Raw genomic sequence first — 57,671 nt, forward strand, 5'->3', positions numbered from 1 at the left:
TGCGGTGAATGCGTGAAGTCGTTCTGGATACCGAAACCACGGGTATCGAGGTAAGGGAAGGTCATCGCATCATCGAGATCGGCTGTGTCGAGCTGCTCGACCGGCGCCTGACCGGCCGGCACTTCCATGTCTACATCAATCCCGAGCGGGAGGTGGAAGAGGGCGCCTTCCAGGTCCACGGGATCTCCGACGAGTTTCTTGCGGACAAGCCGCTGTTCGCCGACGTGGCCGACGAGTTCATGGACTTCATCCGCGGCGCCCAGCTGGTGATCCACAACGCCGCGTTCGACGTGGGCTTCATCGATGCCGAGCTGGAGCGGCTTGGCCGTCACGGTTGCGTGGCTGACCACTGTTCGGTAGTGGATACCCTGCTGCTGGCCCGGCACAAGCATCCCGGACAGCGCAACACTCTGGACGCCCTGTGCAAGCGCTACGGGGTGGACAACTCCCAGCGGGAGCTGCACGGCGCGTTGCTGGACGCCGAGATTCTCGCGGATGTCTATCTGATCATGACCGGCGGCCAGACGGCGCTGGTACTGGCGGGACAGGGGTCCGAGGGCAGTTCCGACCAGCCCGGGGAGATCCGTCGCCTCGACCCGCAGTCACGGCCGGTGCTGCCGGTGGTGCGGGCGACCGCGGAGGAGCTGGCGGCCCACGAGCAGCGTCTGGCTGCCATAGAGAAGGCGGCGGGTTTTGCCTTGTGGCGGCAGATGGAAGCGATCGAGGCCTGAATCTGCGGCACTTTCCACAGAACAGGCACGGGGAGCAAATCCCGGGTATGCCGCCGGGGGCCATGCTTGATATAGTGCATGACTTGATAAGAACAAGCTGTTTGTCAGGGAGTTACGCATGCGTGAATACCAATCGCTGCTGGTGGAGCAGCAGGGCGCCATTGCCCATGTCATGATCAATCGCCCGGCCAAGGCCAACTCTATGGATGAGGCTTTCTGGACCGAGATGGTCGAGGTGTTCGACTGGGTTGATCGGACCGACAGCGTGCGTGTGGCAGTCATCTCCGGGGTGGGCAGGAATTTTTCCGCGGGCATCGATCTGCAGATGCTGGCGCAGGCCGCCGGCAGCATGGTCGCCGACATCGGCCGCAACGCCGAGCGTATCCGTCGCAACATCCTCAAGCTGCAGAGCGCCTTCAATGCCGTCGACGAGTGCCGCAAGCCGGTGATCGCGGCGGTCCATGGTTACTGTATTGGCGGTGCCATCGACCTGATTTCCGCCTGTGACATGCGCTACTGCACCCCGGATGCCCACTTCTCGATCAAGGAAATCGACATGGGCATGGCGGCCGATGTGGGAACCCTGCAGCGATTGCCGCGTCTGATAGGCGATGGCATCATGCGGGAACTGGCCTATACCGGGCGTCCCGTATACGGTGAAGAGGCGGCGCGTATCGGCCTGGTCAATCAGGTGTTTGCCGATCATGACGCGCTCCTTGAAGGAGTGATGGACATAGCCCGGCAGATTGCTGCAAAGTCACCACTAGCCATTCGCGGAACCAAGGAAATGATCCGCTACAGCCGTGACCACAGCGTGGCGGACGGATTGAATTACATAGCGACCTGGAATGCAGCCATGCTCCAGTCGGAAGATCTCAAGGTGGCGGTTGCTGCGCACATGAGCAAGAAGCCGGCCGAGTTTGCCGACTGAAGATCCAGTCTGATTGCAGGGATGAGGGAGACTGAAGCGATGTTAACAGGTGCTACATCACTTGATCTGGTCAGGGACGAGCTGTTCGTCAGCATAGGCGAAGTGGAGGATCTGCTGCAGCAGTTCCTCGAGCAGCGGGACAGTGGTCACCTGCTGCAGCAGGCCATCGAGGGGCTGCAGCAGCTCAGGGGAACCCTGAATCTGATCGAGCTGCACGGAGCGGCGCTGCTGCTGGAAGAGATGGTTGCCCTGGCGACCGACATTCCGGTCCATGAAGGTGATGTGCTCAACGCTCCCCTGTCCGCCCTGTGCAACAGCCTCTTCCTTCTGCGCCGCTATCTGCACTTCTGCCGTCAGCAGGGGGGCGAGCGCCCCGAGCTGCTGCTGCCGCTGATCAACGAGCTGCGCTCGCACCGGCCGGACACCAGGCCCCTGCCCGAAAGCCATTTCTATCCACTGGATCCTGCCCGGGTGCCGCCGGCACTGCGCAACGGCTCTCGCGACATGCTTGAGCCCAAGACCTTCGCGCGACTGCGGCAGATGTTCCAGCTGGGGCTGCTGGATGTCATCCGTCACGAGTCCGGTGCCGGCATCAATCTCAAGAAGCGTGCCCTGCAGCGCTGGGAAGCCCGCATGAATGATCATGTGGCGACCCTCAGCTGGATCGCCTCGGCAGCCCTTGAGGCCATCGAAAAGACCCCCCTGGATCTGACCCGCGAGCGCAAGCTGCTGTTTTCCCGTCTGGACCGGGAGATCAAGCGTCTGTATGCCGGGCAGCCGGAGACCCAGGGCACCGCCCAGCTGCGGGTGGAGCTGCTGTATCTGGTGGCGCTGGCCGGCGAGCAATGCGAGTTGTGCCAGGAAGTGCGGCGCACCATCAATCTGCCGGATCCCGGCTATACCGAGGCCAGTCTGAAGCAGGCCTTTGAAAGCCTGCGCGGGCCGGGCGCCGACGTCATGCGCTCGGTGGCCGAAGCACTGCAGGAAGAGATCACCTCGACCAAGGACATGCTCGACCTGCTGGCGCGCAATGCCGGCGACACCGATCAGGCGCTGGAAACCCTGGATGCCTCCCTGCAGCGCCTGTGGAAGACACTGAGTGTGCTCGACATGCCCGCCACCTCCGAGCAGATCCGCAACGCTGCTGTTCAGCTCGAAGGCTGGCAGCCCGGGGATACCCAGACCCTGGAGCGGGTGGCCGATGCTGTCCTGCATGCCGAGCTGCTGGTGGCACGCATGGAAACCGCCGGGGAGGTCATCGGTTCGCTGGGCAATGACCAGCACAGCGCGCCGGTGGAACTCAAGGAAGCCCATATCGTGCTGGTCGAGGAATCCCAGGCAGGGCTGGCGCTGGCACGCCGGGCCCTGACCGCCTACGTCGAATCCGACCACGACCGCATGCACCTGATGAATGTGCCCGCTACACTGGAAACAGTACGCGGTGGCCTGATCTTCCTGGGCATGACCCGTGCTGCCGAGATCATTCGTGCCGCGGCACGTTTCATTCAGGAAGCGCTGGTCGATGGCAGCAAGGCCCCGGCGGAGTCCAAACTGGAAGTGCTGGCCGATGCGCTGACCAGCATCGAGTTCTATCTGGAGTCGGCTGAGCGCTCCTCGGTCAACAAGGGCGATGTACTGGCCCTGGCGGAGGAGAGCCTTGCCGAACTGGGATACAAGGTAGGCAGCTGAAGATGCAGAAGATCACCCGGTTTACCTCATCCTTCTCTGCGCAAGCGGGGGCGGATGGCTGGGTGCTGATTCGGCATGAGCAGTCCTTTGCCATCTATCAGGGCAACCTGTTGCATGATCCGGACATGGCTCGCTACCTCGGCGATGCCGAATATCAGGTGACCCTGGGGCTGGTTGATGACCGTCCTTGCCGGCTTGTGCGGGTCAAGGAGCAGGTCGACCTGCCGGGTCTTTCCTGGCAGGGGCTGCGCGGGCTGCTGGGCAACGTGGACAACACCACCTTCCGCCTGCTCGGTGTCGCCCAACAGCTGGATATCTGGTATGACACCCATCGCTTCTGTGGACGCTGCGGCGAACGGACCCACCTGCGGGACGATGAACGGGCCATGGAGTGCCCGGCGTGCGGCAACCGCCAATACCCCAAGCTGGCCCCCTGCATCATAGTGCTGGTCACCCGTGGCAATGAGGTGCTGCTGGCACGCTCGCCCAACTTCCGCAGCGGTTTCTTCAGTACCCTGGCCGGCTTCATCGAGCCCGGCGAGTCGGCGGAAGAGGCGCTGCGCAGGGAGGTCATGGAGGAGGTGGGTATCGACGTGCGCAACCTCGAGTATCTCGGCAGCCAGAACTGGCCCTTCCCCAATTCCCTGATGCTCGGTTTCCACGCCGAATACGCCGGCGGCGAGATTGTCCCGCAACCCGGCGAGATTGAAGAGGCCCACTGGTGGCATGTCGACCAGTTGCCGGCCATCCCCCCGCGGGGCACCATTTCCCGGTGGCTGATCGATTGTTACCTGGCCAGGCTGGCCGGCCAGCCGGAGCCGCCGGTTCCGGCCTGATCTTCTACAAGGAGCGTACATGCAATACCTGGGACTGGCGGTGCTGACAGGCTGCTTCGGCCTGCTTCTGCTGTTCATCACACTGCGTCTGGGCTCGCGCCTGGAGTGGCTGCTGGGCTGGCTCAAGGGGTGTGCCCTGCTGGTGCTGTTGGCGCTGTGCGGTGGTCTCGCCCTGCTGGCCTGGGAATTCTCCCGGTTTCAGCCCATCGTCGACGGCGCACGCATAGCGACCCTGGACTTCCGCCAGCTGGCGGACAAGCAGCACGAGGTTCATCTGGCACCGGCGATGAGCTCGCCGCTGCCGCTGCACGGGGACCTCTGGGAGCTGGATGTGCAGGTATTGCGCTGGCGCGGTCTGCCACACATGCTCGGTCTGGAGGATGGCTACCGGCTCGATCGGCTGAGAGGGCGCTATCTCACCCTGGAACAGCAACAGGAAATGGGCTCGGGCCTGAGCCACTCACTGCATGGTACGCCCGCCTGGCGGGACGCCTGGCACTGGTTGGATCAGCTGAATCTTTCCTGGCTGTATGCCGATGCCTTCAGCATCCGCTTCATGCCCATCGCCGATGGCGCTCGCTTTGCGGTGGAGATAGGAGTGACCGGTCTGTCACCGGTGGCAATGAACACCCAGGCACTGGACGCCGTGAAGGGCCTGGAGTAGGCGGGTTTCTCCGGAAAATCTGTTCGCCGATGGGGTCAAGGGCGCGCCTGCGCGCGCCCTGACGCGTCAGGACAGCATGCCGCCATCGACGTTGATGGCCGCGCCTGTGGTGTAGCTGGAGGCGTCGCTCACCAGATACAGCACGGTACCGGCCATTTCGGTCGGATCAGCCGGGCGACCCATGGGGATGCGCTGCAGTGCCGGCTTGAGGATGCTGTCGTTCTTCACCAGCGCCGAGGCGAATTTGGTGTCGGTCAGACCCGGCAGCAGGGCATTGCAACGGATACCGAACTGGGCGCACTCCTTGGCGAAGACCTTGGTCATGTTGATCACCGCGGCCTTGGTGATGGAGTAGATACCCTGCATCAGGCCCGGAACCAGACCGTTGACCGAAGCGACGTTGAGGATGGCGCCGCCGCCGTTCTCGCGCATCAGCTTGCCGGCCTCGACGGACATGAAGAAATAGCCGCGGATGTTGACGTCCACGGTCTTCTGGAAGGCGGACAGGTCGGTGTCCAGCACGTTGCCGAAGTAGGGGTTGGTGGCGGCGTTGTTGACCAGGATGTCGAGTTTGCCGAACTGGCTGCGGATCGCCTCGATGGTGGCGGTAATCTGTTCCATTTCGCCGATGTGACAGGCCATGGCGCTGGCCTGACCGCCGGCGGCGACGATGGAGTCGGCTACCTGCTGGCAGTCGTCGATCTTGCGGCTGCTGACGATCACATGGGCACCTTGCTGAGCGAGCAGGCGGGCGATGGCTTCGCCGATGCCACGGCTGGCGCCGGTTACCAGGGCGATTTTGCCGTCCAGATCAAACAGTTGGGTTTTCTGCATGGGCTTGTCCTTGTCTTGAATCGGGTTTGCCGGTCAATCTACTGCAGGGACCGCTGGCTGCCAACCAACGGGCCGGGTTATCAGGTACCGTGTTGGCGGGGCATAAAAAAACCGGAGCCTGGCTCCGGTTTTCGGGGACGGGGTCGATCAGACCGGGAACAGCTCGCCCAGCTTCAGGGCCAGCATCATGTCGCCCTCGGCGCGCAGCTTGCCACCCATGAAGGCCTGCATGCCATCGGTCTCGCCGGTGATCACGCCGTTGAGGGTCTCGGAATCCATGATCAGGGTCACGTTCGGATCCTCAGCATCGCCTTCGGCAACGTTGCAGGTGCCATCCTTGATCACGGCGTAAAAGTTGGAATCATCCTCGATGTTGAATTGGAAAGTCAGGTCCAGGCCGGAAGCGGCTGCCGGGTTGAACTTGCCTTCCATGTTTTTGATGATTTCAGCAACGGTAGTCATGGACTCTTCCTTTATCGGATGTTTCATTGGGCAACGGCAGTACCGTTGCATGCACGGTTTTGTGACTCGTCAGAGGGTAGGGCGGGGTGAACGGGCTGTCAACAAAAATCATACGGTCGTTTGAATTCCCCCTGCCAAGCGCTGTCTGCATAAGAAGACGCATGGGGTATGCTTGCAATTCAGTGAACCTGTAAGGAGATATCTGTGGAGTGGCTTGCCGAGTACGGACTGTTTGCAGCCAAGGCGCTGACCGCGCTGGTGGTGGTGTTCATCATCCTGGTAATGGTGGCTTCCCTGAGGGGGCGTCAGCGTCGGGGGGAAGGGGTACTGCAGGTGGCCCGGCTCAATGATCAACTGGCGAACATGACCGATCGCCTGGGCCAGGCGGTGCTCGACAAGCCGGCGCTCAAGGCGCTGCACAAGAGCCGCAAGCAGGAGGCCCGGGCCCGCAGCAAGGGCGGCGCTGATCGGGACAAGGTGTTCGTGCTCAGCTTCAATGGTGATATCAAGGCCAGCGCCCTGGAAAGTCTGCGCCATGAGGTGACCGCCGTGCTGGAGCTGGCCACCCCGCGGGACGAGATAGTGCTGCGCCTGGAAAGCGGCGGGGGCATGGTGCACGCCTATGGACTGGCCGCATCGCAGCTGACCCGTGTTCGGGATGCCGGGGTGCCCCTGACGATATGCGTCGACAAGGTGGCGGCCAGCGGGGGTTACATGATGGCCTGTATCGGTGATCGGGTACTGGCGGCGCCCTTTGCCATGCTCGGGTCGATCGGGGTGGTGGCGCAACTGCCGAACTTCCACCGTGTGTTGAAGAAGCATGATGTGGACTACGAGATGCTCACCGCCGGGGAGTACAAGCGCACTCTGACCCTGTTCGGTGAAAATACCGAGAAGGGCCGGGAGAAGTTCCAGGAGGACCTGGAGAACATCCATCGGCTGTTCAAGCAATTCGTTTCCCGTTATCGACCGGTTCTCAACGTCGACGAGGTGGCCACGGGCGAGGTCTGGTTCGGTACCGAGGCACTGCAGAAAGCCCTGGCCGACGAGATACGTACCAGCGATGAGTACATCAGCCAGCGCATCCGCCAGGCCGATGTGTTTGAAGTGCACTTCCATCGTCCGAAGAAGCTGCAGGATCGTTTGAGTTCGACCATGTCCGCAGCGCTGGACCGACTGCTGGTGACCTGGGCTACGCGGCTCTACAATCAGCGCTTCTGGTAGGCCCGAAGTGCTCTGCCTGCGGGCACATCATCCATGACGAAGGAGTTTTTGCATGTCCGAATTCAAGGCGCTGCTGGTGAGCGAGGAGCAGGGGCAGTTCACCCGCCGGGTTGTACAGCGCAGTACCGACGACCTGCCCGCCGGGGAGGTGCTGATCCGCGTCCACTGGTCATCGCTGAACTACAAGGATGCCTTGTCCGCCACTGGAAACCGTGGCGTGACCCGCAGCTACCCGCACACGCCCGGCATTGATGCGGCGGGGGTTGTGGCGGCCAGCGCAGTCCCGGAGCTGGTCCCCGGCGACGAAGTGATAGTCACCGGCTACGACCTGGGCATGAATACCCCGGGCGGCTTCGGTCAGTACATCCGCGTACCTGCTGGCTGGGTGCTGAAGCGCCCGGCGGGGCTGACTCTGCGCGAGAGCATGGTGCTGGGCACTGCCGGTCTGACCGCGGGTCTGTGCATCGACAAGCTGCAGCGGGCCGGCCTCACCGCCGACACGGGGCCGGTGCTGGTTACCGGCGCTACCGGTGGGGTAGGCAGTATTGCGGTGGCCATGCTCGCTCAGCAGGGTTACGAGGTGGTGGCCATGACCGGTAAGACCGATCAGGCCGACTTCCTCCGCGGGCTGGGCGCCAGCGAGGTGATCAGCCGGGAGGAGCTGCTGTCCGGTACCGGCAAGATGCTGCTGGCAGAACGCTGGGCCGCGGCGGTGGACACCGTGGGCGGCGACATCCTGTTCAATGTGGTCAAGTCGCTGCGCTATGATGCCAGTGTTGCCTGCTGCGGCCTGACCGCAGGGGGGCAGTTCCAGGCCAGTGTCTTCCCGTTCATTCTGCGCAACGTCAACCTGCTGGGTGTCGACTCGGTGGAGCAGCCGCTGGTGGCCAAGGCCTCCATGTGGGATCGCCTGTCCCTGCAGTGGAAGACCGATCTCAGCCGTCTGGAGCGGGAGATCACCCTGGATCAGCTGTCAGACCATATTGATACCATTCTCGCTGGTAGCATGACCGGCCGGGCGGTGGTGAACCTTGGTTGAGGTGCAGTGAGGACTCAGGATCTGTTTCACCAGCCGCAGCAGCGGGTGGCGATGGGCGCCCAGGCCTTCATGCTGCCCGGCTTTGCCGAGCCCTGGCTGGCGACGCTGTTGCCCGCCCTGGAGCGGGTGCTGCAACGGTCACCGCTGCGTCAGATGACGACCCGGGGTGGTCGGCGCATGTCGGTTCAGAGCAGTGCCTGTGGCGATGTGGGCTGGGTTTGTAGCGAATTCGGCTATCGTTACAGTCCGATCGATCCCGCCACGGGGCAGCCCTGGCCGGTCATCCCCGAGTGTCTGCTGCAACTGGCCCAGCGCGCCGCCGACAGTGCCGGGTTCCAGAGCTTTCAGCCCGACACCTGTCTGATCAACCGCTACCTTCCCGGCGCCCGCATGGGACTACATCAGGATCGGGATGAGAGGGACTTCAGCGCGCCTATCGTCTCCATTTCCCTGGGTATGCCGGCCACCTTCCTGTTCGGCGGTCACAACCGCAGCGATCGCCCGGCCCGAACTCTGCTGCAGCACGGGGACGTAGCAGTATGGGGCGGCGTTGACCGGTTGCGCTTTCACGGCGTGCTGCCGCTTGCCGATGTGCCACACCCACAATTGGGTAGCCAGCGGATCAATCTCACCCTGCGCCGTGCCGGATCAAACAAGGCTGATTAATCCCTCCTGCTGCGAATTTCCACCAGCCTGTCGTCAAGAAAGCGCAGCTGATAGCGTATGCCGCCCGGGGGCGTATAGGTCCAGTGTTTGACCGTGGCGGCACCGCGCACCACAAAACCGTTCTCGTCGATAGCGGGACTGTCGGTAACCTGTGAGGAGGGCGCGCCGCATTTATCCAGCACGCCCTGAGTGCTCTCGCCGGTAGAGACGATGCCGTCATTGCAGCGCATGGTTGCGCCGACGGCACTGGTTGAGGCGAGCACGCTGGCCAGCAGGGTCAGCGTGCAGAGCAGCTGTTTCATGGGGCCTTTTTATCCCGCGCGGCATCTATCTCCCGGATGATGCCTTCGATCAGTTCGGGGCTCTGGGCCACTTCCACCACGCCGTTGACGATGAACTGCACGCCGACACAGAGGATCAGAAAGCCCATGATCTTGGTCATGGCGTGCAGACCGTTGACTCCCAGTACCCGTACCAGGCGGGTCGACAGCCGCAGGGTGATGTAAACCACCGCAGCGGCGAGGAGTATGCCGATGATGATGGAAAGAAAGTCCAGCCAGCCCCGGGCCAGCGAGGTAAGACCAATGGTCACGGAAATAGCCCCCGGGCCGGCCAGGCTGGGCATGGCCAGCGGCGTGAAAGATACATCACGCTTGCGCCGGGACTCCTGTCGCTCCGCCGCCGTCTGGCCGGCGTCGTCCCTGGGGTAGAGCATGCGCATGCCGACCCCGGCCACCAGGATGCCGCCGGCTATGCGCAGGCCGGGCAGCGACAGGCCGAAGAACTTCATGATGAAGCTCCCGCCGATCAGGAAAGCCACCAGAATGCAGATCATGTAGATTACCGCCTTGCGGGCCTGGTCGCGGCGTTCGGCGTCGGTGTCCCCTTCGGTGATGGCGAGGAACATCGGGGCGGTACTGAAGGGGTTGATGATCGGCAGCAGGGCGATAAGGGCGGCTATGGCAAGTTGCATGGGTTGTGCGGGTCCGGAATCAGCAGAAAACAGCCTGAGCAAGTCTACCCCGCGCCAGTCGCCCCGCGCCATCCCGTCCGGGGGAGGGCGCTTGCGTTTGCTCTGGGTATCGTCAGCCGGGCTGAAGTTATCCAGTCGTTGGGCTAACGCAAGGGGAAGCAGGATGAGCTGGGTGGGGACGGCACCGGACGGGCGTCCGGTGCTGTGGCAGGCTCAGCGCCGTCTGAACAGCGGCAGCGGCTGATCAGTGGCGGCCTGATAGACCTCGGAGAAGTCCTGCAGACTGGCCAGCGCCGCGTGGGGATCATGATCTTCGCGCAGGGCGTAGGCATTGAAGCCGCAGCGGCGCATGAAGAACAGCTGGTCGCGCAGCACGTCGCCGATCGAGCGCAGCTCGCCCTGATACTGGTAGCGGTCACGCAGCAGTCGGGCGTTGGAGTAGTTGCGCCCGTCGCTGAACACGGGGAAGTTGAGGGCGATCACGGCAAAACTGTCCAGATCTTCGACGATGCACTCGGCTTCCTCGTCCGCATCCAGCCAGACGCCCAGGCGCCCGTCCCGCGCCTTGAGGGCGTGGGAGTGCTCCAGCCACATGGCCAGAGGCACTATGACGTCGCCGGTATTGGTCAACTGGTCCAGGGTGGCCTCCTTGGGCAGCAGTTCCCAGGTATCCGGGACGACCTGGTTGTCCTTAATGATCAGCCGCATATACGCGCTCCTTGAACGGGTCCATGCCAATGCGCTCGTAGGTATCGATGAAGCGCTCTTCAGTGGTGCGGTGCTCCAGATACACGTCGATCAGCTTCTGCACTACGGTGGGCATCTGATTGGCGGCAAAGGAGGGGCCGAGGATCTTGCCGATGGCGGCGTCACGGCCGGACTTGCCACCCAGGGAGACCTGATAGAACTCCTCGCCCTTCTTGTCCACACCCAGAATGCCGATGTGGCCGATGTGGTGGTGACCACAGGCGTTCATGCAGCCGGAAATATTCAGTTCCAGTTCGCCGATGTCGTACAGGTAGTCGAGGTTGTCGAACTGCTCCTGGATGGACTGGGCGATCGGGATGGACTTGGCGTTGGCCAGCGAGCAGAAATCGCCGCCGGGGCAGCAGATCATGTCCGACAGCAGACCGATGTTCGGAGTGGCAAAGCCGGCTTCGCGGGCCTTGTGCCACAGCTCGTACAGATCCTTCTGGCGTACGTAGGGCAGCACCAGGTTCTGGTAATGGGTGGAGCGGATCTCGCCCAGGCTGTACTGCTCGGCCAGGTCGGCGGCGGCTTCCAGCTGTTCAGCGGTGATGTCGCCCGGTGCAACCGCGTTGGGCTTGAGTGACAGGGTCACTGCGGCGTAGCCCGGAGCGCGGTGCGGGTGCACGTTGCGGCTGGCCCAGTTGGCAAAGCCCTTGTCGCTGCCGCGCTTGTCCAGATAGCCGGCGTCGTCACCCGGGAAGCTTTCCAGCTCGGGGCTGACGAAATACTTGCTGACGCGCTGCAGTTCACTCTCGGTCAGGGTGGCAGGGCCATCCTTGAGGTTCTGCCATTCGGCCTCGACCTTCTCGCCGAAGACTTCCGGGGTCAGGGCCTTGACCAGAATCTTGATGCGCGCCTTGAACTTGTTGTCCCGGCGACCATAGCGGTTGTACACCCGCAGAATAGCCTCGAGATAGGTCAGCAGATGCGGCCAGGGCAGGAAGGCGCGGATTTCGGCGCCAACCATGGGAGTCCGACCGAGGCCGCCACCCACCAGCACCTGGAAGCCCAGCTCGCCGGCTTCGTTGCGCACGGCATTCAGACCGATATCGTGCACGCCGATGGCTGCACGGTCTTCCCTGGCGCCATTGATGGCGATCTTGAACTTGCGCGGCAGGAAGGCGAATTCGGGGTGGAAGGTCGACCACTGACGGACAATCTCGCACCAGGGCCGCGGATCGATGATCTCATCGGCGGCCACACCCGCGAACTGGTCGGTGGTGGTGTTGCGGATACAGTTGCCGCTGGTCTGGATGGCGTGCATCTGCACCGAGGCAAGTTCTTCCAGGATATCCGGCACATCTTCCAGATTCGGCCAGTTGAGCTGAATGTTCTGGCGGGTGGTAATGTGCGCGTAACCCTTGTCGTAACGACGGGTGATATAGGCCAGTTTGCGCAGACGTTGGGAAGAGAGTACGCCATAGGGTACGGCGATACGCAGCATGGGTGCGTAGCGCTGGACGTACAGGCCGTTCTGCAGGCGCAGCGGCAGGAATTCTGTCTCGGAAAGCTCGCCGGCGAGATAGCGGCGTACCTGATCGCGGAACTGCCTGGCGCGGTCCTCAACGATACGTTGGTCATACTCGTCGTAAATGTACATTCTGACAACCTGTTGGTGGGCCAAGGCCCATAGCTAACGGTGTTTCACCCGACTGGGTTCCAGGGGCGGGCAGACAATATCAGGTTTCCTTTATGCTTAAAAGGAATGTTTATCTATATGCTTATATCGCATAAGCTCATTACCGATGCGTATTACTTGTGCGTCGGATCGGAGTGGTCTTAACTGTCAGGGCAGGAGTATCCATGCCGGATCAACTCCATTCCCATTCGAACAACAAGAGGAACGCACCATGCAGGAACAGGATACTCATACCGGCGGTGGCCCCGACAGCGGGCTGGATGCCTTCGCCGCTGTCGCCCTGATTCTGATAGCAGTAGCTACCGCCGTGTTCTGGGTCAGCCAGCACTGACGCCGAGCCCCGGCTTCCGACTGCAGTCCGGAGTCGCAGGGACTCCGGAGCCGGACATTCTAGCGCCCGGCGAAATGCAGTACCAGCTTCACCACCCCGATGATGACCAGCACGAAGACCAGCATGAAGCCCACCCCGAAGTAGATGAAGTGGCTGGGCTTGCCCTGACTGAAGTCCCGCTCCCGTGCCCGGTTGCTCTGCACACCGAGGGCGCCGAAAAGTATGGTGCTGAGCATCTGTCGAAAGCCCAGTCCGTTGCGGGGTGAACTGTCCTCTGGCTGCTGGTGCTTGCTGCCGCTGTTCTTGTTGTTTTCGCTCATGGCTGCCTCTTGCGGGAGTTGACAGGTCGCGCTCATAACCGGATATCGGCCCAGTGCTTGCGCCTCCATAGTATGGCAAAGATCACGGAGGCCATGACCCGGTACAGGCTCTGCAACAGCCACACCGCCAGCAGCCCGCCGCCCAGTACCGGCCCGATGAGATAGGCGCAGGGCAGGAAGATCAACCACTGGCTGCCCAGATTCACTCCCATCACCATGCGGCTGGCTCCGGCGCCGAGCAGCGCCTGGGTGAGGACCAGGGCGGTGGCATCCAGGGTCATGCCCAGCCCGGTGATGCGCAGCGGCCACTGCCCGAGCGCCAGCAGTTCGGGGTCCTGAGTAAAGATCTGCAGCACCAGTTGCGGCATCAGCCAGAAGGGCAGGCCGAGCAGGAACAGCATCAGTGCCGCGACCTTGACCACATCCCAGCCCCAGCGATAGGCGTCCTGGGGCTGCCCGGCGCCGAGGCTGTGGCTGACCAGGGTGGTGGCGGCCATGCCCATGCCCACCCCGGGCAGAATCAGCAGCAGCGCGAGATTGATCAGGATATGCGCCACCGCCAGTTCGGCGGTGCCGATCTGGCCTATGATCCAGAACAGCACTGTCACGCCGGTGGCAAAGAACAGCTGTTGCAGGGAGTTGGGCATCGACAGGCGCAACATCAGGCGCAGCTCGGCCAGCGGCGGCAGACGGCGCAGGAAGCCCTGCCGGCGGCCGCGAAACCAGGTGAGCGTGAAGTACAGCGCTGTGCCGAGGAACATGGCCAGGGTGGTGCCGAGTCCCGAGCCCTCTGCGCCCATTTCCGGCAGACCTAAGCGGCCGAAGATCAGGCCGTAGCTGATGACCACGTTGAAGATGTGCATCACCACCAGGATCTGCAGATAGCGCCCGGTCTGGCGGATGCCGTTCCAGTAGCCGCGGAAGGCGAAGTTGCAGCCCACCGCGATGATCGCCAGTGCCCGCCAGCGGAAGTAGTCCGCGCCTATTGCCGTCACCTCGGGATCGTCGCTGAGCAGGGCCAGGATGGCCTCGGCGTTGAACCAGCACAGCAAACTGAGGGGCAGGGCGATCAGCGCGGCGATCAGCAGACCGTTGTTCAGCGGCTCCGCGCTCTGATCGACCAGTCCCTGGCCGCGTCGACGGGCCACGGTAGCCTGTACCCCGACCCCCAGGCCCATGACCAGGGCGATGGCCATGAAGTTGACATAGCCACCCAGGCCGACACCGGCCAGCGCGGCCTGGCCCAGGCTGCCGACCATGGCGGCATCCACCAGATTCAGCAGACTCTGGCTGAGCATGCCCCCCATGATCGGCAGGCCCAGCATGACGATGGTCCTGAAGCGATCATGGGTGGGAACAAGGCTCACTCGTCGGATCTTCCCTTCAGATGTCGTAACCCAGGTTGGGCATCAGCCAGCGCTCGCTGACCTCGATATCCTGGCCCTTGCGCCGGCTGTAGCTCTCGACCTGATCGCGGTCGATCTTGCCCACGGCAAAATACTGGGCCTGGGGATGGGCGAAATACCAGCCGCTGACTGCCGCCGTGGGGAACATGGCGTAATGCTCGGTCAGGGTCACACCACTGTCACCGTCCCGGTCCAGCAGCTGGAACAGCGCATCCTTCTCGGTATGGTCAGGGCAGGCCGGATAGCCGGGGGCAGGGCGGATGCCACGGTATTTTTCGCGGATCAGCTCCTCGTTGCTCAGCTGCTCATCCGGCGCATAGCCCCAGTACTCCCTGCGTACCTGCTGGTGCAGCCACTCGGCGCAGGCCTCGGCCAGGCGGTCGGCCAGCGCCTTGACCATGATCGAGTTGTAGTCGTCACCGGCCTCCTGGTAGGCCTTGGCCACCTCCTCGGCGCCGATGCCGGCGGTGGTGATGAAGCCGCCCACATAGTCGGTCAGGCCGCTGTCGGCCGGGGCGACGAAGTCGGCCAGGGCGAAGTTGGGCTTGCCGTCGGTCTTGATGGTCTGCTGGCGCAGGTGATGCAGGCGCTTGAGCGGCTTGCCGTTGTCGTCGAACAGCTGGATATCATCATTATCCACCTGATTGGCCGGCCAGAAACCGAATACCGCGCGGGCGCGGATCAGTTTCTCGTCGATCAGTTTGCGCAGCAGGGTCTGGGCATCGTTGAACAGGGAAGTGGCGGCTTCGCCGACGACCTCGTCCTCGAGGATTCGCGGATACTTGCCGGCCAGGTTCCAGGAAATGAAGAAGGGCGTCCAGTCGATGTACTGCTCCAGCACATTGAGGTCGATGTCCTCCAGAATCCGGCGTCCGGTGAAGCTGGGCTGCACCGGGCGGTACTGGCTCCAGTCGAACTGGGGCTTGGCCGCCAGTGCCTGCTCGTAGCTGAGCCGCTCGGTGCGCCTGGCCCGGTTGGCGGTACGCTCGCGGATCATCGCGTACTCGTCGCGGATGTCCTTCACATAGGCCGGCTTGAGCTCCTTCGACAGCAGGGTGGTGGCCACGCCCACGGCACGGGAGGCGTCGGTGACATAGACCACCGCATCGTTGGTGTAATGCGGGTCGATCTTCACCGCGGTGTGGGCCTTGGAGGTGGTGGCGCCGCCGATCATCAGCGGCAGGTTGAAGCCCTGGCGCTGCATCTCCCGGGCGACATGGACCATCTCGTCCAGGGATGGGGTGATCAGGCCGGACAGGCCGATGATGTCGCACTTTTCCTCGATGGCGGTCTTGATGATCCTGTCCGCCGGCACCATCACGCCCAGGTCGACGATGTCGTAGCCGTTGCAGCCGAGCACCACGCCGACGATATTCTTGCCGATGTCATGCACGTCACCCTTGACGGTCGCCATGAGGATCTTGCCCTTGGCTTCGGGCTTGTCGCCTTTCTCCGCTTCAATGAAGGGAATCAGGTGGGCCACCGCCTGCTTCATGACCCGGGCCGACTTGACCACCTGGGGCAGGAACATCTTGCCGGAGCCGAACAGGTCACCGACCACGTTCATGCCGGCCATCAGCGGCCCCTCGATCACCTCGATGGGGCGGGCGTATTGCAGGCGTGCTTCCTCGGTATCAGCAACGATATGGGTGGTGATGCCCTTGACCAGGGCATGCTCCAGCCGCTTGTCCACCGGCAGGCTGCGCCACTCCTCGTTTTCCACTTCCTTGACCGAGCCGTCGCCCCGGTAGTCCTCGGCGATCGCCAGCAGGGCCTCGGTGGCGCCCGGGTGGCGGTTGAGAATCACATCCTCGACCTTGTTGCGCAGGTCCTCGGGGATCTGGTCGTAGATCTCCAGCTGACCGGCGTTGACGATACCCATGTTCAGGCCGGCCTTGATGGCGTGGTACAGGAACACCGAGTGGATGGCCTCGCGCACCGGGTTGTTGCCCCGGAAGGAGAAGGACACGTTGGACACGCCACCGGAGGTCAGGGCGTAGGGCAGGTGGTCGCGGATAAAGGCGCAGGCTTCGATGAAGTCCACCGCGTAGTTGTTGTGCTCCTCGATACCGGTGGCCACGGCAAAGATATTCGGGTCGAAGATGATGTCTTCCGGCGGGAAGCCGACCTCATTGACCAGGATGTCATAGGAGCGCTGGCAGATTTCCTTCTTGCGTTCGGCGGTATCGGCCTGGCCGCGCTCGTCGAAGGCCATGACCACGACTGCGGCGCCGTAGCGCTTGCACAGGCGGGCGTGGGCCTTGAACTCCTCGACACCTTCCTTCATCGAGATGGAGTTGACGATGCCCTTGCCCTGGATGCACTTGAGGCCGGCTTCGATGATCTCCCACTTGGAGGAGTCGAGCATGATCGGCACCCGGGAGATGTCCGGCTCACCGGCAATCAGGTTGAGGAAGGTCACCATGGCCTTCTTCGAATCCAGCATGCCCTCGTCCATGTTGATATCGATGACCTGAGCGCCGGCCTCTACCTGCTGCAGCGCCACCTCCAGCGCTTCGGTGTAATTCTCCTCGCGGATCAGCCGGGCGAATCTGGCCGAGCCGGTGATGTTGGTGCGCTCGCCGACGTTGACGAACAGGGAGTTGCGATCGATGGTGAAGGGCTCGAGCCCGGACAGGCGGCAGGCCCTTGGGATATCGGGGATCTGCCGGGGAGCGATGTCCTTCACCGCTTCGGCGATGGCGCGGATATGCTCGGGGGTGGTGCCGCAGCAGCCACCGACGATATTCACGAAGCCGGACTGGGCAAACTCGGCGACCAGTTCAGCGGTCTCGGCGGCGCTTTCGTCATACTCGCCGAACGCATTGGGCAGACCGGCGTTGGGGTGGGCGGAGACATAGGTGTCGGCCTTGTTGGACAGCTCCTCCAGATAGGGACGCAGCTCGCGGGCACCCAGCGCGCAGTTCAGGCCCACGGAGATCGGTTTGGCGTGGCGGACGGAGTTCCAGAAGGCCTCGGTGGTCTGGCCGGACAGGGTGCGGCCGGAGGCGTCGGTGATGGTGCCGGAGATCATGATCGGCAGGTCCACACCCAGTTCCTCGAACACGCCCTGGACGGCGAAGATGGCGGCCTTGGCGTTAAGGGTGTCGAAGATGGTTTCGATCATGATCAGATCGGCGCCACCCTGGACCAGACCGCGGGTGGCTTCACTGTAGTTGTCTACCAGCTCATCGAAGGTGATGTTGCGGTAGCCGGGGTTGTTGACGTCCGGGGACAGGGAGCAGGTGCGGCTGGTCGGCCCGAGTACGCCGGCTACGAAGCGCGGCTTGTGCGGGGTTTCGGCGGTCTTTTCGTCACAGACCCGGCGGGCGAGGCGGGCACCTTCGTAGTTCAGCTCGTAGGCCAGGTCTTCCATGCCGTAGTCGGCCTGGGATACCCGGGTAGAGTTGAAGGTGTTGGTTTCGATGATGTCGGAGCCGGCGTCGAGATAGGCCCGTTCGATGCTGGCAATGACCTCGGGCCTGCTGAGAATCAGCAGGTCGTTGTTGCCTTTCAGATCCCGGTGCCAGTCGACGAAGCGCTCGCCGCGGAAATCCGCTTCGCTCAGCTTGTAGCTCTGGATCATGGTGCCCATGCCGCCGTCGAGAATCAGAATGCGCTGGCGCAGGGCCTCGTGCAGGAGAGTCAGGCGGGTACTCAGGTCAGACATGGGAACTCCGGGATCAGCAATGAAATAAACGGTTAAGTCTACCAGACGGGCGCCCGTGCCTGATATGAATGGAGCTCATGATGCTATTGATTTGATTCAAGCAGATGCGGGTGTCTGCTTGGGTTAACGCGGTTTTACGCGGTTGCATCGACGTGCATGCCTGCGCACTGCTACGCCCCGTCGTGGCCTGTCGTGATGGTTCAGCTTGATGAAAGGGATACGAAAGATTAATAACCAAGTGAATTGGTGGGTCTTTATTCGGGGGGCCTTATCCCGTACAATACACGCATTACGTCATCGACCGAGAGGCATTTCATGGCAGGTATTCACTTCACCGAGGCTGCTCAGACCTATCTGGCGGAGCTGTTGTCGAAGCAGGACACCACCGGTGTCGGCATCCGCGTGTTCATCACCCAGCCCGGTACTCCCTACGCTGAAACCTGCATCGCCTACTGCAAGCCGGGTGAGGAGAAGGCGGAGGATCTGCTCATCTCCCTGGCGGCCTTTCCGGTCTGGGTGGATGCGGTCAGTGAGCCCTTCCTTGAGGACGCGGTGGTGGATTATGCCACCGACCGCATGGGCGGTCAGCTGACCATCAAGGCGCCGAATGCCAAGGTGCCGATGGTCAATGAGGACAGCCCGCTGAATGACCGCATCAACTACCTGCTGCAGACCGAGATCAATCCGAGCCTGGCCAGCCATGGCGGCGAGATCAAGCTGATCGACGTGGTTGAAGGTGGTATCGCGGTGCTGCAGTTCGGTGGCGGTTGCCAGGGCTGCGGCATGGCGGATGTAACACTCAAGGAAGGGGTCGAGAAGACCCTGGTTGCGCGTATTCCGGAAATCACCGGTGTGCGTGACGTGACCGACCATTCGGTCACGGAAAATGCCTACTACTGAGTGCTGAATACAGGGCGTGCGTTGCACGCCCTGTGCCGTTACTCGATGTATTTCTCGTGCGGCTCCATCACCGGCTGGCGGATGCCCAGCTTCTCCCCGTAGATCACCCCATAGGTCAGGACGCTCTGCACATAGCTGCGCGTCTCGTCGAAGGGGATGGTCTCGATCCAGATATCCGCGGGCATCGCCGGCAGATCCCTTGTCCACTGACGTACACGACCGGGCCCGGCGTTGTAGGCGGCCGAGGCGAGCACCCGGTTGCCCCGGAACTGGCTGTACAGCTGTGACAGATAAGCCGTTCCCAATGCAATGTTGCGTTCCGGGTCCAGTACCGCGCTGCTGGTATTGGCCAGGGGAATATTGTTCCGGCGAGCGGTTTCCTGCGCGGTGGCGGGCATCAGCTGCATCAGCCCCAGGGCACCGGCATGGGAGCGGGCGTCGGTCATGAAGCCGCTTTCCTGGCGGGTAATGGCGTAGACCCAGGTGGAGTTCAGCTGACGCAGGCGTGCCTGACGGACGATGGGTTCGCGGTAGGCCAGGGGGAAGCGGATCTCCAGGTCATCCCAGTGCCGGGCCTTGCTGATGCCGCGGATGGCGGGGAAATACCAGTCCATCTGCCGGGCCAGTGCGGCCTGGGCGATCAGTTCTTCGCGGCTGAACAGGCGCTCGGCGTGGTACCACTCGCGCCGGGCATCCAGATAGTCGCCACGGGCATGAAACTCCCTGGCGCGAATGATCCCGGCGGTATTGGCTACCCGGGCTGCGGCGCGGGCGTCCACCGCCACCGGCTGGTGATTCAGGGCGTAGGGGCGTCGGCTGCGCTCGGCGGCGAGGAAGCCATAGAAGTCGCGTTCGCCGGCCAGGCTGGCGTAATCCTCGGTCAGTTCACCCACGGCGGAATTGGCCAGCTGGCGGCTGCGCAGTTCCCAGTAGCGCCAGCGGCTCTGCTGGCGCAGGTGCTCGGGCATGTGTCGGGTCAGGTCCAGTACGTTGTGCCACTGACCGGTGCGCAGCGCCAGCCGACCACGCCATTCGGTGACGGTGTCATCCTTCAGCGCGGGGTCGTTGGCGGCCATGAAGGGCAGGGCCCGGGGGTCATGGCGACGGGCCAGACGCACGCCGATATCCCGGGTCAGGGCCAGGCGCTGCTCGTCACTGAAGGGCAGATGCTGATAGTGCGGCCACAGCGCCAGCGCGGCGCCGGCGTCGTCCCGGCCCAGGCGGCGCAGGGCGACTGCCACTATGTCGGTCAGCTGCTCGGGTGGCTGGTTGGCGCCCGGCTGGTACTTGCTCACATCGGACAGCAGGCGCGGATTGATCGCCGTGGCGACGAAGCGCTCGGCCAGGGCCTGTTGGCTCGGAACATAGCGCAGCAGATACCTGGCCAGGGCGTCCTGGCGGTGCAGCAGGGCCAGGCGGATACGTTCCCAGGCTACGGCTTCGGTCAAGCCGCCGGAGGCGCGCCAGCGCTCGAACAGCGGAGTACAGGCATCCGGCTGGGAATGGCCGACTGTCCAGAGCTCCCGGGCACGCTCGCGGGCCTGCTCGACCTTGCCTTCGTTCCAGTTCTGCAGGACCAGCGGGCATTCCAGTTCCGCGGTCAGGCTGTCCGCGTCGAGGTGACGGCGCAGCCGGGGCCAGTCCCCCTCGGCGCGAAGGCGCTTGAGCCAGGTGGCCTTGATGCTGCTGGCCGCCGGCAGGTCGCCATGGCGGCTGAGAAATTGCTCGATTTCACCGTGCGGCGCCCGGTCCAGGCGCTTGCGCAGCGACTCCATGACCAGATAGGGGTACAGCGGATAATCCGTCAGCGCGCTGCTCAGGCTGTTGAATCTGTCCATGTCACCGCGCTCCAGCGCCGCCCTGGCCTGATCATACTGCCTGCGCTGTTCCGTCAGACGGTCAGCCTGGGCAGGCAGGCTGAGCAGCAGCAGGCTGACACACAGCAGGCGGATGGCGCGGAGCAAGGTAGAGGACGCGTGCATGAGCATAGATATGGGAGACCTGACACTGGCTTGTCTGAATGCCCGGGGGATCCGGGGCTGAGCTCAGCTTAGCTGTTTGCATGTCTCCTTCAAAGCCGTTGGCCGCAATAAACATGCAGTTACACAGGCCTGCGGGTAGAATGCGACCCTGAATCTGAAAAAGGTGTGTTATGGCTCTGCTTTCCTTTACCGACGTTTCCCTGGCCTATGGCCTCAATCCACTGCTGGACAAGGTCAGTTTCCAGCTGGACCGGGGCGAGCGGGTGTGTCTGATCGGTCGTAACGGTGCCGGCAAGTCCAGCCTGCTGCGCTTGGTGACCGGCGATCAGGCGGCGGACGAAGGGGAGATCTGGTTTGCCCCGGGCCTCAAGATCGGCCAGCTGCCCCAGGAGCTGCCCGAAGCGGATGCGAGCAAGGTCTACGACGTGGTAGCCCAGGGCCTGGCCGGGGTCGGTGAACTGCTGGCCGAGTACCATGCCCTGGTTACCGGCGAGATGGGCGAGGCCGAACTGGCGCGTCTGGAGAAGGTCCAGCATCAGTTGGAATCCCGGGATGGCTGGCGGCTGAACCAGCTGGTGGAGACTACCCTGACCCGACTGGGTTTGCCGGCGGACAAGAGCATGTCGGAGTTGTCCGGCGGCTGGCGCCGGCGGGTGCTGCTGGCCCAGGCTCTGGTATCCGAGCCGGATGTGCTGCTGCTGGACGAGCCGACCAACCACCTGGATATCCATACCATCGCCTGGCTGGAAGAGGTGCTGCTGGAGTTCCGCGGCGCGGTCCTCTTCATCACCCACGACCGGCAGTTCCTGCAGGCCCTGGCGACGCGGATCCTGGAGCTGGACCGCGGTCAGCTGATCGACTGGCAGGGGGACTACCGCAGCTTCCTCGAGCACAAGCAGCAGCAGCTGGAGGCCGAGGCGACGGCCAATGCGCTGTTCGACAAGAAGCTGGCCCAGGAGGAAGCCTGGATCCGCCAGGGCATCAAGGCCCGGCGTACCCGTAACGAAGGCCGGGTACGGGCACTCAAGGCCATGCGCGAGGAACGCGCACGGCGTATCGAACGTCAGGGCAAGGCCAGTTTCCAGCTGGAGACTGCCGATGCGTCGGGCAAGCGGGTGATCGAGCTGGACAAGGTCAGCTTCGCCTGGCCGGGCCAGCCGCCGCTGATCCGTGAGCTGACCACCCATGTGCTGCGGGGGGACCGCATCGGCCTGATCGGCAACAACGGTTCGGGCAAGAGTACCCTGCTCAAGCTGATGCTCGGCCAGCTCCAGCCCACCTCCGGTACCGTAAAGCACGGTACCAAACTGGAAGTCGCCTATTTCGATCAGCTGCGCGATCAGCTGGATCTGGAAAAGACGGTGATCGACAACCTCTCCGAGGGTCGCGACTTCATCGAGATCAACGGTCAGCGCCGCCACGTGATCAGCTATCTGGGCGACTTCCTGTTTTCGCCGGAGCGTACCCGTACGCCGGTCAAGGCCCTGTCCGGCGGGGAGCGTGCACGATTGCTGCTGGCCAGGCTGTTCAGCAAGCCGGCCAACGTCCTGGTGCTGGACGAACCCACCAACGATCTGGATGTGGAAACCCTGGAGTTGCTGGAGGATGTACTGGCGGGCTTCGACGGTACAGTGCTGCTGGTCAGTCACGACCGGGCCTTTCTGGATAACGTGGTCACCAGCTCGCTGGTATTCGAAGGGCAGGGCAATGTCCGGGAGTATGTCGGCGGTTACGCCGACTGGTTGCGCCAGGGAGGCCGAGTCGAGCTGCTGGCCGAGCGTCTGGATGAGCCGGCACCGAAATCGGTACAAGCGGCTCCGGTGACCGAGCCTGCGCGCACGGCAGCGCCGGCGGCCAAGCCCAGGCTCAGCTACAAGCTGCAGCGCGAGCTGGAGGCCATGCCGGCTTTGCTGGAGCGACTGGAAGCCGAGCTCGAAGCGTTGCAGCAACAGGTCAGTGATCCGCAGTTCTACCAGCAGCCCCATGAGCAGACGGCGCCTGTTCTGACGGCGCTGGACAGCAAGCAGGCCGAGCTGGATCAGGCGCTGGAACGCTGGGCGGAACTGGAGGACATGGCCGGCTGAGCCGGCTCAGCGGTGCCCTCTAACGGTAGGATCGTGTCAGATCAGGTGTTCTCGGTCTTGTTCAGGCGGACCGCAATCACGTCACAGGGAGCCCCATGGAGCACGTCGTTGGCGGTGGAGCCGAGCAGCAGGGCCAGGCCATGTCGGCCGTGGCTGCCGACCACGATCAGATCGCAGCCGAATTCGGTGGCGACCCGGTGAATCTCCTGACGCGGGTGGCCGAAGGCAATCTGCATCTGCTCTTCGGGCAGTCCGTAATCCCCGGCGAACAGTTGCATGCGCTCCCTGGCCTGCTCGAACTGTTGCTGCTGAAGCATGGACAGGTCCATGGGGACATCACCGCCATAGGCCATGGCCAGTGGTTCGACCACATGCAGTACGGTGAGCTTGGCGCCCAATGCCCTGGCCAGCTGCTGGGCATGGTCGGCCACGGCGCGACACTCATCAATCAGATCTACAGCTACCAGCACATGTGAGTAGAGCATGCAGAGTCTCTCCTTCCTTGTTTTCGCTGATCTTAGCAGTCTTTGCCGGCAGGTCCACAGTTTACCGGCCTGCGGCCACGCAAAACCTCACGAGGAATCGAAACCATGCCTACCTGGGTAATAGTCGCCGTGGTGGCGGCCATCCTGATCTCCAGTCTGTTCAAGCTGATGCCCCGTGGCCGGGAGTTTCACCTGCACCGGCTGCGCGAGCAGGCCAGGCAGCGCGGTCTGGCTGTGGAGTGGCTGCGCGAGTCGCAGCGGGTCAACCAGCTGGCAGGCTGCATCGCCTACCGCATGCCGCTGGAGCGCTGCCGGGTGGATGCCGAGTTCAGCTGTCGGAGGGGGGAAGAGGGCTGGTTGTGGCTCAGCGGCTCGGCTGCTACGCCGCACTGCATGGAGGTGCTCGAGCGCCTGCCCGAGCAGGTGCGGGGTATCGACCGCCAGAGTCTCTCGGTAGTGGTGTACTGGCGCGAGCCGGACGATATTGCCGTGCTGGACCAGCTGGTGACGGCCCTGCAGCCCCTGCGCGGGGTCTGATCCGGCCCCCTGCGAACTGACTTCCCGAGGTAACGGCTCTATAGTGTTTTTTTGTAGTCAGTTGCCCGCCGCAGATTGACAACGCCCGCGTTTTCCATAAAGGTGTGCGTACCCGAATCAAACGAGCGTATGAATTTGCCAGGCAGGCAGCACTTCATAGTTATCGGGAACAATCATGACACCGTCCGGCAGTGGGTCGGACCGGTGTTTCTCATGTGCTTTCACAGCGTGGAGATCAGTTGATGATTTACGAAGGTAAAGCCATCACGGTTCAAATCCTTGACGACGGCATCGCCGAGCTCAAGTTCGATCTGCAGGGCGAGTCGGTCAACAAGTTCAACCAGGCTACCCTCGCCGAACTCAAGGCAGCCGTTGAAAAGATCCAGTCCGACAGCAACATCAAGGGCGTCATCGTAACCAGTGGCAAGGACGTGTTCATTGTCGGCGCCGACATCACCGAGTTCGTGCATGCGTTCAAGCTGTCCGAAGAGGAGCTGGTTGCGGCCAACATCGAAACCAACCGCATCTTCAACGCCTTTGAAGATCTGAACGTGCCCACAGTGGCGGCCATCAATGGTCTGGCCCTGGGCGGCGGTCTGGAAATGTGTCTGGCCTGCGACTTCCGCGTCATGGCTGAAAGCACCAAGATCGGTCTGCCGGAAACCAAGCTGGGTATCTATCCCGGTTTCGGCGGCACCGTACGTCTGCCGCGCCTGATCGGTGTGGACAACGCCGTCGAGTGGATTGCCGGCGGCGCTGAACAACGCGCCTCTGCTGCACTGAAGGCCGGTGCCGTGGACGCCGTGGTAGCCGATGACAAGCTGCGCGATGCGGCTCTGGACCTTGTCCGCCGCGCCATTGCCGGCGAGCTGGATTTCCGCGCCAAGCGCCAGCCCAAGCTGGAAAAGATCAAGCTCAACACCATCGAGCAGATGATGGCCTTCGAAACCACCAAGGGCTTCGTTGCCGGCCAGGCCGGTCCGAACTACCCGGCGCCGGTGGAAGCCATCAAGACCATGCAGAAGGCGGCCAACCACGGTCGCGAGAAGGCACTGGAAATCGAGGCAGCCGGTTTTGCCAAGATGGCCAAGACCACTGTGGCTGCATCCCTGGTGGGTCTGTTCCTGAACGACCAGGCGCTCAAGAGCAAGGCGAAGAAGTACGACAAGCTGGCCGGTGAAGTGAAGCTGGCAGCGGTACTGGGTGCCGGCATCATGGGCGGCGGCATCGCCTACCAGTCCGCCTACAAGGGCACGCCGATCCTGATGAAGGACATCCGCGAAGAGGGTATCCAGCTGGGTCTGGACGAAGCCTCCAAGCTGCTCGGCAAGCGGGTCGAGAAGGGCCGCATGAAGCCCGCCGAGATGGCAAGGGCACTGAACGCCATTCGCCCGACCATGTCCTACGGCGACTTCGGCAACGTCGACATCGTGGTCGAGGCCGTGGTCGAGAATCCGAAGGTCAAGCACGCCGTGCTGGCCGAGGTCGAGCAGCATGTGAAGGAAGACGCCATCATCGCTTCCAACACCTCGACCATCTCCATCACTTACCTGGCCCAGGCCCTGAAGCGCCCGGAAAACTTCGTCGGCATGCACTTCTTCAACCCGGTACACATGATGCCGCTGGTTGAGGTCATCCGTGGCGAGAAGTCCAGCGAGAAGGCCATTGCCACCACCGTGGCCTACGCCAAGAAGATGGGCAAGACCCCGATCGTGGTCAACGACTGCCCCGGCTTCCTGGTCAACCGCGTGCTCTTCCCGTATTTCGGCGGTTTTGCCCGCCTGATCGGCATGGGTGCCGACTTCCAGCGCGTCGACAAGGTCATGGAGAAATTCGGCTGGCCGATGGGCCCGGCCTACCTGATGGACGTGGTGGGCATGGATACCGGTCACCACGGCCGTGATGTGATGGCCGAAGGTTACCCGGATCGCATGGCTGACAAGACCAAGACCGCCGTCGACGTCATGTACGAGGCCAACCGCCTGGGTCAGAAGACCGGCAAGGGCTTCTACGCCTATGAAGTGGACAAGAAGGGCAAGCCGAAGAAGGTGGTCGATCCCGAAGCCTACGAACTGCTCAAGCCGATCGTGCAGGAGCAGCGCGAGCTGACCGATGAAGAGATCGTCGAGATCATGATGGTTCCGCTGTGCCTGGAAACCGTCCGTTGCCTGGAAGACGGCATCGTCGAGACCGCTGCAGACGCCGACATGGGTCTGATCTACGGTATCGGCTTCCCTCCCTTCCGGGGCGGCGCTCTGCGCTACATCGATACCATTGGGGTGGCCGAGTTCGTGGCCATTGCTGACAAATACGCCGAGTTTGGCCCCATGTACCACCCGACTGAAAAGTTGCGTGAGATGGCTGCCAACGGCCAGAAATTCTTCGGTTAACCGCGGAACGTACAGAGCGAGAGTGAATTTATGAGCCTCAATCCGAGAGACGTTGTAATTGTCGACTTCGGTCGCACCCCCATGGGCCGTTCCAAGGGCGGCATGTACCGCAATGTCCGTGCCGAAACCCTGTCCGCCAACCTGATCACCGGGCTGCTGGCGCGCAACCCGAAAGTGGACCCGGCCGAAGTTGAAGATGTCATCTGGGGCTGCGTGAACCAGACCCTGGAGCAGGGCTGGAACATTGCCCGGATGGCGTCGCTGATGACCCCGATTCCGCACACCTCCGGCGCCCAGACCGTCAGCCGTCTGTGCGGTTCTTCCATGAGCGCGCTGCACACCGCTGCCCAGGCCATCATGACCGGCAATGGCGATGTGTTCGTGGTCGGTGGCGTGGAGCACATGGGCCACGTCGGCATGATGCACGGTGTTGATCCGAACCCGGCCCTGTCGCTGTACGCAGCCAAGGCTGCCGGCATGATGGGTCTGACTGCGGAAATGCTCGGCAAGATGCACGGCATTACCCGCGAACAGCAGGATCTGTTCGGTGTGCGTTCGCACCAGCGTGCGCACCAGGCTACCGTCGAAGGCCGCTTCAAGGATGAGATCATCCCGATGGAAGGTCACGACGAGAACGGCTTCCTGCGCCTGTTCACCGAAGACGAGACCATCCGTCCCGAGACTACCCTGGAAAGCCTGGCCGCCCTGCGTCCGGCGTTCAACCCCAAGGGCGGTACCGTGACCGCGGGTACTTCCTCGCAGATCACCGACGGTGCTTCCTGCATGATCGTCATGTCCGCCGAGCGCGCCAAGGCCCTGGGCATCGAGCCCATGGCGGTGATCCGCTCCATGGCGGTGGCCGGTTGCGATCCGTCCATCATGGGCTACGGTCCGGTTCCGTCCACCAAGAAGGCGCTCAAGCGTGCCGGTCTGACCATGGACGATATCGACCACGTCGAGCTGAACGAGGCCTTTGCCGCCCAGGCGCTGCCTGTGCTCAAGGACCTCAAGCTGCTGGACAAGATGGACGAGAAGGTCAACCTCAACGGCGGCGCCATCGCCCTGGGTCACCCCTTCGGCTGCTCCGGTGCGCGGATCTCCGGCACCCTGCTGAACGTGATGAAGCAGAATGGCGGCACCATCGGCGTGGCCACTATGTGCATCGGTCTGGGTCAGGGTATCACCACCATTTTTGAGCGTGTGTGATAGCTGAACCCGGAAGGCAAACCGAGGTACATTATCGGTAGCTGATTGAGGCCCCGGCAGAGCAATCTGTCGGGGCTTCTGCTTTCATGGAGCAGGAGAGCTTGCATGCATCAACAACAAGAACAATTTCAGCCGACTCCCCTCGATGTAATCATCATAGGTGCCGGTCTGTCCGGGATAGGGATGGCCAGGGCGCTGACAAGGCGCTGTCCGGACAAGCGTTATCTGATCCTTGAGCGGCGCCATGCAATAGGCGGTACCTGGGATCTGTTTCGCTACCCCGGTATCCGCTCGGATTCGGACATGTATACCCTCGGCTATGCGGACAAGCCCTGGACCGGGCGCAAGGCCATTGCCGACGGGCCGGATATCAAACGCTATATAGAAGAAGCGGCTGAGGAATCCGGTGCGGTGCATAACATCCGCTATGGCCACCGGGTGCTTTCCGCCAGCTGGGACAGCGAGCAGGCACTGTGGACGGTGCCGGTGCAGATCACCGACGGCACAGGCCAGCGAGAAGAACAGTTGCAGGCCCGCTTCATCGCTTCCTGTTCCGGCTATTACAGCTACGACGAGGGATATCGCCCCGGGTTTCCCGACGAAGCCAGCTTTGCCGGGCAGATCATCCATCCCCAGGCCTGGCCCGAAGGGCTGGATTGTCGGGACAAGCGGGTGGTGGTGATCGGCAGCGGTGCAACGGCCGTGACCCTGGTGCCGGCCCTGGCTCGGGAGGGCGCCCATGTCACCATGCTGCAGCGTTCGCCAAGCTATGTATTTGCCCGTCCCCAGGTCGACCGCCTGGCCCAGGGCATGCAGAAATGGCTGCCACTGCCGCTGGCCTACCACCTGACCCGCTGGAAGAACGTGCTGCTCGGCAGCTTCTTCTATCGGCGGGCCCGCAGCCGGCCGGAGGAGGCCAGCCGCTACCTGCTGCAACTGGCCCAGCGGCAGCTGGGGCCGGACGTCGACATGCGCCACTTCACCCCCGACTACAAGCCCTGGGACCAGCGTGTCTGCGCCGTGCCTGATGGGGATCTGTTCCATATGCTGCGGGCGCGGCAGCTGGAGGTTGTTACCGATACCATAGAGCGCTTCACCCCGGCTGGTATACAGCTGAGCAGTGGCGCAGAGCTGGAGGCGGACATCATAGTCACAGCCACGGGCCTGAAGCTGACCGCCCTCGGCGAGGTGCGCCTGGAAGTGGATGGACAGCCGGTGAACACCGGAGAATGCCTGACCTACAAGGGCATGATGCTCAGCGATGTACCCAACCTCATCCAGGTGTTCGGATATACCAACGCCTCCTGGACCCTGAAGGCGGACCTGACCTGCAACTATCTGGCCCGGCTGCTGCGCTACATGGATCGCCGCGGGCTGCGGGTCGCAGTGGCCCGGCGCACGCCGGACGTGCAGGAGCAGCCCTTCATCGACTTCACCTCCGGCTATGTACAGCGCGCGGCGGACATTCTGCCGAAACAGGGCGACCAGCCAGCCTGGCGCGTGCACCAGAGCTATCTGAAGGACAAGCTGATGATCCAGTATGGCGAGCTGGATGACGGCGTTCTGCGGTTTCAGTAACTACCGGGGGCGAATATGGATATCAGGGAATGTGTGGCAGTACTGACCGGTGCCGGCAGCGGCATCGGTCGCGCGCTGGCGCAGGCGCTGGCAGAGCAGGGGTGCCATCTGGCACTGGTGGACATAGATCCGGCTCGGCTCCAGGAGACTGCCGAGCAGGCCAGGCACCAGGGTGTGGTGGTTTCCGAGCACCCGCTTGACGTGGCGGACCGGCAGGTGGTGGCCGCCTTGCCGGAGCAGGTGCTGGCCCGGCACGGCAGGGTGGACCTGCTGATCAACAATGCCGGGGTCGCCTTGGGCGGAACCTTCGAGCAGGTAACGGTGGAGAACTTCGACTGGCTGATGGCGATCAACTTCGATGCCGTGGTCTGCATGACCCGGGCCTTTCTGCCGCTGCTGCGCCAGCGCCCGGTGGCCCGCATCGTCAACCTGTCGAGCCTGTTCGGATTGGTGACACCGGCGGGTCAGACCGCCTACTGTGCCAGCAAGTTTGCCGTCCGGGGCTTCTCCAACGCCCTGCGTCTGGAGCTGCGCGGTGGTCCGGTCGGGGTTACCGTGGTGCACCCCGGAGGCATTGCCACGGCCATCGCCACCAGTGCCCGGGTTCCCGAGGGGTTGTGCGAGGCGGAACGGGAGCAGCGCATGCGCCGGACCGAGAAGCTGCTGCGCATGCCACCGGCCAAGGCGGCGCAGATTATTCTCGACGGCATTCGCCGTGACCGGGAGCGGGTCATCGTCGGCAAGGATGCGCTGATCCTGTCCTGGCTGGAACGCCTGATGCCGGTGAACTACTGGCGACTGCTGCCGGGAATCGACAAGGCCTGACCCCAGGGTACCAACAAGGAAAAAAGAGATGGGATATCTGTTACTGCTTGTGCTGCTGATCGTCGCCGGGCTTATGGTGTTCAGCTTTCTGGCGGCCCGGCGGATCGAGCTGGGGCTGCCACCCGAAGGGCGCTTCATCACCATCATGGGCAACCGCATCCATTACGTGGAGCAGGGCTCCGGCCCCCGCACCGTATTGCTGGTGCATGGCCTGACCGGCGTGTTGCAGAACTTCACCTATGCCATGCTGGGCGAGCTGGCCAGGGATTGCCGGGTGATAGCCATCGACCGGCCGGGCAGCGGCTACTCAAAGCGTCCGCTGCGCTCATCCGCCTCCCTGGCGGTGCAGGCGGATGTGATAGCCGGGCTGATTGATGCCCTGCAGCTGGATCGCCCGGTAGTGGTAGGGCATTCCCTCGGTGGCGCGGTAGCGCTGGCTACTGCCCTGCGGCACCCGGACAAGATCAGCGCGCTGGCGCTGATCGCCCCCCTCAGCCGCATGCCGGCCGGCGGGCCACCCGGCATCTTCGCCAGCCTGAGGATCCGCTGGCACTGGCTGCGCTGGCTGTTTGCCTGGACCTTGATGCTGCCGCTGGCCGCGCGCCAGCGTGAAAGGATCATGCAGACGGCCTTCGGTCCGGAGGCCGTACCTGCGCACTTTGCCCTGCGTGGCGGTGGCGCCCAGGCCATGCGTCCCAGCAACCATATCGCCGCCTCCCGGGATCTGGTGGCACTTGAGCCAGTATTGCCACGGCTGCAGGAAGGCTACGAGGACCTGCAGTTGCCCGTGTATATTCTGTATGCCTGGGGCGACCGCATCCTGGACCCGCAGGAACAGGGCAGGGTGCTGGCCGATCAGTTGCCGAAAGGAGAGCTGGAGCTGGTAGAAGGGGGACACATGCTGCCGCTGACCCAGCCACAGCGTTGCGTGGAGTTCGTGCGGCGTACCCTGCAGCAGACGGCAGGGTGACGGGACAGGGCGAGGCCCAGGCCTCGCCCTACGGAGGAGCTCAGTCCTCGATCTCGCGGATCATGTTGCGGGCGATGATCACCTGCTGGATCTGGGTGGTGCCTTCATACAGCCGGAACAGGCGCACGTCGCGGTAGAACCGCTCGATGGCGTACTCGCTGATGTAACCGGCGCCGCCATGGATCTGCACGCCGCGGTCGGCTACCCGGCCGCACATTTCGGTGGCGAACATCTTGGCGCAGGAGGCCTCGGTGCTGATGTTGCGGCCTTCGTCACGCTTGCGCGCGGCATCCAGCACCATGCAGCGGGCGGCATAGATCTCGGCCTTGCTGTCGGCCAGCATGGCCTGGATCAGCTGGAAGTCGGCAATCCGCTGGCCGAACTGCTTGCGCTCGACCGCATAGCGCAGGGAGTCATCCAGCATGCGCTCGGCGGCGCCAACCGACAGGGCGGCGATATGCAGACGGCCCTTGTCCAGTACCTTCATGGCCGTCTTGAAGCCGACGCCTTCCTTGCCACCGATCAGGTTGGCGGCCGGCACACGGACGTTGTCAAAGATGACGTCGGCGGTATGCGCACCTTTCTGGCCCATTTTCTGGTCCGGCTTGCCGATGGTCAGCCCCGGAGTGCCGCGCTCGACGATGAAGGAGCTGATGCCACCAGCGCCCCGGATCTCCGGGTTGGTGCGCGCCATGACGGTGAAGATGCCGGCGTGTGGAGCGTTGGTGATGAAGCGCTTGGTGCCGTTGAGCACATAGAAGTCGCCATCGCGCACCGCGGTGGTCTTCAGCGAGGCGGCGTCGGAGCCGGAGTCCGGCTCGGTCAGGCAGAAGGAGCTCAGGTACTCACCGGCGGCAAGCCGTGGCAGATAGTGGGCCTTCTGCTCTTCGGTGCCATCCAGCAGGATGCCGATCGAACCGATGCCGTTGTTGGTGCCTATATAGGAACGGAAGGCCGGGGAAGTGCGACCCAGTTCGAAGGCGATATTCACCTCCTCTTCCATGGTCACCCCCAGGCCGCCGTACTGCTCCGGGATGGTCAGACCGAACAGGCCCATTTCCTTCATCTGTTTGACGATATCCGCCGGGATACTGTCGGTCTCTGCGACTTCATGTTCACGGGGAATCAGTTCCTGATTGACGAACTGGCGGATCGAGTCGAGCAGAATCTGTAGGGTTTCCGGATCGCGAATCATGGTCTCTCCTGAGGGCCGGTATGTGCCTTGAAAATAGTCCCTTTAGGGGGAATTTGCGTGCAGCATGGTAGCGCTGTGCGGGGGCAATGATCAATAATAACAAAACCAAATACCGCTCTGCGGAATTTAAGCGGGGTGTGTGATCCGGGTCTCGGGTCTTTTAAGATGCCTCCACGACGTACTGAGAATATAGCGAGAAAATAATGGGCGCACTGTCAGGAATACGGGTACTGGATCTGAGTCGGGTGCTGGCCGGGCCCTGGTGTGGGCAGATCCTGGCGGATCTGGGGGCCGAGGTGATCAAGATAGAACGACCCGGCAGCGGTGACGATACCCGTGGCTGGGGACCGCCCTGGATGCCGGACGAGCAGGGCGGCTCCAGCGGCGAGGCAGCCTATTACCAGTCCGCCAACCGGGGCAAATCCTCGGTGGCGGTGGATCTGGCAACCGCCGAGGGGCAGGAGCTGGTCCGGGCACTCGCGGCGGACTGCGATGTGCTTATCGAGAACTACAAGGCCGGATCCCTGGCCCGTTACGGGCTGGATTACGCCTCGCTGTCCGAACTGAATCCGCGTCTGGTGTACTGCTCCATCACCGGCTTCGGCCAGACCGGCCCCCGGGCAGAGGAGCCCGGTTATGACTTCATCATCCAGGGTATGGCGGGGTTGATGAGCATTACCGGCGAGCGTGACGATCTGCCCGGTGGCGGGCCGCAGAAGGCCGGCGTGGCGGTCGCCGATCTGATGACCGGACTCTATTCCACCATTGCCATCCAGGCCGCCCTCATCGACCGCCAGCGCACGGGGCGGGGGCAGCACTGCGACATGGCGCTGTTCGATGTCCAGCTGGCTACCCTGGCCAACCAGAACATGAACTACCTGGTATCCGGCCGGGTGCCCGGGCGCTACGGCAACGCCCACGCCAATATCGTGCCCTATCAGGTATTCAGGGCATCAGATCGGGAGTTCATCATTGCCTGCGGCAATGACAGCCAGTTCGTTGCCCTGTGTGGGGCGATAGGCCTGCCGCAATTGCCGGAAGATCCGCGTTTCGTGCGCAATGCCGACCGGGTGCAGCACCGCGAGGAGTTGGTGGCCCTGCTGTCAGAACACTTTCTCGGGGCCAGCGCCGACGAGTGGGTTGAGCGTATCCAGGCGGTCAAGGTACCGGTCGGGCCGATCAACAATATCGCCCAGGCGCTGGCCGAGCCCCAGGTTCAGGCGCGGGACCTGCTGGTGAATATTCCCCATCCACGCAACAGCGCTTTCACCATGGTCGGCAATCCGATCAAGCTGTCCGCTTCGCCGGTCCGTTACCATCGGCCGCCGCCGATGCTCGGACAGGATACCGACCGCGTTCTGAGCGAGCGCCTGGGTCTGAGTCAGGACCGCCTGGCCGAACTCAAGGCACAGGGCGTGATCGAGCAATCACCCCAAAGCTGAGCTAAGCTGAAATTGACCAGGGGGCTGGCCACAGTCCCCTGGTTATTCAGGAACCGGTAACGCCAGCGATTCCTTTACCTCTTCCATGACGATGTAGCTTTTCGACTCACGGACATGGGGCAGCTTGAGCAGTATGTCTCCGAGCAATTTCCGGTAGGACGCCATCTCGTTGATGCGTGCCTTGATCAGATAGTCGAAGTCACCGGATACCAGATGGCACTCCAGCACATGCGGCAGTTTCAGCACCGCTCGGCGGAATTCCTCGAAGATGTCACCTGATTTGTACGACAGGCTGATCTCCACGAACACAAGCAGGCTGGCGTTCAGGTGCTCGGGATTGAGACGGGCGCTGTAGCCCATGATGACCCCCTCGCGCTCCAGTCGACGGACGCGCTCGGTGCAGGGGGTAGTGGACAGTCCGACCCGTTCGCCCAGTTCGGTAAAGGCCAGACGGCCTTCGGCCTGCAGTTCACGAAGGATATGACGATCGATTCGGTCCAACTCGCGTTGGGCTTTGTGTTTGGTTCTCATTGGTGAATTTGGCTAGACCTTTAACTAATTGAACGGGATTAAGCGCTAAATATAGCGGGTAAAACAGTGAAATCAACTGTGATGGCTCTCCTATAATCCGGCAATCGTGATTGACCCCCGACCGGGGACGAGGAGTTAGGCAATGCATATTCTGGTTCTTGGCAGTGGCGTTGTGGGTACTACCAGCGCCTATTATCTGGCTCGGCAGGGCTTTCAGGTGACGGTGATCGACCGTCAGCCGGCGGTCGCGGAAGAGACCAGTCATGCCAATGCCGGACAGATTTCACCCGGCTATGCTTCGCCCTGGGCTGCGCCCGGGGTGCCGCTGAAGGCCATCAAGTGGATGCTGCAGAAGCATGCACCGCTGTCAATCCGGCCCACTGCCGACATCAACCAGTACCTGTTCATGGCGCGCATGCTGCGCAACTGCACCGCTGCCCGCTACGCGGTGAACAAGGAGCGCATGGTGCGTCTGTCCGAATACAGCCGTGATTGCCTGGATGAACTGCGCGTGGAGACCGGTCTCACTTACGAGGACCGCCAGCGCGGTACCACCCAGCTGTTCCGTACCCAGGCGCAACTGGAGGGGGCGGCCAAGGACATCAAGGTGCTGGAGCAGATGGGCGTGCCCTACGAGCTGCTGGACAGCAAGTCGCTGGCCAGCGCCGAGCCGGGGCTGGCCAAGGTCGCCCACAAACTCACCGGGGGTCTGCGTCTGCCCAATGACCAGACCGGCGACTGCCTGCTGTTCACCCAGCGCATTGCGCAGATGGCCCGTGACCTGGGCGTGGAATTCCGCTTCAACCAGAATATCGAGCGTCTGGATTATGCCGGTGACCGTATCAACGGTGTGTGGGTTGACGGCAAGCTGCTGACCGCCGACAACTACGTGCTGGCGCTGGGCAGTTACAGCCGGCAGATGCTGGCGCCGCTGGGCATCAAGGCGCCCATCTACCCGCTGAAGGGTTACTCGATCACCGTGCCGATCATCAATCCCGATGCGGCGCCGGTGTCCACCATGCTGGATGAAACCTACAAGGTGGCCATTACCCGTTTCGATAATCGCATCCGCGTCGGTGGCATGGCGGAAATCCGCGGCTACGACCTGAAGATCGACCCGCGCAAGGGTGAAACCCTGAAGATGATCGTCAATGATCTGTTCCCGGATGCTGCCGATACCAGCGAGATCAATCTGTGGACAGGCCTGCGCCCGGCTACCCCGGACGGTACCCCGATCATCGGGCCGACCCGCTACCGCAACCTGTTCCTGAATACCGGTCACGGCACCCTGGGCTGGACCATGGCCTGTGGCTCCGGTCGCCTGCTGGCCGATCTCCTGGCCAGGAAAAAGCCCCAGATCAGCACCGAGGGTCTGGCCATTTCCCGTTACAGCAACAACAAGGAGGCCAGCAAGCATGGCAATCCAGCGACTGCACACTAACAGGCGCATGAGCCAGATCGTGATCCATCGGGACACCATCTATCTGGCCGGCCAGACCGCAGAGAACACCGATACGGGTATCGAGCAGCAGACCGCCGATACGCTGCAGGCCATAGAGGAGCTGCTCGCCGAGGCGGGCAGCGACAAGGAGCATATTCTTTCGGTAACCATCTACCTGAAAGATATCGAGCGCGATTTTGCCGGCATGAATGCCGTGTGGGATCGCTGGCTGCCCGAGGGCGTTGCCCCGGCGCGGGCCACAGTGGAGGCCGGGATGTGCGAGTCCGACATCCTGGTGGAAATGTCAGTAACCGCCGTCAAGCGTGAGTGAGACGGCCGACTAGAATTATAAAATTACAGTTGAGATAGAAGAATGAATAAATACTCCTTGCAGATCGCGTTGGCCTACATGTCCGTGGTCATTGGCGGTGGTTTTGCCTCCGGTAACGAGGTGCTGCAGTTCTTTACCGGGTACGGCCTCGCCGGTATAGCGGGATCGGTAGTGGCAGCGCTGCTGTTTGCCTTCCTGGGCATGCAGATCGCGCGGATCAGCTCGATCATGCAGGCCGGTTCGCACAAGCAGGTGCTGTATATCCTGTTCGGCGAGAAAGCCGGTTTCGTAGTGGATGTCATCCTCTCCTTCTTCCTGTATGGCGTGGGTGTGGTGATGCTGGCGGGTGCGGGCTCGACCCTGGCCCAGCAGTTCGGTCTGGCGCCCCTGGTGGGCTCCATCCTGATGACGGTGCTGGTCATCGGTACTCTGTGCCTGAACGTCAAGGGCATCATCAACCTGATCAGCGCGGTCATGCCCTTCCTGCTGGTCATGGTGCTGGCGATCACCATCTATTCCATCTATACCAGCACGGGTTCTCAGGCCGAGTTGTCGGCGGTATCCGAGGACATTCCGGTCATCACCTTCCTCGGCGCTGAGGTGCCGAACTGGGCGCTGAGCGGATTGCTGTATGCGTCCTTCAACATTGCCGTGGGCTTCCCCATGCTGGCGGTGATCGGTGGACTGACCAAGCAGCCCAAGGCGGCAGCCCTCGGCGGTATCGGTGGTGGCCTGGGGCTGGGTGTCCTGATCATCGTGCTGAACATCGGCCTGTTCGCCAACCTTGATCGACTGGTAGGTGTGGAGATTCCGACCCTGCTGCTGGCCCAGGCAATCCATCCGTGGCTGGCTGTGCTGATGTCGCTGGCGCTGATCTGCATGATCTACAGCACCGCGGTAGGCATGTTCTTCGCATTCGGTGCGCGCTTCGCCACCCCGGAAACCGGGCGTTTCAAGGTGCTGAGCGCCATCTTCGCGGTCATCGGTCTGGGGCTGAGTCAGGCCGGCTTCACCAAGCTGGTGGGTACCGTGTATCCCATGCTGGGTGTGGTAGGTCTGGTGCTGATCATTGCCATTGCCATGAGCTGGATTCGTACCCGCAACCGCAGCGCCGAGGAACTGGCGGCGGACCCGCGCGTCCAGCAGAAATAACGCTGGCAACGCCTGAAACGACAACGGCCGCCCCGGGGAGGGAGCGGCCGTTGTCATTTCTGCGTCAGGTTCAGCAGGTCACCGGTGGCAGGGTCGGCCGGTCGATCTTCACCTTGTCGGTCGGCGCCATCACGGTGGCGGTACCGTCAACCACCTTCTTGCCTTCCTGATTGACTACCCGGGTAGCGATGCGGACCCGGTTTTTCGGCAGCTTCTCCAGGATTTCCAGCTCGATGCGGATGTCATCGCCCAGGCGTACCGGGCGCAGGAAGCTCAGTTCCTGACCGATATAGATACTTCCGGGCCCCGGCAATTCACAGGCAATGGCCGCCGAGATGAGGGCACCGGACAGCATGCCGTGGGCGATCCGCCCCTTGAATGGGGTGGCGGCGGCAAATTCCTCATCCAGATGCACCGGGTTCACATCCCCCGAGACAGTGGCGAACAGGATCAGATCCCGCTCGCTGACCAGATGAGTGACACTGGCCGTATCGCCGACGGACAGCTCTTCATAGGTACGGTTTTCCAACATCGACATCGACTAGACTCCATTTGAACCGGACCGGCGCGAGCGGGCCCGGAAGTGTCGGGAAACAAAAATGAAACAAAAGCGCGTTTTGTATTTTGCCGTATTGCTGGTAATTTGGCAGAGCCACGGCTAGGGGCTGAATAATAACAACACAAGTGTCCATCGAGGCATGAAATGGACGCTTGGCTTACTCCAACGGGAGAGATGGAGCCAATGGAAGCATCGTTCTGGAATGACAAGCGCCCCAATGGGGTCAGCAATGATATCGACCTGAGCCAGTTCGGCTCTATCCTCGAGGTGTTTGACGCCTCCTGCGCCACCCATGCCGACCGCCCAGCCTTCACCAATATGGGTGTGACCCTGACCTGGGGGGATATCGAACGCTACTCTGCGGCCTTTGCCGGCTATATCCAGAAGTACACCGATCTGAAGCCGGGTGACCGGATCGCCATCCAGATGCCCAACGTGCTGCAGTTTCCGATAGCGGTTTTCGGCGCCATGCGCGCCGGTCTGGTCGTGGTCAATACCAATCCCCTGTATACCGCCCGTGAAATGCGCCATCAGTTCACCGATTCCGGTGCGCGCGCGCTCATCTACATGAACATTTTCGGTCACCTGGTTCAGCAGGTGCTGCCGGATACCGACATCAAGTACCTGTTCGAGGCACGTATGGGAGACATGCTGCCCGGGCTCAAGGGTCTGCTGGTCAATGCTGCGGTCAAGCACGTGAAGAAGATGGTGCCGCGTTACAACCTGCCGCAGGCCGTCTCCTTCAAGAGTGCGCTGGCACGCTGCGAAGGCGTCAGCCCGGTTCCGGTCACACGGACGCTGGATGACGTTGCCGTACTGCAGTACACCGGAGGCACTACGGGTGTGGCCAAGGGCGCCATGCTCACCCACGGCAACCTGGTGGCCAACATGCTGCAGGTGCACGCCAACATGCAGCAGCTGGATCGCGAGGGCAACCGCCTGATGGAAGAGGGTGGCGAGGTGGTCATCGCACCGCTGCCCCTGTATCACATCTATGCATTCACCGTGCACTGCATGTGCATGATGCTGTCCGGTCAGCACAACGTGCTGATCACCAATCCCCGCGACATTCCCGGCTTCGTCAAGGAGCTGAAGAAGTGGAAGTTTTCCTCCATCGTTGGCCTCAACACGCTGTTTGTCGCACTGATGGATCACCCCGAATTCAAGGATCTGGACTTCTCCAGGCTCAAGAGCACCACCTCCGGCGGCACTGCGCTGGTCAAGGCCACCGCCGAGCGCTGGCAGAACAAGACGGGTGTGCTCATCGGCGAGGGTTATGGTCTGACCGAGTGTTCCCCGGTGGTCTGCGCCAGCCCCGGAGACGGCCTGGCCCGCCTCGGTTCCGTCGGCCTGCCGGTACCCGGTACCGCGGTCAAGGTGATCGACGAGCAGGGCAATGAACTGCCGATCGGCGAACGTGGCGAACTCTGCGTGAGGGGACCCCAGGTCATGAAGGGGTACTGGCAGCGTCCCGAGGCAACCGCCGAGGTCATGGACAGCGAGGGCTGGTTCCGTACCGGCGATGTGGCGGTGATCGACGAGGACGGTTTTGTCAGCATCGTCGACCGTATCAAGGACATGATCCTGGTCTCCGGTTTCAACGTCTATCCCAATGAGATCGAGGATGTGGTCGCCGCCCATCCCAAGGTCGCCAACGCAGCCGCCATCGGCGTGCCGGACGAGAAATCCGGAGAAGCGGTGAAGCTGTTCGTCGTCCCTTCCTCGCCGGATCTGACGGTGGATGAGCTCAAGGCCTACTGCAAGGCCAACTTCACCGGATACAAGGTGCCGAAACACTATGAACTGCGGGATTCCCTGCCGATGACGCCGGTAGGCAAGATCATGCGCCGGGAGCTTCGCGACGCCTAGGTAACACGTCAGACAAACCGGCGGGCAGCGTATTTCGCTGTCCGCCGGTTTGCTTTTTCAGGGTCCGTTTTCCGGCTTGTGTAAGGGTCTGTAACGGCTTCCCAGAAACTCTGGCCGGGTTTCTGAAAAACTGATAGGCTTCAGCCACTTTTCGACCGGAATGAGCTTAATATTCACGAACGGGTCGAGATCAGTACTGTTCATTACCAAATAAAACAGCAGCAACACTGCAATCGGACGCATCCAGGGGGCTTCATGCAAGAGAGTTTTTGGGCTGACAAGTATCCGGAGGGTATTCCCGCCGAGATCAATCCAGATCAGTACCCCAATGTTCTGGCAGTCCTGAAGGAATCCTGCGAACGCTTTGCCGACAAGCCGGCGTTCACCAACTTGGGCAAGACCATCACCTGGGGCGAGATGTACCGCCTGTCCGGGGAGTTCGCTGCCTATCTCCAGACCCACGCCGGGCTGCAGCCGGGTGACCGCATTGCCGTGCAGCTGCCCAACGTACTGCAGTACCCGATCGTCGTTTTCGGCGCCATGCGCGCCGGCTATGTGGTGGTCAATACCAATCCGCTGTACACCGCGCGCGAGATGGAGCACCAGTTCAACGACTCGGGTGCCAGGGCGCTGGTGTGTCTGGCCAACATGGCGCATCTGGCCGAACAGGTCGTGCCCAGGACCGGGGTCAAGCACGTCATCGTCACCGAGGTCGGCGACATGTTGCCGCCGGTCAAGCGCCTGCTGGTCAATACCGTGGTCAAGCGGGTGAAGAAGATGGTGCCGGCGTTCAACATTCCGGGCGCCGTGCCCTTCGTCAAGGCGCTGAAGGCCGGCGCGGCCTGCAGCCTGCGTGAAGCCAGCCCGGCGGCCGAGGACACTGCCGTGCTGCAGTACACCGGTGGCACTACCGGCGTCGCCAAGGGTGCCATGCTGACCCACCGGAATCTGATCGCCAACATGCTTCAGTGCAAGGTGATGATGCCTTCGAACATGCGCGAAGGCGAGGAGGTCATCATCTGTCCCTTGCCGCTGTACCATATCTACGCTTTCACCTTTCACTGCATGGCGGTGATGATGCTCGGTGGCCACAATATCCTGATCACCAACCCGCGGGACATTCCGGCGACGGTCAAGGACATGGCCCGTCAGCGCTTCTCGACCTTCGTTGGTCTCAACACCCTGTTCGCCGCGCTGTGCAACAACGAGCAGTTCCGTCAGCTGGACTTCAGCGGCATGAAACTGACACTGTCCGGCGGCATGGCGCTGCAACAGGCGACCGCCGAACGCTGGCACAAGGTTACCGGCTGCGAGATCTCCGAAGGCTACGGCATGACCGAGACCAGTCCGGTGGTTTCGGTTAATCCGGCGGACGCGGTGCAGGTAGGCACCATTGGTATCCCGGTTCCCTCGACCCTGTGCAAGGTGGTTGACGATGACGGCCGCGAGCTGGGCATAGGTGAGCGTGGTGAACTCTGCGTGAAAGGCCCACAGGTGATGAAGGGTTACTGGCAGCGCCCCGAGGCCACCGACGAGGTGCTGGATGCCGAGGGTTGGCTGCGTACCGGTGATATAGCGATCATCCAGGAAGATGGCTACATGCGCATTGTCGACCGCAAGAAGGATATGATCGTGGTCTCCGGCTTCAACGTGTACCCCAACGAGCTGGAAGATGTCATGGCCGCCATTCCGGGTGTGCTGCAGTGTGCTGCCATCGGTGTGCCGAACGAGAAGACCGGCGAAGCGATCAAGGTGTTCATCGTCAAGGAGCCCGGTGCTCAGCTGAACGCGGAGGATGTGCGCAGTCACATGCGTGACAAACTGACCGCCTACAAGGTGCCCAAGGAGGTCGAGTTCCGCGACAGTCTGCCGACCACCAACGTGGGCAAGATCCTGCGTCGCGAGCTGCGTGACGAGGAACTGAAGAAACTCGGCGCCGCATAACACCTGAGTCCGCATCTTTGCGACAATAGCCCCTTCCGGTATTCCCGGTTGGGGCTTTTTTGTGCGGACTCACCTTGTGGGGTTTGGAGATCGCTCCCTGCCGCGAGCAATGATCCTTCTGACTTCTGACGGGAAAGCATGACCGATCTCAGTACTTTCGCCTCTCAACTTGACGCCGCCATGTCCGCGGACCGCCATCGCCTGCTGCGCCAGCTGCAGAGCCTTGGCAAGAATCCCGACAGGGGCCGTCTGGAGCAGTGGCAGAGTCGTCTGGCGGCGTCCTGTGCGCGGGCTGCCAGCCGGGCAGCGAGTGTGCCGTCATTGCGCTATGACGACAGTCTGCCGATTGCTGCCAAACGGGAGGAAATCCGCCGGGCGATTGCCGAGCATCAGGTGGTGGTGATCGCCGGCGCCACCGGCTCCGGCAAGACCACCCAGTTGCCGAAGATCTGCCTGGAGCTGGGTCGCGGCAGTCATGGGCTCATCGGGCATACCCAGCCCCGTCGACTGGCAGCGCGCAACGTCGCCAGTCGGGTGGCCGAGGAGCTGGGTACGCCGCTGGGCGAGCTGGTCGGCTTTCAGGTGCGTTTCACCGATCAGAGCAATGAGCGCACGCTGATCAAGCTGATGACCGATGGCATCCTGCTGGCGGAAACCCAGAACGATCGGTACCTGAGCCGCTATGACACCCTGATCATCGACGAGGCCCATGAGCGCAGTCTGAATATCGATTTCCTGCTCGGTTACCTCAAGACCATCCTGCCCAGGCGCCCGGACCTCAAGGTCATTATTACCTCGGCCACCATCGACCTGGAGCGTTTTTCCGCGCACTTCAACCAGGCGCCGATCATCGAGGTATCCGGCCGTACCTACCCGGTGGACGTCTGGTACCGCCCGCTGGCCGCCGAGACCGACGAGGACGGTAACCGGGTAGAAGAAGACCTGACCATAGATCAGGGCATTCTCGCGGCCCTGCGCGAGCTGGAGCAGCATGAGCGCGCCAACGGCAAGCCGCCGGGCGATGCGCTGGTGTTTCTGCCCGGCGAGCGTGAGATCCGTGATACCGCCGAATTCCTGCGCAGGGCCAACCTCAGACACACCGAGATACTGCCGCTCTATGCACGGCTGTCGGTGGCCGAACAGCAGAAGATCTTTTCCCGCCATGCGGGTCGGCGGGTGATTCTCTCGACCAACGTGGCGGAAACCTCACTCACGGTGCCGGGTATCGTCTACGTGATTGATCCGGGCGAGGTGCGCATCAGCCGCTACAGTCCGCGCTCCAAGGTGCAGCGGCTGCCCATCGAGCCGGTTTCCCGGGCCAGTGCCGATCAGCGCAAGGGCCGTTGTGGGCGGGTGGCGCCGGGTATCTGCGTGCGGCTGTACAGCGAAGAGGACTTCAACAGCCGCCCGGCCTTTACCGACCCGGAGATACTGCGTACCAACCTCGCGGCGGTGATACTGCAGATGCTGCATCTGCGCCTGGGGCGCATCGAGGATTTCCCCTTTATCGAGCCGCCGGACGGGCGTGCCATCAGCGACGGTTTCAATCTGCTGCAGGAGCTGGGTGCAGTCGAGCGGGACGGCAAGATCACCGAAGTGGGTCGCCAGCTGGCACGGCTGCCGGTGGATCCGCGCATCGGCCGCATGCTGATCGAGGCGGCGGAGCAGGGCAGTCTCGAGGAGGTGCTGATCATTGCCAGTGCGCTGGCGGTGCAGGACCCGCGGGAGCGGCCGGTGGAGCGCCAGCAGGCCGCTGATCAGGCCCATGCCCAGTGGCGCGACGAGCATTCGGATTTTGCTGCCTTCATCAATCTCTGGCGTGGTTTCGAGGAGCAGCGCCAGGCGCTGAGCCAGAATCAGCTGCGCGCCTGGTGCCGACGCCACTTTCTCAACTACCTGCGCCTGCGCGAATGGCGGGAAACCCATCGCCAGTTGCTGTTGACCTGCCGCGATCTGCAAATGACCTTCAACAGCCAGCCCGCCGGCTATGATGCCGTGCACCGCGCGTTGCTGGCCGGCCTGCTCAGCCACCTGGGCAACAAGACCGAGGATGGCGACTACATGGGCGCGCGGCAGCGGCGCTTTCTGCTGCACCCGTCATCGGCGCTGGCGAAGAAGCGTCCGGCCTGGGTCATGGTGGCCGAGCTCACCGAAACCACCCGGCTGTACGGTCGCATCGCGGCGCGCATCGAGCCCCAGTGGGTCGAGCCGCTGGCTGCACACCTGACCCGTACCAGCCACAGCGAGCCCCATTGGGAGAAACGCCGTGGGCAGGTGGTGGCCTATGAGCAGGTAACCCTGTTCGGGCTGATCATAGTGCCCAGGCGCAAGGTGCATTACGGTCCGATCGATCCTGTGGTGTCCCGGCAGATCTTCATCCGTCAGGCGCTGGTGGCCGGGGAATGGCATGGGCGGGCCGCCTTCAACCGGGCCAATCAGACGCTGCTGGAGGAACTCGATCAACTTGAAGCCAAGGCCCGCCGGCGGGACATCCTGGTCGATGAGGAAACCCTGTATCGCTACTTCGATCAGCGTGTCCCGGACAATATCCACCAGCTGGCCAGCTTCGAACGCTGGCTCAAGCGCACCAGCCAGCAGGAGCCGAAGCTGCTGCACATGACCCGGGACGACCTGCTGCAGCGCGAGGCCGATGAGGTCAGTGCCCAGCAGTATCCGGACACCCTGCGCTGGGAGCGGATTGCCCTGCCGCTGAGCTACCATTTCGAGCCCGGGCACGAGGCCGACGGGGTGACCCTGACGGTGCCGCTGGCGTTGCTGCGTCAGCTGCCGGAGCAGCGTCTGGAGTGGCTGGTGCCGGGGCTGCTGTATGACAAGTGCGTGGCGCTGGTACGCGGGTTGCCCAAGTCGATACGCAAGAATTTCGTACCGGTGCCTGATTTCGTCAGCGCGGCGCTGGAGCGCATGTCCTTTGGTGAAGGGCGGCTGACCCAGGCGCTGGGTCGCGAGCTGACCCGCATGACCGGCGTGCGCCTGGATGAGGACAGCTGGGATCAGGTCAGCCTGGAAGATCACCTGCTGATGCGCATCCGGGTGGTTGACGAGGACGGTCGTGAACTGGCCAGCGGCAGGGACTACGGCGCGCTGTGCCAGCGCATGGCCGGTCAGCTCAGTGAGCAGCGGGTCAATGCTCCGGTAGCGGCGGCACCCGAGAAGGCGTCCGCCCAGGCGGGCCAGGCCCCGTTACCGGCCAAGGTGCGTCGGCGCCAGGCTGGCATCGATGTGGATTTCTGGCCGGCCTGGGTGGAGCAGGGCGAGGCGGTCGTTGAGCAGCTGTTCGACAACCCTCTGCAGGCCGCGCAGGCGCACAGGCACGGGGTTCAGCGCCTGCTGCTGCAGCGCCTGCCGGAGCAGGTCAAGTATCTGCGGCAGAAACTGACGACCGCGAAGGAAGCGGCGATCTACTACCGGGATCTCGGCACTCAGCAGCAGCTGACCGAGGATCTGCTGCTGGCCGCGATCGACCGTGCCTGTCTGGCACCGGGCAGTGCCCTGCCGCGCAGTCCGCAGGAGCTGGAGTCCTGTGCCGCCCGGGGGCGCGCTGAGCTGATACCGGTGGCGGAAAAGCTGGGAGCCCGGGTGCTGGAGATTCTCAAGCTCTGGCACGGCCTGCAGAAGCGTTTCAAGGGGCGTATCGACCTGAGCCATGCGATTGCCATGAACGATGTGCGCATGCAGCTGGACAATCTGGTGTTCCGCGGGTTCGTGCGCGAGGTGCCGGCCCAATGGCTGGACCAGTATCCCCGCTACTTCAATGCCATTGCCCAGCGCCTGGACAAGCTGCCGGGGCAGGTGCAGCGCGACCGGGTCTGGACCGATGAGTTGCAGGGTTTCTGGCAGCAGTACCAGTCCCTCAGCCAGCGTTACCGGGTGGAGGGGCGTGAGGATGAACGCCTGGATCAGTGGCGCTGGATGCTGGAGGAGTACCGGGTATCCCTGTTCGCGCAACAGCTGGGAACGCGCATGCCGGTATCCGACAAGCGACTGAAGAAACACTGGCAGGAGATCACCGGCTGAGGTGGCCGGCAACGGAGCCCGGGCTGCGGCAATCGGCAGATGGACAGGCGGCCGTGTCGCGGGCGGGCGGCCCGCCGGCCGGTGGATTCAGCCGGGATATTGCATGACAGCTGCATGATGGGGCGCTGATGTGGCAAAATGACCCGAAATGGCGCGACCCGCATGATGATTTTGACTCAGGCCGTCGAAGATCATTTTCCATTTATACCGTCCTGGATGCGCAGTCGGACTCCCGGAGAGTCCCCTGCAAGGCCGCGCATTGCTGAGACCTGAACAAGTTGAATCCAGAGAGGCCCGACCGTGCATAAAGTAGTCATCAGTGGCACAGGTTTGTACACCCCCCCGAACAGCATCAGTAACGACGAGCTGGTGGCCAGCTTCAATGCCTGGGCGGAACGTTTCAACGCGGAGAATGCTGCCGCCATTGCCGCCGGGGAGATGGAGCCGGCACCGCTGTCCAGCAGCGAGTTCATTGAAAAGGCCTCCGGTATCAAGAGCCGGCATGTCACTGACAAGCAGGGCATTCTGGATGTTGATCGTATGGTGCCCTACATCCCGGAACGCAGTAATGACGAGTGGTCGATTCTGTGCGAGATGTCGGTCAAGGCTGCCGAGGAAGCGCTGCAACGTGCCGGGCGTACTGCCGCGGATATCGACGGTGTCATCGTGGCCTGTTCCAATCTGCAGCGGGCCTATCCTGCAGTTGCCATTGAAGTGCAGGCGGCGCTGGGCATCCAGGGCTTCGGCTTCGACATGAACGTGGCCTGTTCCTCGGCGACCTTCGGCATCCAGAATGCGGTGAACAGCATCAGCACCGGTCAGGCCCGGGCCATCCTCATGGTCAACCCGGAAATCTGCACCGGGCACATGAACTTCCGTGACCGCGACAGCCACTTCATCTTCGGTGATGCCTGCACTGCCGTGATCCTGGAGCGGGCGGATCAGGCCACCTCGCCCTATCAGTACGAGATTCTGGGCACCCGGCTGCTGACCCAGTTCTCCAACAATATCCGCAACAACTTCGGCTTTCTCAACCGTGCCGATGAGTCGGGTATCGGCAAGCCGGACAAGCTCTTTGTCCAGGAAGGGCGCAAGGTGTTCCGCGAGGTCTGTCCCATGGTGGCCGAGCTGATCGCCGAGCAGCTGCAACAGCTGGACATTCCGGTGACCGAGGTCAGCCGTTTCTGGCTGCACCAGGCCAACCTGAACATGAACATGCTGATTGCCCGCAAGCTGCTGGGACGTGATCCGGACCTGCAGAAGGAGGCGCCTGTGGTGCTGGATGAGTACGCCAATACCAGTTCCGCCGGCTCGATCATTGCCTTCCACAAGTTCCAGGATGATCTGCCTGCAGGCAGTCTGGGCGTCATCTGCTCCTTCGGCGCCGGCTACTCGATCGGCAGCGTGGTCGTTCGCAAGCGCTGAGCCCCCGCACAGGAACCCGCCATGGCAACCATGGCGGGTTCGGCGTTTCCTTCCTGCCGCAACCGCAACCGCAACCGCAACCGCAACCGCAACCGCAACCGCAACCGCAACCGCAACCGCACGTCTCGCCGCCGCTGCTTATATCTTCGAATTTTGAAAAGTTCCCCTGTCTTCAAATCTTCATATAACAGCAAGCCCGCTGTCATATGCGCTTTCCATAATCGCTCCCGTCGAAACAAAACGACGACGTCAACGCCCGACAGGACGACGTCATACATACCCGAAGGAGCTTTTCACGATGAAAAAGAAGTTGATTGCGATTGCTGTTGGTGCTGCGGCTGTCATGCCGGCTCTGGCGCTGGCTGATGTGAGCATCTATGGTCGTGCCCACGTGTCCGTGGATTTCCTGGACGACGGTGCCGACTACTCCGAAACCAACCTGTCCAGCAACTCCTCCCGTATCGGTTTCAAGGGCGATCATGAAATCAACCCCAGCCTGAAGGCCTTCTTCCAGATCGAGCAGGAAATCAACTTCGCCACCGGCAGCAACGGCTCCAACAGCTTTGCTACCCGCGACACCTTTGTCGGCCTGAAGGGTGACTTCGGTGCAGTGCAGATGGGTCGCTTTGACAGCCCGTTCAAGAAAGCCCGTGGCCCGGCCAACCTGTTCGGTGATCAGGTGGGCGATATGCGCAACCTGGCGCGTACCGGCAACGCCCGTTTTGACGAGCGTTACGACAATACCCTGCAGTACACCACCCCGAGCTTCGGTGGTTTCAATCTGGCGGTAGCCTACTCGGTCTATGCGGGACAGTCCGCGGTTGAAGATCGGGATGCCGATGCGTTCAGCACCTCGCTGAACTATGCCGCCGGCCCCTTTGCTGCCTCGCTGGCCTACGAAAAGGTTGAAGAGGAAGCCGATAGCCGTGGCGAGCGTGACGCCGTTCGCGCCGCAGCATCCTACAACCTGACAGACGCTTTCAAGGTGGTTGGCTTCTATCAGACCACAGAGTATGACGGTGTTGTCGATACTACCGATGCGGTGCGCGATCTGAACACCACCGACACCTACGGTCTGGGTGGCGAGTTCAAGCTCACTGATGCCACTGCACTGAAAGCCATGTGGATGACCCTGGATTCGGATGCCGACAATGCCGATGCGGATATGTGGGTTCTGGGTGTGGAGCACAAGCTGGACAAGGCCGTTCGGGTCTACGCCAACTACGCTGTCGTGGATAACGATGACGGTCGCAGCCTGACTCCCTGGGGGCAGGGCCGCTCTGCCACGCCGAGTGGTGCCGCAGGTGAGAAAGCCTCCGCGCTGTCGGTGGGCTTGCGTTACGACTTCTGAGTCGGTTGTGGGTACAGGGAGGTATCCGGCCGGGTTGTTCCTTCGGGCAACCCGGTTTTTTGTCATCTGAATGACATGAATTCTTCTTATCCTTGTTTCCAGGTTGTAACCGATCCGCTTCCTGTTCCGCCAATTCATGCCAAGGAGTTTTCATGCGTAGCCTGTTTGTTCTTGCACTGTCCTGTCTGCTGGTTGCCTGTGCGCAGCAATCCCATGTGCAGCTGTACCCCGGCTCAGCCAAACAGCAGAGTCAGGTGCTGACGGTGGTGGTGCCCTACGAGCTGGAAGTGCAGAGCATCAACGGTGAGCAGGTACCGGCAGCCAACGCCCTGTTCGGCACCCAGGACAAGACCCTGCATCTGCAGCCCGGCCAGTACCGCATCAATGCATTCTACAAGAACGTATTTGATGTGGATGGCGGTCTGAGTCATGAGGTGGTGCGGGGGCGCTCTGCGGTATACAGCATTGATGGCAAGTCGGGTGAGACCTGGAAGCTGGAGTTCGAGCGTCCGGCCAACCTGGCCGAGGCCCGCCTGCTGCAGGACGAGTTCATCAGCTGGGCGGTCAATACCCGTACCGGTGAACGAGTGGAAGCCGAGCGCGGTCAGCGCAACAGCTCGCTGCTCAGTTCGCTGATGGGGGCAGGTGCGGCAGACGCCGCGAGCACGGTCGCCCCGCTGAATGCCGCTGCGCACCCCAGTCCGCAGGCCAGCCTCGACGCCAGCGATCAGGCCGAGGAAACCCTGCCGCATAACGATGCGACCCTGACCACCCTCAAGCAGCTGTGGCGCCTGATGAGCCCCGCGAGCCGGGAAGCCTTCCTCGACTGGGCCAGATAAGCCGGTCGGTATCTGTCTGTTGCTCCTTCAGCCCCCGCTTGCGGGGGCTTTTTCATGTCTGTGGTGCGATACTCTCGGCTGCATGCCAAGGGGGAGGGGCGGATGAACACACTGAGTCTGGAACGCCTGGACAGTATTTCGCAGATAGCTGCCGAGCAGTGGGACAGCCTGATCCCCTCTGGCTACCCCTTTCTGCGTCACGGCTTTCTTCAGGCGCTGGAGGCAAGCGGGTCTGTCTGCGCTGCCACCGGGTGGCAGCCTGCGCACAGGGTGGTGCGCGCTGATGGCAGGCTGGCGGGCCTGATGCCGCTGTATCTGAAGAGCCATTCCTACGGCGAGTATGTGTTCGACTTCCAGTGGGCCGACGCCTGGGAGCGGGCAGGGCGGCGCTACTATCCCAAGGCGCTGTCGGCGGTTCCCTTTTCGCCGGTGCAGGGCCCGCGTTTGCTGGCGCAAGATGCACAGGTGGCCGGATGTCTGCTCGATGACCTGGACCTGGAACTGCACGAGGGGCAGGTGTCCGGCCTGCATCTGCTGTTCAACGATGGGCGCGAGGATGCCTGGCTGGCGGAGCGGGGCTGGCTGCTGCGCCTGGGCTGCCAGTTCCACTGGTTCAATCGGGGTTACCGGTGTTTCGATGATTTTCTCGCGGCGTGCAACTCGCGCAAACGCAAGAACTTCCGCCGGGAGCGCGAACGCATTCTTGGGGCGGGCATCGAGTTCCAGTGGCTGGCCGGGCAAGAGATAACACCGGCGGACTGGGAGCGCTTCTATCCCTTCTACGCTGCCACCTATCTCAAGCGCGGCCGGCGTCCCTATCTGACACCGGAATTCTTTCCGTTGCTGGGCGCGGGTGTGGCTGAATCAGTGCGTCTGGTATTTGCCCGTCACTGGGGGCGGGATGTGGCCGGTGCCTTGTTTCTGGTGGGGGATGACTGTCTTTACGGGCGCTACTGGGGCTGTCTGGAGGAGTATGACAGTCTGCATTTCGAGACCTGTTTCTATCAGGGCATGGAGCGCTGCATTGCCGAAGGGCTGCAGCGCTTCGATGCTGGCGCCCAGGGAGAGCACAAGCTGCTGCGGGGATTCGAGCCCGTGCTGACCCGGTCATGGCACAGACTGCAGCCGGGCTTGCATGAGGCGGTAGCGGATTATCTGCAGCAGGAAAGGGAAGGGGTACGGGAATATCAGCAGGATGCCATGGCCTATCTGCCGTACCGCAGGGCCGAGCAGGGCCCTGCGGCAGGCATCAGCTGATCAGTCGTCGCTTGTAACCCGCTTGACACTGTTGATGGTGACCGGGTTGACCGGCACGTCGCTGTGCCCTGCCTGCCGGCCGGTGGGTACCTTGCCGATGGTCTCGACCACGTGCTCGCCGCTGACCACCTTGCCGAACACGGCGTAGCCGAAGTCACGGGCGCCGTGGTTGAGGAAGTCGTTGTTGGCCAGGTTGATGAAGAACTGACTGGTGGCGCTGTCGCGCACCTGGGTGCGGGCCATGGCGATGGTGTAGCGATCATTCTTCAGGCCGTTATCGGCTTCGTTCCTGATCGGCTGGCCGACGGGGCGCTGGCGCATGTTGCTGTCAAAGCCGCCGCCCTGGATCATGAAGCCGGGAATCACCCGGTGGAAGATCAGGCCATCATAGTGCCCGGCATCGGTGTAGCGCAGGAAGTTCTCCACGGTGATGGGCGCCGCCTCGGCATCCAGCTCGATTTCGATATCACCATGGCTGGTGCTCAGCAGGACGCGGGGGTTGTCGGCCAGGGCAGCGCTGGCGAGCAGGGCGAGGACGCAGGTTCCGATGATTCTTTTCAGCATTCAGGACTCCGGACAGAGGGGTGTTTACGTTGGTGTTGTTCGGCGAGTGTAAGCACAAGCGCGGCGGGGCTCAACGCCCTGCGCAGGCAATGTCAGTCTGATTGCGAATGGCTGATGATCAGATCGGCGAGAATGCGCGCGGCCGGGCCCAGGGGCCTGTCCTTGCGGGCGTACAGGTAGATGGGCGCGGCACGCTCACTGCCCTGGGCCAGTGGCAGTACGGCCAGAGTGCCCTGTTCCAGCTGGGTGGCAATGTCGTGACGGGGCAGCCAGGCGAAGCCGAGGCCGCGTGATACCAGCTTGGCAGCGGTAGAGAGGCTGGTAACCGTCCAGCGTTGCTCTGCGCCCAGCCAGCCTTCGTCCCGGGGCTGGCGCCGGCCCGAATCGCGGATGACCACCTGCAGATGGCCTTCCAGATCCTGATGGCTGAGAGTTCGCCTGAGCTGGTGCAGGGGGTGCTGGGGATGGGCCACGGCCAGGAACTGCAGCGTACCCAGTTGCTGCGGCAGGTACCCGGCGATGCCGATGCTGGAAATGGCCAGATCGGCGCTGCCGCTGTGCAGCTGTTCCTCGACACCGGACAGTACCTCCTCACGCAACTGCACCCGGCAGCCCTTGCTCTGGGGAATGAAAGCTTCCAGGGCGCAGGACAGATGCTCGGTGGGGTAGGCGGCATCGACCACCAGCTGAACCTCGGCCTCCCAGCCCTGGTCCATATTTCTTGCCAGCTCTTCCAGTTGCTGAGCCTGCTGCACAAGGTGCCGGGAGCGGCGCAGCAGGGCAGCGCCGGCGTCTGTCAGCACCGCGCGACGCCCGACGATTTCCAGCAGGGGAACGCCCAGCTGCTCCTGCATGCGGGCCACGGTATAGCTGACGGAGGACTGGGAACGATGCAGTGCCGCTGCGGCCTGGGCAAAGCCGCCATGGTCGACTACCGCCTGCAGGGTTCGCCATTGATCCAGAGTGACCCGGGGTGCTTTCATCCGAATGACCTTCGGTCTATGTTGATGTTTCAGTTTCCTGATGAAGGTAAGGCTCAATGTATCAAGTTTTTCTGGCTTTCGGCATGGCCCTGGCCCTGGCACTGCCCGCCTGGGCCTTCCCGGTCGATGTGCAGGTTCAACCTGCGGAGTTCGATATTGCTGTCGGGACTGTGGATCAGGCCAATATGGCGGCGGTGCTGATGACCAGCCGCGAGTCAGCCACGCTGGACTGTCGGGTCGCCTTCGTCAACGGGCCGGAGCGCCCGGTGCCGCGGCACATTACCCTGCACCCGGGCAAGCAGGAGGTGGTCAGTCAGTTCTTCCGCCGGGCCATCAACCGGGTGCGGATCACCATCGACTGCGAATGATCGGCGCATACGAAAAAGCCCGGCATCCGTGAGGATGTCGGGCTTTTTTGTTTGGCTCCGCGACCTGGACTCGAACCAGGGACCCAATGATTAACAGTCATTTGCTCTACCGACTGAGCTATCGCGGAATCGATGTGCGCACTTTACCAAAAAAACTTTTCAAGTCAACACCTTGAGAGGCATTTTAGTGAAAATGCGCAGCCTCGCTTTCAGGCCTCCAGCATGACCTTGGCCATGGCATTGGCCACAGTGTCGATATTGCTGTTATTGAGCGCGGCGACGCAGATGCGACCGCTGCCCACGGCGTAGATGGCAAATTCTTCGGCAAGGCGGCTGACCTGCTCGCGGCTCAGACCGGAGTAGGAGAACATGCCGCGCTGCTGCTCGATGAAGCTGACATCCTGCTGCACGCCGGCGGCGCGAAGTTTCTCCGCCAGGGCGCTGCGCATCTGCTTGATGCGGATGCGCATTTCAGCCAGCTCTTCCACCCACATGGCATACAGCTCGGGGTTGTTCAGCACGGCTGCGACAACCTTGGCGCCGTGGGTCGGCGGGTTGGAATAGTTGGTGCGGATCACCCGCTTGAGCTGGGACAGTACCCGCTCACCTTCCTCGGCGGTACCCGTGATGAAGGTCAGCGCGCCGACCCGCTCCCCATACAGGGAGAAGGACTTGGAGAAGGAGCTGGAGATGACGCAGGGCAGGCCGGACTCGGCGAACAGGCGCACCGCCACGGCATCGTCTTCCAGGTTGTCACCGAAGCCCTGATAGGCGATATCCAGGAACGGCACATGGCCGCGCTCGCGGATGACCTCGATGACCTGCTTCCACTGCTCGACGTTCAGATCGACCCCGGTGGGGTTGTGGCAGCAGGCATGCAGCAGCACCACGCTGCCTTCGGGAAGGCCCTCGATGCCGTCGAGCATGCCCTGCAGGTTCAGACCATGGGTCGCCGGATCGTAATAGGGGTAGGTCACCACTTCGTAGCCGGCGGTTTCGAACAGCGCCCGATGGTTTTCCCAGCTGGGGTCGCTGATGGCTACCAGCCGCTTGCCGGCCAGGCGGTAGAGAAAGTCTGCACCGAGCTTGAGTGCGCCGGTACCACCCAGCGACTGGGCCGTGACCAGACGGCCGGAACTCAGCAGCGGCGAGTCTGCGCCGAGCAGCAGTTTCTGGACAGCCTGATCGTAGGGCGCCAGACCCTCCATCGGCAGGTAGGTGCGCGGTGCGCCCTCGGCCACCCGGGCCGCTTCTGCAGCCTGAACAGCGCGCAGCAGGGGGACCTTGCCATTCTCGTCGTAATAGACGCCAACACCCAGATTGACTTTTTCTGCGCGCGGATCGGCATTGAACGCCTCGTTGAGGCCAAGAATGGGATCGCGGGGCGCCATTTCAACGGGGGAAAACAGACTCATGATATGGGCAGACTCGAAACAGGTGAATGAAGTTGTCGGGCTGTGCCGCAGGCGGCCGGACATTATAAACAGAGAGAGGGGGCGGGTGCGAGTCCGGTGGTCCTGCATTTGGGCGGGATTGCGGTGCTATGATGGAGGCTGTTCTTCTGACCCGTGGTACTTTCCCTGTCATGACACATTTCAAGCTGCAAACCCGTTTCAAGCCGGCCGGCGATCAGCCGGTGGCCATTGCGCAACTGGTGGAGGGCCTGGAGGCCGGCCTGTCTCACCAGACGCTGCTCGGGGTGACGGGGTCAGGGAAGACCTTCACCATTGCCAACGTCATCCAGCAGGTCCAGCGTCCGACCATAGTGATGGCGCCCAACAAGACCCTGGCGGCGCAGCTGTATGGCGAGTTCCGCGAATTCTTCCCGAACAATGCCGTGGAGTACTTCGTTTCCTATTACGACTACTACCAGCCTGAAGCCTATGTGCCGGCATCGGATACCTTCATCGAGAAGGATGCCTCGATCAACGATCACATCGAGCAGATGCGCCTGTCGGCGACCAAGGCCCTCATGGAGCGGCCGGACGCCATCATAGTGGCCACGGTGTCGGCCATCTACGGCCTGGGTGACCCCGAGTCCTACCTGCGCATGGTGCTGCACGTGGACCGGGGCGATCAGCTGGATCAGCGCGCGCTGTTGCGTCGTCTGGCGGAGCTGCAGTACACCCGCAACGACATGGAGCTGGCGCGGGCCACCTACCGGGTGCGGGGGGATGTGATCGATGTGTTCCCGGCGGAATCCGATCTGGAGGCAATCCGTATCGAGTTGTTTGACGACACGGTGGAAACCATCAGCTTCTTTGATCCGCTCACGGGTGAGGTTTTACGCAAGGTTCCGCGCGTAACTATCTATCCGAAATCACATTATGTGACGCCGAGAGAGAAGCTGCTGGAGGCGGTTGAGGAGATCAAGGTCGAGCTCAGGGAGCGGCTTGAGGTGCTTCACAGCCAGAACAAGCTGGTCGAGGCGCAGCGGCTTGAGCAGCGTACCCGCTTCGATATGGAGATGATCATGGAGCTGGGTTACTGCAATGGCATCGAAAACTACTCCCGTTACCTGTCCGGGCGCCCGGAGGGCGAGCCGCCGCCGACCCTGTTCGATTACCTGCCGGCCAACGCGCTGCTGGTGATAGACGAATCCCACGTCTCCGTGCCCCAGGTGGGTGCCATGTACAAGGGCGACCGATCGCGCAAGGAGACCCTGGTCGAGTATGGCTTCCGTCTGCCCTCTGCGCTGGATAACCGCCCGATGCGTTTCGATGAGTGGGAGGCAATTTCTCCGCAGACCATCTTCGTCTCCGCCACCCCGGGACCCTATGAGGAGGCGCATGCGGGCCGCGTGGTTGAGCAGGTGGTCAGGCCCACCGGGTTGGTGGATCCGGAAATCGAAGTGCGCCCGGCCACTACCCAGGTGGATGATCTGCTGTCCGAGGTGGGGCTGCGCACCGCGCGTAACGAGCGCGTACTGGTGACGACCCTGACCAAGCGCATGGCCGAGGATCTGACCGACTACCTTGCCGACCACGGGGTCAAGGTGCGCTATCTGCATTCCGATATCGATACCGTCGAGCGGGTGGAGATCATCCGCGATCTGCGTATGGGGGTGTTCGACGTGCTGGTCGGCATTAACTTGTTGCGCGAAGGTCTTGATATGCCTGAAGTTTCCCTCGTCGCGATTCTTGATGCGGACAAGGAAGGCTTCCTCCGATCAGAGCGCTCGCTGATCCAGACCATCGGCCGCGCGGCGCGTAACCTGAACGGCAAGGCCATCCTCTATGCAGATCGGATCACCGGTTCCATGGAGCGGGCCATCGGTGAGACCGAGCGTCGGCGGGCCAGGCAGATCGCTTTCAACGAGGAGCATGGCATTACGCCCAAGGGTGTGATCAAGAGCGTGCAGGACATCCTTGAAGGTGCAGTGGTACCCGGCAGCCGGAACAACAAGCGGCGCGCTGCCAAGGTGGCCGAGGAGGGCGCGGGTTACCAGGCCGACAAGCTGCGTTCACCTGCCGAGATCACCAAGCGCATACGCCAGCTGGAGGAGAAGATGTACCAGCATGCCCGGGATCTGGAATTCGAGGCGGCGGCCCAGATGCGCGACGAGATACAGCAGTTGCGCGAGCGACTGGTCAATCTGTGAACAGCTTCGGAAGAGGCTCAGCGGCGGCTCTCTGCAGCACCGATCTTTTTGCAGATATTCAGTGACTTAGGGGTTGACGCCCTCCGGGTGGGTGCGTATAGTTCGCCTCCATCGCAGGCACGTAGCTCAGTTGGTTAGAGCACCACCTTGACATGGTGGGGGTCGTTGGTTCGAATCCAATCGTGCCTACCAGATACAAAGCCCGGCCACCTGTGGTTGGGCTTTTTTGTTTCTATCATTTCTGTATTCCATCACGTGGCCTTGCGTAGCGGTCACCACTGAGAAAGGAGCGACACCATGCCTGTAATCACTCTCCCCGACGGCAGTCAGCGCACATTTGATACCCCGGTCACCGTGTATCAGGTGGCGCAATCCATTGGTGCCGGTCTGGCCAAGGCAACAGTCGCCGGCAAGATCGACGGTCGCCTGGTTGATGCCTGCGATCTGATCGAGCAGGACGCCAGCCTGCAGATCATCACGCCGCGGGACGAGGAAGGTCTGGAGATCATCCGTCACTCCTGTGCTCACCTGGTGGGTCATGCGGTCAAGCAGCTGTACCCGACTGCCAAGATGGTCATCGGTCCGGTGATCGAAGAAGGCTTCTATTACGACATCGCCTATGAGCGTCCCTTCACTCCCGAGGATATGGCTGCCATCGAGAAGCGCATGCGTGAGCTGATCGATACCGAGTATGACGTCATCAAGAAGATGACTCCCCGGGACGAGGTGATCCGCGTGTTCGCCGAGCGTGGCGAGGAGTACAAGCTGCGTCTGATCGAGGATATGCCCGATGAAAAGGCCATGGGGCTCTACTACCACGAGGAATACGTGGACATGTGCCGCGGGCCGCATGTGCCCAACACTCGGTTCCTCAAGGCGTTCCAGCTGACCCGCATCTCCGGCGCCTACTGGCGCGGCGACGCGAAGAACGAACAGCTGCAGCGCATCTATGGCACCGCCTGGGCAGACAAGAAGCAGCTGGCGGCCTACATCAAGCGGATCGAAGAGGCTGAAAAGCGCGACCACCGCAAGCTCGGCAAGCGTCTGAACCTGTTCCACACCCAGGAAGAGGCGCCGGGCATGGTGTTCTGGCACCCCAACGGCTGGACTGTCTACCAGGTGCTCGAGCAGTACATGCGCGAGGTGCAGAAGGACAGCGGCTACAAGGAAATCCGTACGCCGCAGGTCGTTGACCGTGTGCTGTGGGAGCGTTCCGGTCACTGGGAGCATTACTCGGCGAACATGTTCACTACCGAGTCGGAGAGCCGCGACTACGCGGTCAAGCCGATGAACTGTCCGTGCCACATCCAGGTCTTCAACCAGGGGCTCAAGAGCTACCGTGATCTGCCGCTGCGCCTGGCCGAATTCGGTTCCTGCCATCGCAACGAACCCTCCGGTTCGCTGCACGGTCTGATGCGGGTTCGCGGCTTCACCCAGGACGATGCGCACATCTTCTGTACCGATGAGCAGGTCAAGACCGAGGCGGCCAACTTCATTGCCCTCACTCTGCAGGTCTACCGCGATTTCGGCTTCGATGATGTCGAGCTGAAGCTCTCGACCCGTCCTGAAGATCGCATGGGTGATGATGCCGACTGGGATCAGGCCGAGCGCGGTCTGGAAGAGGCGCTGAACGAGGCCGGTCTGAAGTGGGAGCTGCAGCCG

The 57,671-nt window shown here is 62.4% G+C and carries 48 protein-coding genes and 2 tRNA genes (2 of these 50 running past the window's edge); 32 read left to right on the forward strand and 18 right to left on the reverse strand.

Annotated elements, in window-relative coordinates; genetic code table 11:
• From rnhA to VF673_RS09950, 6 genes are all read left to right on the forward strand, one after another.
• Positions 1–16, forward strand: the 3' end of a protein-coding gene (gene rnhA / locus VF673_RS09925) for a ribonuclease HI (RefSeq protein WP_440291821.1). 449 nt of this gene lie to the left of the window's left edge; the window shows 16 of its 465 coding nt (coding positions 450–465); its start codon lies beyond the left edge, outside the window; the stop codon is at positions 14–16.
• Positions 9–731 carry a DNA polymerase III subunit epsilon gene (gene dnaQ, locus VF673_RS09930; RefSeq protein ID WP_440291822.1) on the forward strand — a complete coding sequence of 241 codons (723 nt, stop codon included), beginning with the start codon at positions 9–11 and terminating at the stop codon, positions 729–731. Before rnhA ends, dnaQ begins: the two co-directional genes overlap by 8 nt.
• Before the next feature lie 118 nt (positions 732–849).
• Positions 850–1,662, forward strand: a complete 813-nt coding sequence (locus VF673_RS09935; RefSeq protein WP_273125646.1) for a crotonase/enoyl-CoA hydratase family protein — start codon at positions 850–852, stop codon at positions 1,660–1,662.
• 39 nt (positions 1,663–1,701) lie between these two features.
• Positions 1,702–3,351: a ferrous iron transporter B gene (locus VF673_RS09940; RefSeq protein ID WP_440291823.1), complete on the forward strand. Its 1,650-nt coding sequence runs from the start codon at positions 1,702–1,704 to the stop codon at positions 3,349–3,351.
• A gap of 2 nt (positions 3,352–3,353) precedes the next feature.
• Positions 3,354–4,187 (forward strand): NAD(+) diphosphatase, encoded by an 834-nt coding sequence (gene nudC / locus VF673_RS09945; RefSeq protein ID WP_090537008.1) that lies wholly within the window; start codon positions 3,354–3,356, stop codon positions 4,185–4,187.
• A gap of 19 nt (positions 4,188–4,206) precedes the next feature.
• Positions 4,207–4,851, forward strand: coding sequence for a hypothetical protein (locus VF673_RS09950; RefSeq protein ID WP_440291824.1), 645 nt, complete (start codon positions 4,207–4,209; stop codon positions 4,849–4,851).
• Between the two features lie 66 nt (positions 4,852–4,917).
• Here the strand turns inward: VF673_RS09950 and VF673_RS09955 are convergent, their stop codons facing one another.
• Positions 4,918–5,685, reverse strand: coding sequence for an SDR family oxidoreductase (locus VF673_RS09955; protein ID WP_440291825.1), 768 nt, complete (start codon positions 5,683–5,685; stop codon positions 4,918–4,920).
• 147 nt (positions 5,686–5,832) lie between these two features.
• Positions 5,833–6,147 carry an SCP2 sterol-binding domain-containing protein gene (locus VF673_RS09960; protein ID WP_273125640.1) on the reverse strand — a complete coding sequence of 105 codons (315 nt, stop codon included), beginning with the start codon at positions 6,145–6,147 and terminating at the stop codon, positions 5,833–5,835.
• A 204-nt stretch (positions 6,148–6,351) separates the two neighbouring features.
• Between VF673_RS09960 and sohB the strand changes: the two genes are divergently transcribed.
• Genes sohB through alkB form a run of 3 tightly spaced genes read left to right on the forward strand, consistent with a single transcriptional unit; the run spans position 6,352 to position 9,076 of the window.
• Entirely contained in the window at positions 6,352–7,371 is a 1,020-nt protein-coding gene (gene sohB / locus VF673_RS09965) for a protease SohB (RefSeq protein ID WP_440291826.1), read from the forward strand.
• 52 nt (positions 7,372–7,423) lie between these two features.
• Entirely contained in the window at positions 7,424–8,410 is a 987-nt protein-coding gene (locus tag VF673_RS09970; RefSeq protein WP_440291827.1) for a YhdH/YhfP family quinone oxidoreductase, read from the forward strand.
• Between the two features lie 6 nt (positions 8,411–8,416).
• Positions 8,417–9,076, forward strand: a complete 660-nt coding sequence (alkB, locus tag VF673_RS09975; protein ID WP_320331333.1) for a DNA oxidative demethylase AlkB — start codon at positions 8,417–8,419, stop codon at positions 9,074–9,076.
• Here alkB and VF673_RS09980 read toward each other — a convergent pair.
• From VF673_RS09980 to metH, 7 genes are all read right to left on the reverse strand, one after another.
• Complete coding sequence (locus VF673_RS09980; protein WP_320331334.1) at positions 9,073–9,378, reverse strand: DUF2845 domain-containing protein; 306 nt, start codon at positions 9,376–9,378, stop codon at positions 9,073–9,075. The genes alkB and VF673_RS09980 overlap by 4 nt on opposite strands.
• Entirely contained in the window at positions 9,375–10,049 is a 675-nt protein-coding gene (locus VF673_RS09985) for a MarC family NAAT transporter (protein ID WP_440291828.1), read from the reverse strand. Before VF673_RS09985 ends, VF673_RS09980 begins: the two co-directional genes overlap by 4 nt.
• A gap of 213 nt (positions 10,050–10,262) precedes the next feature.
• Positions 10,263–10,757, reverse strand: a complete 495-nt coding sequence (locus VF673_RS09990; RefSeq protein ID WP_440291829.1) for a DUF934 domain-containing protein — start codon at positions 10,755–10,757, stop codon at positions 10,263–10,265.
• Positions 10,741–12,399, reverse strand: coding sequence for a nitrite/sulfite reductase (locus VF673_RS09995; RefSeq protein WP_440291830.1), 1,659 nt, complete (start codon positions 12,397–12,399; stop codon positions 10,741–10,743). The genes VF673_RS09990 and VF673_RS09995 overlap by 17 nt, the downstream gene beginning before the upstream one ends.
• A gap of 429 nt (positions 12,400–12,828) precedes the next feature.
• Positions 12,829–13,005: a DUF2970 domain-containing protein gene (locus tag VF673_RS10000; protein WP_235818573.1), complete on the reverse strand. Its 177-nt coding sequence runs from the start codon at positions 13,003–13,005 to the stop codon at positions 12,829–12,831.
• 116 nt (positions 13,006–13,121) lie between these two features.
• A complete protein-coding gene (locus VF673_RS10005) occupies positions 13,122–14,456 on the reverse strand; it encodes an MATE family efflux transporter (RefSeq protein ID WP_440291831.1) in 1,335 nt (444 codons plus the stop codon).
• A gap of 16 nt (positions 14,457–14,472) precedes the next feature.
• Positions 14,473–18,165: a methionine synthase gene (metH, locus tag VF673_RS10010; RefSeq protein ID WP_440291832.1), complete on the reverse strand. Its 3,693-nt coding sequence runs from the start codon at positions 18,163–18,165 to the stop codon at positions 14,473–14,475.
• Positions 18,166–18,480: 315 nt separating this feature from the next.
• Between metH and nfuA the strand changes: the two genes are divergently transcribed.
• On the forward strand, positions 18,481–19,065 hold the full coding sequence (gene nfuA / locus VF673_RS10015) for a Fe-S biogenesis protein NfuA (protein ID WP_090536982.1): 585 nt from the start codon (positions 18,481–18,483) through the stop codon (positions 19,063–19,065).
• Between the two features lie 38 nt (positions 19,066–19,103).
• Here the strand turns inward: nfuA and VF673_RS10020 are convergent, their stop codons facing one another.
• Entirely contained in the window at positions 19,104–21,053 is a 1,950-nt protein-coding gene (locus tag VF673_RS10020) for a transglycosylase SLT domain-containing protein (RefSeq protein ID WP_440291833.1), read from the reverse strand.
• Between the two features lie 164 nt (positions 21,054–21,217).
• On the opposite strand from VF673_RS10020, the gene VF673_RS10025 reads away from it, so the two are divergent.
• Positions 21,218–23,131: an ATP-binding cassette domain-containing protein gene (locus VF673_RS10025; protein ID WP_440291834.1), complete on the forward strand. Its 1,914-nt coding sequence runs from the start codon at positions 21,218–21,220 to the stop codon at positions 23,129–23,131.
• A 41-nt stretch (positions 23,132–23,172) separates the two neighbouring features.
• Here VF673_RS10025 and VF673_RS10030 read toward each other — a convergent pair whose 3' ends face one another.
• Positions 23,173–23,616 carry a universal stress protein gene (locus VF673_RS10030; RefSeq protein ID WP_090536975.1) on the reverse strand — a complete coding sequence of 148 codons (444 nt, stop codon included), beginning with the start codon at positions 23,614–23,616 and terminating at the stop codon, positions 23,173–23,175.
• Positions 23,617–23,721: 105 nt separating this feature from the next.
• Between VF673_RS10030 and VF673_RS10035 the strand changes: the two genes are divergently transcribed.
• The 6 genes from VF673_RS10035 (at position 23,722) to VF673_RS10060 (ending at position 31,122) form a co-directional block, all read left to right on the forward strand.
• Entirely contained in the window at positions 23,722–24,153 is a 432-nt protein-coding gene (locus VF673_RS10035; RefSeq protein WP_440291835.1) for a hypothetical protein, read from the forward strand.
• A gap of 242 nt (positions 24,154–24,395) precedes the next feature.
• Positions 24,396–26,543 carry a fatty acid oxidation complex subunit alpha FadB gene (fadB, locus tag VF673_RS10040; RefSeq protein WP_440291836.1) on the forward strand — a complete coding sequence of 716 codons (2,148 nt, stop codon included), beginning with the start codon at positions 24,396–24,398 and terminating at the stop codon, positions 26,541–26,543.
• 30 nt (positions 26,544–26,573) lie between these two features.
• On the forward strand, positions 26,574–27,749 hold the full coding sequence (gene fadA, locus VF673_RS10045; RefSeq protein ID WP_090536969.1) for an acetyl-CoA C-acyltransferase FadA: 1,176 nt from the start codon (positions 26,574–26,576) through the stop codon (positions 27,747–27,749).
• A gap of 105 nt (positions 27,750–27,854) precedes the next feature.
• Positions 27,855–29,327 carry a flavin-containing monooxygenase gene (locus tag VF673_RS10050; protein WP_440291837.1) on the forward strand — a complete coding sequence of 491 codons (1,473 nt, stop codon included), beginning with the start codon at positions 27,855–27,857 and terminating at the stop codon, positions 29,325–29,327.
• Between the two features lie 15 nt (positions 29,328–29,342).
• Positions 29,343–30,152, forward strand: coding sequence for an SDR family NAD(P)-dependent oxidoreductase (locus VF673_RS10055; protein ID WP_440291838.1), 810 nt, complete (start codon positions 29,343–29,345; stop codon positions 30,150–30,152).
• Between the two features lie 28 nt (positions 30,153–30,180).
• Positions 30,181–31,122 (forward strand): alpha/beta fold hydrolase, encoded by a 942-nt coding sequence (locus tag VF673_RS10060; protein WP_440291839.1) that lies wholly within the window; start codon positions 30,181–30,183, stop codon positions 31,120–31,122.
• A gap of 40 nt (positions 31,123–31,162) precedes the next feature.
• Here VF673_RS10060 and VF673_RS10065 read toward each other — a convergent pair whose 3' ends face one another.
• Positions 31,163–32,317 (reverse strand): acyl-CoA dehydrogenase family protein, encoded by a 1,155-nt coding sequence (locus VF673_RS10065; protein WP_440291840.1) that lies wholly within the window; start codon positions 32,315–32,317, stop codon positions 31,163–31,165.
• Positions 32,318–32,520: 203 nt separating this feature from the next.
• Here VF673_RS10065 and VF673_RS10070 point away from each other — a divergent pair, with 203 nt between their 5' ends.
• Positions 32,521–33,759, forward strand: a complete 1,239-nt coding sequence (locus VF673_RS10070; RefSeq protein WP_273124137.1) for a CaiB/BaiF CoA transferase family protein — start codon at positions 32,521–32,523, stop codon at positions 33,757–33,759.
• Positions 33,760–33,801: 42 nt separating this feature from the next.
• Here the strand turns inward: VF673_RS10070 and VF673_RS10075 are convergent, their stop codons facing one another.
• The gene (locus VF673_RS10075) at positions 33,802–34,290 is read right to left on the reverse strand and encodes an Lrp/AsnC ligand binding domain-containing protein (protein ID WP_090536959.1); all 489 of its coding nucleotides are present in this window, start codon (positions 34,288–34,290) and stop codon (positions 33,802–33,804) included.
• A 142-nt stretch (positions 34,291–34,432) separates the two neighbouring features.
• Here VF673_RS10075 and VF673_RS10080 point away from each other — a divergent pair, with 142 nt between their 5' ends.
• The 3 genes from VF673_RS10080 to VF673_RS10090 are packed head-to-tail and all read left to right on the forward strand — an operon-like array spanning position 34,433 to position 37,214.
• Complete coding sequence (locus tag VF673_RS10080; protein ID WP_090536957.1) at positions 34,433–35,731, forward strand: D-amino acid dehydrogenase; 1,299 nt, start codon at positions 34,433–34,435, stop codon at positions 35,729–35,731.
• Positions 35,706–36,062, forward strand: coding sequence for a RidA family protein (locus VF673_RS10085; RefSeq protein ID WP_273124130.1), 357 nt, complete (start codon positions 35,706–35,708; stop codon positions 36,060–36,062). The genes VF673_RS10080 and VF673_RS10085 overlap by 26 nt, the downstream gene beginning before the upstream one ends.
• Before the next feature lie 42 nt (positions 36,063–36,104).
• Positions 36,105–37,214 (forward strand): YkvI family membrane protein, encoded by a 1,110-nt coding sequence (locus tag VF673_RS10090; RefSeq protein ID WP_440291841.1) that lies wholly within the window; start codon positions 36,105–36,107, stop codon positions 37,212–37,214.
• Between the two features lie 70 nt (positions 37,215–37,284).
• Here the strand turns inward: VF673_RS10090 and VF673_RS10095 are convergent, their stop codons facing one another.
• Positions 37,285–37,752 carry a MaoC/PaaZ C-terminal domain-containing protein gene (locus VF673_RS10095; RefSeq protein ID WP_090536951.1) on the reverse strand — a complete coding sequence of 156 codons (468 nt, stop codon included), beginning with the start codon at positions 37,750–37,752 and terminating at the stop codon, positions 37,285–37,287.
• A gap of 204 nt (positions 37,753–37,956) precedes the next feature.
• Here VF673_RS10095 and VF673_RS10100 point away from each other — a divergent pair, with 204 nt between their 5' ends.
• From VF673_RS10100 to VF673_RS10130, 7 genes are all read left to right on the forward strand, one after another.
• Complete coding sequence (locus VF673_RS10100) at positions 37,957–39,642, forward strand: long-chain-fatty-acid--CoA ligase (protein ID WP_440291842.1); 1,686 nt, start codon at positions 37,957–37,959, stop codon at positions 39,640–39,642.
• 255 nt (positions 39,643–39,897) lie between these two features.
• The gene (fadD1, locus tag VF673_RS10105) at positions 39,898–41,586 is read left to right on the forward strand and encodes a long-chain-fatty-acid--CoA ligase FadD1 (protein ID WP_440291843.1); all 1,689 of its coding nucleotides are present in this window, start codon (positions 39,898–39,900) and stop codon (positions 41,584–41,586) included.
• Positions 41,587–41,724: 138 nt separating this feature from the next.
• Positions 41,725–45,621 carry an ATP-dependent RNA helicase HrpA gene (hrpA, locus tag VF673_RS10110; RefSeq protein WP_440291844.1) on the forward strand — a complete coding sequence of 1,299 codons (3,897 nt, stop codon included), beginning with the start codon at positions 41,725–41,727 and terminating at the stop codon, positions 45,619–45,621.
• Positions 45,622–45,921: 300 nt separating this feature from the next.
• Positions 45,922–47,046 (forward strand): beta-ketoacyl-ACP synthase III, encoded by a 1,125-nt coding sequence (locus tag VF673_RS10115; RefSeq protein WP_090536941.1) that lies wholly within the window; start codon positions 45,922–45,924, stop codon positions 47,044–47,046.
• Between the two features lie 298 nt (positions 47,047–47,344).
• Complete coding sequence (locus VF673_RS10120) at positions 47,345–48,397, forward strand: porin (protein ID WP_440291845.1); 1,053 nt, start codon at positions 47,345–47,347, stop codon at positions 48,395–48,397.
• A gap of 152 nt (positions 48,398–48,549) precedes the next feature.
• Positions 48,550–49,236: a DUF2057 family protein gene (locus VF673_RS10125; RefSeq protein ID WP_090536937.1), complete on the forward strand. Its 687-nt coding sequence runs from the start codon at positions 48,550–48,552 to the stop codon at positions 49,234–49,236.
• 102 nt (positions 49,237–49,338) lie between these two features.
• Positions 49,339–50,493: a GNAT family N-acetyltransferase gene (locus tag VF673_RS10130; RefSeq protein ID WP_440291846.1), complete on the forward strand. Its 1,155-nt coding sequence runs from the start codon at positions 49,339–49,341 to the stop codon at positions 50,491–50,493.
• Here VF673_RS10130 and VF673_RS10135 read toward each other — a convergent pair whose 3' ends face one another.
• Complete coding sequence (locus VF673_RS10135; protein WP_090536932.1) at positions 50,494–51,057, reverse strand: peptidylprolyl isomerase; 564 nt, start codon at positions 51,055–51,057, stop codon at positions 50,494–50,496.
• Positions 51,058–51,149: 92 nt separating this feature from the next.
• Positions 51,150–52,040, reverse strand: coding sequence for a LysR family transcriptional regulator (locus VF673_RS10140; protein WP_440291847.1), 891 nt, complete (start codon positions 52,038–52,040; stop codon positions 51,150–51,152).
• A gap of 56 nt (positions 52,041–52,096) precedes the next feature.
• Here VF673_RS10140 and VF673_RS10145 point away from each other — a divergent pair, with 56 nt between their 5' ends.
• Complete coding sequence (locus VF673_RS10145; protein WP_440291848.1) at positions 52,097–52,408, forward strand: hypothetical protein; 312 nt, start codon at positions 52,097–52,099, stop codon at positions 52,406–52,408.
• Between the two features lie 52 nt (positions 52,409–52,460).
• Here the strand turns inward: VF673_RS10145 and VF673_RS10150 are convergent.
• A tRNA-Asn gene (locus tag VF673_RS10150) sits at positions 52,461–52,536 on the reverse strand.
• Positions 52,537–52,617: 81 nt separating this feature from the next.
• Positions 52,618–53,823: an amino acid aminotransferase gene (locus tag VF673_RS10155; RefSeq protein WP_440291849.1), complete on the reverse strand. Its 1,206-nt coding sequence runs from the start codon at positions 53,821–53,823 to the stop codon at positions 52,618–52,620.
• A 170-nt stretch (positions 53,824–53,993) separates the two neighbouring features.
• On the opposite strand from VF673_RS10155, the gene uvrB reads away from it, so the two are divergent.
• The 3 genes from uvrB to thrS form a co-directional block, all read left to right on the forward strand.
• Positions 53,994–56,009 carry an excinuclease ABC subunit UvrB gene (gene uvrB, locus VF673_RS10160; RefSeq protein ID WP_320331357.1) on the forward strand — a complete coding sequence of 672 codons (2,016 nt, stop codon included), beginning with the start codon at positions 53,994–53,996 and terminating at the stop codon, positions 56,007–56,009.
• A gap of 115 nt (positions 56,010–56,124) precedes the next feature.
• A tRNA-Val gene (locus tag VF673_RS10165) sits at positions 56,125–56,201 on the forward strand.
• 105 nt (positions 56,202–56,306) lie between these two features.
• On the forward strand, positions 56,307–57,671 hold the 5' portion of the coding sequence (gene thrS, locus VF673_RS10170; protein ID WP_440291850.1) for a threonine--tRNA ligase. 561 nt of this gene lie beyond the right edge of the window; the window shows 1,365 of its 1,926 coding nt (coding positions 1–1,365); its start codon is at positions 56,307–56,309; its stop codon lies off the right edge, out of view.

This window comes from Halopseudomonas sp. Lyrl_26 (genome assembly GCF_051948695.1).
Classification (GTDB): domain Bacteria; phylum Pseudomonadota; class Gammaproteobacteria; order Pseudomonadales; family Pseudomonadaceae; genus Halopseudomonas; species Halopseudomonas formosensis.

Bases quoted from the DNA above. Each gene is read 5' to 3' on its own strand.
- VF673_RS10130 (WP_440291846.1), top strand. From the start codon at position 49,339: ATGAACACACTGAGTCTGGAACGCCTGGACAGTATTTCGCAGATAGCT.
- metH (WP_440291832.1), bottom strand. From the start codon at position 18,165: ATGTCTGACCTGAGTACCCGCCTGACTCTCCTGCACGAGGCCCTGCGC.
- dnaQ (WP_440291822.1), top strand. From the start codon at position 9: ATGCGTGAAGTCGTTCTGGATACCGAAACCACGGGTATCGAGGTAAGG.
- hrpA (WP_440291844.1), top strand. From the start codon at position 41,725: ATGACCGATCTCAGTACTTTCGCCTCTCAACTTGACGCCGCCATGTCC.
- VF673_RS10155 (WP_440291849.1), bottom strand. From the start codon at position 53,823: ATGAGTCTGTTTTCCCCCGTTGAAATGGCGCCCCGCGATCCCATTCTT.
- VF673_RS10055 (WP_440291838.1), top strand. From the start codon at position 29,343: ATGGATATCAGGGAATGTGTGGCAGTACTGACCGGTGCCGGCAGCGGC.
- VF673_RS10030 (WP_090536975.1), bottom strand. From the start codon at position 23,616: ATGCTCTACTCACATGTGCTGGTAGCTGTAGATCTGATTGATGAGTGT.
- VF673_RS10120 (WP_440291845.1), top strand. From the start codon at position 47,345: ATGAAAAAGAAGTTGATTGCGATTGCTGTTGGTGCTGCGGCTGTCATG.
- nfuA (WP_090536982.1), top strand. From the start codon at position 18,481: ATGGCAGGTATTCACTTCACCGAGGCTGCTCAGACCTATCTGGCGGAG.
- fadA (WP_090536969.1), top strand. From the start codon at position 26,574: ATGAGCCTCAATCCGAGAGACGTTGTAATTGTCGACTTCGGTCGCACC.
- VF673_RS10020 (WP_440291833.1), bottom strand. From the start codon at position 21,053: ATGCTCATGCACGCGTCCTCTACCTTGCTCCGCGCCATCCGCCTGCTG.
- VF673_RS10095 (WP_090536951.1), bottom strand. From the start codon at position 37,752: ATGTCGATGTTGGAAAACCGTACCTATGAAGAGCTGTCCGTCGGCGAT.
- VF673_RS09990 (WP_440291829.1), bottom strand. From the start codon at position 10,757: ATGCGGCTGATCATTAAGGACAACCAGGTCGTCCCGGATACCTGGGAA.
- nudC (WP_090537008.1), top strand. From the start codon at position 3,354: ATGCAGAAGATCACCCGGTTTACCTCATCCTTCTCTGCGCAAGCGGGG.
- VF673_RS10145 (WP_440291848.1), top strand. From the start codon at position 52,097: ATGTATCAAGTTTTTCTGGCTTTCGGCATGGCCCTGGCCCTGGCACTG.
- VF673_RS10065 (WP_440291840.1), bottom strand. From the start codon at position 32,317: ATGATTCGCGATCCGGAAACCCTACAGATTCTGCTCGACTCGATCCGC.
- VF673_RS10080 (WP_090536957.1), top strand. From the start codon at position 34,433: ATGCATATTCTGGTTCTTGGCAGTGGCGTTGTGGGTACTACCAGCGCC.
- VF673_RS10125 (WP_090536937.1), top strand. From the start codon at position 48,550: ATGCGTAGCCTGTTTGTTCTTGCACTGTCCTGTCTGCTGGTTGCCTGT.
- VF673_RS10035 (WP_440291835.1), top strand. From the start codon at position 23,722: ATGCCTACCTGGGTAATAGTCGCCGTGGTGGCGGCCATCCTGATCTCC.
- VF673_RS10135 (WP_090536932.1), bottom strand. From the start codon at position 51,057: ATGCTGAAAAGAATCATCGGAACCTGCGTCCTCGCCCTGCTCGCCAGC.
- uvrB (WP_320331357.1), top strand. From the start codon at position 53,994: ATGACACATTTCAAGCTGCAAACCCGTTTCAAGCCGGCCGGCGATCAG.
- VF673_RS09985 (WP_440291828.1), bottom strand. From the start codon at position 10,049: ATGCAACTTGCCATAGCCGCCCTTATCGCCCTGCTGCCGATCATCAAC.
- VF673_RS09950 (WP_440291824.1), top strand. From the start codon at position 4,207: ATGCAATACCTGGGACTGGCGGTGCTGACAGGCTGCTTCGGCCTGCTT.
- VF673_RS10100 (WP_440291842.1), top strand. From the start codon at position 37,957: ATGGAAGCATCGTTCTGGAATGACAAGCGCCCCAATGGGGTCAGCAAT.
- VF673_RS10050 (WP_440291837.1), top strand. From the start codon at position 27,855: ATGCATCAACAACAAGAACAATTTCAGCCGACTCCCCTCGATGTAATC.
- VF673_RS10060 (WP_440291839.1), top strand. From the start codon at position 30,181: ATGGGATATCTGTTACTGCTTGTGCTGCTGATCGTCGCCGGGCTTATG.
- VF673_RS10025 (WP_440291834.1), top strand. From the start codon at position 21,218: ATGGCTCTGCTTTCCTTTACCGACGTTTCCCTGGCCTATGGCCTCAAT.
- VF673_RS10075 (WP_090536959.1), bottom strand. From the start codon at position 34,290: ATGAGAACCAAACACAAAGCCCAACGCGAGTTGGACCGAATCGATCGT.
- fadD1 (WP_440291843.1), top strand. From the start codon at position 39,898: ATGCAAGAGAGTTTTTGGGCTGACAAGTATCCGGAGGGTATTCCCGCC.
- VF673_RS09940 (WP_440291823.1), top strand. From the start codon at position 1,702: ATGTTAACAGGTGCTACATCACTTGATCTGGTCAGGGACGAGCTGTTC.
- VF673_RS10140 (WP_440291847.1), bottom strand. From the start codon at position 52,040: ATGAAAGCACCCCGGGTCACTCTGGATCAATGGCGAACCCTGCAGGCG.
- fadB (WP_440291836.1), top strand. From the start codon at position 24,396: ATGATTTACGAAGGTAAAGCCATCACGGTTCAAATCCTTGACGACGGC.
- VF673_RS10000 (WP_235818573.1), bottom strand. From the start codon at position 13,005: ATGCTCAGCACCATACTTTTCGGCGCCCTCGGTGTGCAGAGCAACCGG.
- VF673_RS10070 (WP_273124137.1), top strand. From the start codon at position 32,521: ATGGGCGCACTGTCAGGAATACGGGTACTGGATCTGAGTCGGGTGCTG.
- VF673_RS09955 (WP_440291825.1), bottom strand. From the start codon at position 5,685: ATGCAGAAAACCCAACTGTTTGATCTGGACGGCAAAATCGCCCTGGTA.
- VF673_RS09970 (WP_440291827.1), top strand. From the start codon at position 7,424: ATGTCCGAATTCAAGGCGCTGCTGGTGAGCGAGGAGCAGGGGCAGTTC.
- VF673_RS09960 (WP_273125640.1), bottom strand. From the start codon at position 6,147: ATGACTACCGTTGCTGAAATCATCAAAAACATGGAAGGCAAGTTCAAC.
- VF673_RS10090 (WP_440291841.1), top strand. From the start codon at position 36,105: ATGAATAAATACTCCTTGCAGATCGCGTTGGCCTACATGTCCGTGGTC.
- VF673_RS09995 (WP_440291830.1), bottom strand. From the start codon at position 12,399: ATGTACATTTACGACGAGTATGACCAACGTATCGTTGAGGACCGCGCC.
- VF673_RS09980 (WP_320331334.1), bottom strand. From the start codon at position 9,378: ATGAAACAGCTGCTCTGCACGCTGACCCTGCTGGCCAGCGTGCTCGCC.
- VF673_RS09935 (WP_273125646.1), top strand. From the start codon at position 850: ATGCGTGAATACCAATCGCTGCTGGTGGAGCAGCAGGGCGCCATTGCC.
- VF673_RS10085 (WP_273124130.1), top strand. From the start codon at position 35,706: ATGGCAATCCAGCGACTGCACACTAACAGGCGCATGAGCCAGATCGTG.